Origin of the sequence: Pseudomonas sp. CHM02 (genome assembly GCF_000612585.1) — a bacterium.
Lineage (GTDB): Bacteria > Pseudomonadota > Gammaproteobacteria > Pseudomonadales > Pseudomonadaceae > Aquipseudomonas.
In genome coordinates this window covers 1-56,785 of sequence record NZ_JFCA01000010.1, presented here as the reverse complement: position 1 = coordinate 56,785, position 56,785 = coordinate 1, and the positions used below count along the sequence as shown (strand labels likewise).

The window sequence follows — 56,785 nt, the reverse complement described above, 5'->3', positions numbered from 1 at the left end:
GATCGCGCAGTTGATCGAGCGCGCGGCCAAGTTGCAGTTGCTGGCGATGGCGGCCGGCACCATCAAGCCGATCCTGCCGGAGCTGGGGCGCGAGGCCCATGACTGGATCTCCCGGCCCAAGCGCCATGGCGCCGCGTTCAATTACTACGCCCGGCAGAACCTGCGTCAACACGCCGATTGCCTGAACTGACTTGCCCTTTTTCGACCGGAGACCGTCCATGTCCAGCCCAACCATTCACGGCATCATCGGCTACACCATCACCCCGTTCAGCGCCGACGGCCAAGGCATTGACCTCGACGCCCTGGGCCGTTCCATCGACCGCCTGATCGCCAGCGGCGTGCACGCCATCGCGCCGTTGGGCAGCACGGGCGAAGGCGCCTATTTGAGCGATGCCGAGTGGGATGAAGTCAGCGCCTTCAGCCTGGCAAAAATCGCCCGGCGCGTACCGACCATCGTCAGTGTCTCGGACCTGACCACCACCAAAGCCGTGCGTCGCGCCCGTTACGCCGAAGCCAATGGCGCGGACGCGGTGATGGTGCTACCGGCGTCGTACTGGAAACTCAGCGAAGCGGAGATCCTCGCCCACTACGCCGCGATTGGCGACAGCATCGGCGTGCCGATCATGCTCTACAACAACCCGGCCACCAGTGGCACGGACATGTCGGTGGAACTGATCCTGCGCATCGTCAAGCAAGTGCCCAACGTGACCATGGTCAAGGAAAGCACCGGCGATGTGCAGCGTATGCACCAGTTGCATCGCCAGAGCGACGTGCCGTTCTACAACGGTTGCAACCCGTTGGCGCTGGAAGCGTTTGCGGCGGGCGCCAAGGGCTGGTGCACGGCGGCACCGAACCTGATCCCACAGCTCAACCTGGCGTTGTATGAGGCAGTGTTGGCGAATGACCTGACCCAGGCGCGGGAGCTGTTTTACCGCCAGCTGCCGCTACTGGACTTCATCCTCAAGGGTGGGTTGCCCGCGACGATCAAGGCGGGATTACGTTTGACGGGGCTGGAAGCGGGTGATCCTCGGTTGCCAGTGTTCCCACTGGGTGACGCGGGGATCGAACAACTGAAAGCATTACTGCGCTAACCCACGATCCCCTGTGGGAGCGGGCTTGCTCGCGAATGCAGTGTGCCAGTCACCGGATAAATCGACTGACACACCGCTTTCGCGAGCAAGCCCGCACACATTTTTTGCTGTGTACATCCGTAAAAATAGAGACAAATGACAATGGTTCTCGATACCATTCACGACTTTTCCACGTCGTGCTTCGTCAAGAAGGATATCCATGTCTCGTCCCAAGCCCGACCCGTTGTCGGCCGATGCCTTTCGCGGGTTCTATACAGACATCCTGTATTTCCTGCGCAAACGCACGGACAACGCCAACGACGCGGCGGACATGACCCAGGATGTCTTCACTCAGTGGCTGGACTACCGGGATCGGGCCCAGGTCGAGCAGCCACGGGCGTTTCTGTTCCAGATGGCGCGCAACCTGCTGCGTGATCACTGGCGCAAACAGAAGGTACGGCAGACCGTCCACTTTGACCCGGACGAAATGGACGCCGAGCCGGTCACCGACGAGCAAAACGATCCCATGGCCGCCGCGCAACGCTTGCAACGCCTGGAACAGTTGAAAGAAGTCCTCGCCGAACTCTCGCCCCGCAGGCGAGAAGCCCTTATGCTGCACCGCTTCGAAGGCTTGAGCCAGGCACAGATTGCCGAGCGCATGGGCATTTCGACCAGCATGGTGGAAAAGCACATCGCTTTTGCCCTGCTGCATTGCAAGCGACGCCTTCAACACGAACCCGGCATGGAGCAGCCAGAATGAACCGCCTGAGCGACACCGACATCCTGGACATCGAAGAGAGTGACGCCATCGATGCCCAAGCCGCCAGTTGGTTTGCCCGCAACCACAATGACGCAGCAAATGCCGACCGCAAGGCCTTTGCTGCCTGGCAGGCCGAGCCTGCCCATGCCCGCGCGTATGCCGAATTCGAGCAACTGTGGGCGGACCTGGCCCAGTTGCAGCAATTGAACAGACCCGTGGCGCTGCCCCAGCGCAAACCGTCGCTATGGCGCCCTGCCCTGGCCGTGGCCGCCGCCTTGCTGTGTGCGGTATTGGCCACCTCTATCGGCGCTCCCCGTGAGCTGTATCACACGCAAGTGACCGCCCACGCCAAAGGCATGCGCACCTTCAACCTGCCCGATGGCAGCACGCTCTACGTGAACGCCAATACTCGCGTGCGGGTTGATTTCACCGCGCACCAGCGCATCGTGCACCTGGACAAGGGCCAGGTGTACATCGAAGTGGCCGCCGACAAGGAACGGCCGCTGTACGTGCAGGCCGGTGAAGCCAATGTACGCGTGGTCGGCACCGGCTTCGATGTGCGCCGCAGCCAGCAGCAACTGGTGGTCAGCGTCGCCCATGGCCAGGTCGCCTTCGCGCCGGATGCGAAAAGCCCTGTCAGCCTGCTGGGCGCCCGGCAGCGCGCCATCTACCGCTACGCCAACGGCACGTTGCAGCAGCAAACCCTCACCGCTGAAGAAGTCGCCGACTGGCGCAGTGGGCATTTGTCGTTTCGCAACCGCGAACTGGCCAGCCTGATCGACGAGTTGAGCCTGTACCGTCCCCAGGTACCGCTGCAAGTCAGCAACGCCGTGGCGCAGTTGAAGGTTTCGGGCAATCTGGATGTGAATGATCCAGACGCCCTGCTCAATGCCCTGCCCGCCTTGTTGCCGGTGAAAACCGTGGCGTCGGCCGACGGCATTGTGAGAATCGAACCGAGCAAATAACCCCACAAGATTCTCATTTGAGAATATTTTTCATTCGCAGGTGTGGATTTTCCTACCTGCCCCGTCTTCCCCCGGTCTGCGTTTGATACGCACACCTTTTCTGGCCATTTGGCCGCACCGGGGGATTTCATGTTTCGCGCGCCTTGCCACGCTTCGCACCTGTTTCTTCGACCGACTCTCATTGCCACTTGCCTGGCATTCAGCCTCAGTGCCCACGCCGAGTCGCTCAAGCTGCAACTGCCCGCCCAGCCACTGGCTATGTCCTTGAGCCAGGTGGCGCAGCAGGCACAGATCCAACTGCTGTTCGACGAGGAGCAGCTCAAGAACGTGCAGGCGCCGGCACTCAGCGGTGACTTCACGCCGGAAGTGGCGATTCGCACACTGTTGAAAAATGGTGAGTTCACCCTGATCAAGGTTGGCAGCACCTACGTGGTGCGCGCTGACGCCGGCAAGACCACCAGCAGCGGCGCCATCCAACTGGACACCCTGAGCGTGATCGGCACCGGTAACGAAGTCGACTCCAGCACCGTCAACCGCTCCACCCTGACCCAGGCCGATATCGACCGCTACCAGGCCAATAACATTCCCAGCCTGCTGCAGACCCTGCCGGGCGTCAGCCAGGGCGGCTCGCTGAAACCCGGTGGCCAGACCATCAACATCCGTGGTTTCGGCGATGCCGAAGATGTGCCGCTGACCGTCGATGGCGCCACCAAGAGCGGCTTCGAGCGCTACCAGCAAGGCACGGTGTTTATCGAGCCCGAGCTGATCAAGAGCATCGAGGTCGAGAAAGGTCCCAACTCTCCGTTCAGCGGCAATGGCGGTTTCGGCGGCACGGTCAACATGACCACCAAGGATGCGCCGGACCTGCTCAAGGACGGCCGCAACAGCGGCGCGATGCTCAAGTACGGTTACTCCAGCAACGACCACGAACAGGTGTACAGCGGCGCCGTGTATGGCCGTACCGATGACGGCCGTTTCGATGCGCTGGCGTACCTGACCCAGCGCGACGGCAGCGACATGAAGGTGGCTGCCAAGCTGCCCAACGAGAACAACCAGTACCCGATCAACCCTCAGCGCCTGCCCAACACCGCGCAGGACGTGGACGGCAAGCTGTTCAAGGTCAACGCTCACCTTACCGACGAGCACAGCGTGGGCCTGTCCTACTCGCGTTCACACAGCAATCGCTGGACGCCGTTTTCCGCCGCCAGCTACCCGACGCCGCCGACCCAGGCGAACATCGACCGCTACGGCTATGAAGGTGCACTCAAGCGTTTTTTAGCCCATCGCGACACCATCGACACCACCTGGTCGGGCAAGTATGAATACCAACCGCTGGATAACCCGCTGGTCGACCTGACCGTCAAGTACTCACAGTCCAATACCGACCAGACCGACGAGCGTGACGCCACGGCGTTTTTCCAACTGGCCACTGGCGGGCGCAAGATGGACACGTCGTACACCGACAAGAACCTCGACATCCGCAACGTCAGCCTGTTCGACACCGGCCCGTTGCAACACGCGGTCACCGTCGGCGGGCAGATCCGCAAGCACATTCGCGAAACCGAAATGTGGATGCCCGGCACCACCTACAATACGCCGCGCTACAACTACGGGCACTTCCAGCCAGGCTTCATGCCCCACGGCAAGGTCGATACCAACAGCTTCTTTATCCAGGATGCAGTGACCCTCGGCGACGTCACCATCACCCCGTCCCTGCGCTACGACCATGTGCGCAACCGCGGAGAAGCCAACGATGCGCCGTACTACAGCAACCCGGATCCTTCCTTCGGCCATGACTACAGTGACCGCACCTACACCGGCTGGTCGCCACGCCTGGCGTTGTTCTGGACGGTGACCCCGCAGGTCGGGCTGTTCGCCAACTGGAGCCAGACCTGGCGTGCGCCGGTCATCGACGAGCAGTACGAAGTGCAAGGCGTGGGCAGCCGCACGGCCACCAGTGTGGACCTCGACCCTGAGCGCATCACCTCGATCACCGTGGGGAACATCACCAGTTTCGACAACCTGATCGCCAGGGATGACAACCTGCAGATCCGTACCACGCTCTTCCACAACAAAGTCGAAGACGAGATCTTCAAAGCCACAGGTGTCGGCTGTGAGAACCAGGCCATCAACGGCGGCACCATTTCCTCGGCCTGCCCCTCGGGGCCGATGTCCAACTATCGCAACATCGGTGGCTTGACCATCAAGGGCTTCGAAGTCGAGTCGGTCTACAACTCCACGTACCTGTTCGGCTCGGTCTCCTACGCCTATGCCAAAGGCGATCACGAAGGCGCCTACACCAACCCGTGGGGCCCGGATGTGGCGGCGCGTGATATCCCGCCGACCAAATGGGTGCTGGTATTGGGGACCAATATTCCGGCCTGGGATGCGCAGGTGGGCTGGATGGGGCAGTTCGTCGGTGCGACCGAGCGCCTGCCCAGCGACAAATACTCCAGCGGTCCGGGCTCCAGCGTCGGCGACCTGTTCTATGACCAGTACGGCAACAAGCGCTACAACACCCAGGGCCTGTTCGCCAAATGGAAACCGCAACAGGCTTACCTGAAAGGCACCGAGGTCAACTTCACCCTGGACAACATGTTCAATAACAACTTCCGCCCGGCCCTGAGCGGCGACCGCGCCTACACCAAAGGGCGCGATGCCAAGATCAGCGTCACCCGCTTCTTCTGAGCCCTTGGAGGAGCGAGCTTGCTCGCGACAATCGCCAACGATGCCACGGGGAACCTGACACCCCGTGGCGGCCTCAGGTGTTTCGCGAGCAAGCTCGTTCCTACAGTGGCAGCGGCCATTGCATCTGAACTGTACGGATAAATCTGCGATCAGCTGTAGGCCCGCGATCGGCGAGGGTTGTGGCTAGATGGGTTTCCCTTGAAGCCCTCTTGATCCCGGTCCCCCTCATGAGCTCGCGCGAAAACACCGGCATGGCCCTCGGCCTGCTGGGCGTCATCATCTTCAGCCTGACCCTGCCCTTCACCCGTATCGTGGTGCAGGAAATCCACCCGTTGCTCAACGGCCTGGGCCGTGCGCTGTTCGCAGCGATTCCGGCGGCGGCGCTGTTGCTGTGGCGCCGTGAGCGCTGGCCCACCTGGCGCCAGGTGCGCGGGTTGTGCCTGGTGATCGCGGGGGTGATTCTCGGCTTCCCGGTGCTGTCGGCCTGGGCCATGCAAACCTTGCCGGCGTCCCATGGCGCGCTGGTCAACGGCCTGCAACCGCTGTGCGTGGCGCTGTATGCGGCGTGGCTGTCCCATGAGCGGCCATCAAAAGCCTTCTGGGCCTGCGCGGCGCTGGGCAGTGCGTTGGTACTGAGTTATGCGCTGATCACCGGGGCCGGCAGCATTCAGGCCGGTGACCTGCTGATGCTGGGCGCGATTGCCGTCGGCGGCTTGGGCTATGCCGAGGGTGGCCGGTTGGCCAAGGAGATGGGTGGCTGGCAGGTGATCTGCTGGGCGCTGGTGCTGTCGACGCCGGTGCTGATCGGGCCGGTGTGGTACCTGGCGGCGCAGCATCAAGGTGCGATTTCCATGCGTGCGTGGTGGGCGTTTGGCTATGTGTCGCTGTTCTCGCAGTTCCTGGGCTTCTTTGCCTGGTACGCCGGGTTGGCCATGGGCGGTATTGCGCGGGTCAGCCAGATCCAGTTGTTGCAGATCTTCTTCACCATCGCGTTTTCGGCGCTGTTCTTTGGTGAACATATCGAGCCGATTACCTGGCTGTTTGCGTGTGGGGTGATCGTGACGGTGATGCTGGGGCGCAAGACGGCGGTGCAGCCAGCACCAATAATCAAGGCTGGCTCAGTCTAATGTGGGAGCTGGCTTGCCTGCGATGGCGGTGGTGACTGACACACCGCTATCGCCGGCAAGCCGGCTCCTACAAAAGACCGTGTTCAGGCCAGGTAGCCGTCCGCGCGCAGCAGGGTTTCCAGGCAGTGTTCGGTGATGTGGTAGAACGCTTTAAGCTCCTGGATTTTCTCCAGCAACTGCGCATTGTCCAGCGGCTCGGCGCGCTTCACGGCAAGAATCATCTTGTTCTTGTTGGTGTGCTCCAGTGAAATGAACTCGAACACCTTGGTCTCATAGCCACAGGCTTCGAGGAACAACGCGCGCAGACTGTCGGTGACCATTTCCGCCTGCTGGCCCAGGTGCAGGCCATATTGCAGCATCGGTTTGAGCAGCACCGGGCTCTGGATCTGCAGGCGGATCTGCTTGTGGCAGCACGGCGAGCACATGATGATCGACGCGCCGGAGCGGATGCCGGTGTGAATCGCGTAGTCAGTGGCAATGTCACACGCATGCAGGGCGATCATCACGTCCAGTTCGCTGGGCGCCACGCTGCGCACGTCGCCACATTTGAACACCAGCCCCGGGTGTTCCAGGCGGGCGGCGGCGGTGTTGCACAGGGTTACCATGTCCTCACGCAACTCGACGCCCGTCACCTCGCCCTCGGCCTTGAGGGTGTTGCGCAGGTAGTCGTGAATCGCAAACGTCAGGTAGCCCTTGCCCGAGCCGAAGTCGGCAACGCGCACCGGCTGGTCCAGCTTCAAGGGCGACGAGGTCAGCGCATGGCTGAACACTTCGATGAACTTGTTGATCTGCTTCCACTTGCGCGACATCGACGGGATCAGCGCCTGCTTGGCGTCGGTCACACCGAGGTCGGCGAGGAACGGCCGGCTCAGGTCGAGGAAGCGGTTTTTCTCGCGGTTATGCTCCGCCGATGGCGCTTCACGCAGCTGCTGCGGCTTGCTTTTGAACAGCGAACTTTTGTTCTTCTTGCTGTATTCCAGCTGGGCTTCGTCGGTCAGCGACAGCAGATGCGCGTTCTTGAACGGGGCCGGCAGCAGCTCGGCAATCACCGCAACAGCGTCGGCCACCGGCAAATTCTTGGTGATATCGCGGGTCTTGTAGCGGTAGACGAAGGACAGGCACGCCTGCTCCTTGACCGTTACCGGCTTGATGATCAACCGCTGCAACTCGGCCTCGTCACCGACGTACTTGGCCAGCACCAGCTTGATAAAGGCGTTTTGCGCGAGGCTTGCGCTGAGCAGTTCGATGAACTGGGCGTGATGATCCGGTTGAGCAGTGACAGACATGAACAAAAACGCCTCGGGCAGGGAATGCCGGGCATTTTAGGGGGGATGGGGCGTCAGGGCACGGGGTTATTTGATCAACGGTCATTATTGTAGGCATCCGGCTTGCCGGCGGTGGGGACCTTGAGGACGCCATCGTCGGCAAGCCGGCGCCTACAGGTTTTATTCGAGTACGACCAAGCGATTCGGTAGTTCATTACGGGTTTGGGTCACCGGCACATGCTCCTTGAGCAACTCGCCACAGGCTTCAATGCAGCGGATAAACCCCGCCAGTGTCTCGCCCTGCTTCACCTGCTGGGTGAACGCCTTGACGATCGCATCCCAACTGCTGTCATCCAGATGCTTGGAGATGCCGTCATCCACCAGGATCTCCACATACCGCTCGGCCTCGCTGACAAAAATCAGCACGCCGGTGCTGCCCAGGGTGTGGTGCAGGTTCTGCTCCAGGAATTGACGGCGCGCCAGGTTCGACGCGCGCCAATGCCGTACCGAGCGCGGGATCAGGCGGGTAGTGACCTTGGGCAAGCGGAACACCAGGCACAACACGATGAACGTCGCCCATTGCGCCAGCAGCAAGGTGTACATGGTCAGGTAACCCGACACGTAATGCACCACGCCGGGCACCACCAACGCGATCAGGCTGGCCCACAGCAGCGGGATGTAGGCGTAGTCATCGGCGCGGGCGGCCAGTACGGTCACCAGTTCCGCGTCGGTGGTTTTTTCCACCCGGGCGATTGCCTCGGCGACCTGGCGCTGCTCGTGTTCAGTCAGTAATGCCATGGTTGTAGTTGCTCTCTAATTATTGTCATCACCAGCCACCCGAGGCCCCGCCGCCGCCAAAGCCGCCACCGCCGCCCCGGAAACCACCGCCACCGCCTCCCCCACCACCGCCGCGTCCGCTGCTGCTGAGAATTGCCAGCAGGATCGCGCCCACTGGCAGCCCCATGCGATTGCACAGCCACAACACGCCGATCAGCAGGATAAACAAGCCGATGGAAAACCCGGGATTATCCTTGGCAAAGTTGGCGTCCGCCACATGTGCCGGCACGGCCAGTGGTTCACCGCCCACCACCTGCACCATCGCCGCCACGCCGTCGCTGATGCCCTGGCTGAAATTGCCGGCCTTGAACTTGGGCGCGATGACCTGGTTGATGATCACCCACGACTGCGCATCCGTGAGTACGCCTTCCAGGCCGTAGCCGACCTCGATGCGCAATTTGCGCTCATCGCGCGCGACGATCAACAGCGCGCCGTTGTCCTTGCCCTTCTGGCCAATGCCCCACTGGCGGCCCAACTGATAACCGAAGTCCTCGATGGGCACGCCCTGCAGGTCGGGCACGGTGACCACCACGATCTGGTCACCGGAGGTCTGCTCCAGCGCCTGCAATTGCTGGGTCAGTTGCTGGCGCGTGGCGGGGTCGATCATCTCGGCGGTGTCCACCACCCGCCCGGTCAGCGCCGGGAAGGTCAGCGCCGCCTGGGCCACGCCCACGCAGGCCAGCAGCCACAGCGCCAGGCCTATCCGTAATAAACGCATCGACACCTCTGTGCAGCTTTATTTGAACTTCACTTGCGGCGCTTTATCGGCATCGGCACTGGTGGCTTCAAACGTGGCGCGGATCGGCAAGTCGCTGTACATCACGCTGTGCCACAAGCGGCCCGGGAAGGTGCGGATTTCGGTGTTGTAGGCCTGCACCGCCTGGATAAAGTCACGGCGGGCCACGGCGATACGGTTTTCGGTGCCTTCAAGCTGGGATTGCAGGGCCAGGAAGTTCTGGTTGGCCTTCAGGTCCGGGTAGCGCTCGGACACCACCATCAAACGGCTGAGTGCACCGCTCAGGCCGTCCTGGGCTTGCTGGAACTGCTTGAGTTTTTCCGGATTGTCGAGGGTGCTCGCGTCCACCTGGATCGAGGTGGCCTTGGCCCGTGCTTCGATGACGGCGGTCAGGGTGTCCTGTTCATGGGCGGCATAGCCCTTGACCACTTCCACCAGATTGGGGATCAGGTCAGCGCGGCGCTGGTACTGGTTCTGCACCTGGCCCCAGGCGGCTTTGGCCTGTTCGTCCAGCGTCGGGATGTTATTGATGCCACAACCGCTCAGCACCGTGCCGATCAATAGCAAAACCGCGGCTTTCAAGCCCCAGCGGTAACCTTGTGCTGCTTGCATGGTGTTTCTCCTGCCCAATCTTGATGGAATGTTACGACTAACCCTATACACCGCGCGCTTGGGGCATAATCCGCCACCACTGGAATGCATTGAGCCAATCAGCTACAAAGATGCCCAGCGCGAAAAAGAGTTCAGAGTGTGCGGCATTTATCTGAACAACACCCGAACAACAATAGACGCTCCCCACATTTTGGCCGCCAGCATTCCCTGGATGCTGTGCAGTGAGCCGAAAAAGGATATTCATGAAAAAGCTGTGTTTGCTCGGCCTTGTTGCCACTCTGGCCAGTCACCCCGTATGGGCAGAAACAAAGCCTGCTGCGCTTAAAGACAAGGACGCCTTTGTCAGCGACCTGCTCAAGCAGATGACCCTGGATGAAAAGATCGGCCAGTTGCGCCTGATCAGCATCGGCCCCGAGATGCCCCGCGAGCTGATCCGCAAGGAAATCGCCGCCGGCCGCATCGGCGGCACGTTCAACTCCATCACCCGTCCGGAAAACCGTCCGATGCAGGACGCGGCCATGCGCAGCCGGTTGAAGATCCCGATGTTCTTCGCCTACGACGTGATCCACGGCCACCGCACGATCTTCCCGATCAGCCTGGCCCTGGCGTCCAGCTGGGACATGGACGCCATCGGCCGGTCCGGGCGCATCGCTGCCCGGGAAGCCGCCGCCGACAGCCTCGACATCACCTTCGCGCCGATGGTCGACATCTCTCGCGACCCGCGCTGGGGCCGCACCTCCGAAGGCTTCGGTGAAGATACCTACCTGGTCTCGCGCATTGCCGAAGTGATGGTCAAGGCCTTCCAGGGCGCAAGCCCCGCGAATGCCGACAGCATCATGGCCAGCGTCAAGCACTTCGCCCTGTATGGCGCGGTGGAAGGCGGTCGCGACTACAACGTGGTCGACATGAGCCCGGTCAAGATGTACCAGGACTACCTGCCGCCGTACCACGCGGCGATCAAGGCCGGTTCCGGCGGCGTGATGGTGGCGCTGAACTCGATCAACGGCGTGCCCGCTACCGCCAACACCTGGCTGATGAACGACCTGCTGCGCAAGGACTGGGGCTTCAAGGGCCTGGCCGTGAGCGACCATGGCGCGATCGTCGAGCTGATCAAGCACGGCGTGGCCAAGGACGGGCGTGAAGCCGCCAAGCTGGCGATCAAGGCCGGCATCGACATGAGCATGAACGACTCGCTGTACGGCAAGGAACTGCCGGGGCTGCTCAAGTCCGGTGAGATCGAGCAGAGCGACATCGACAACGCCGTGCGTGAAGTGCTCGCCGCCAAGTACGACATGGGCCTGTTCAAGGACCCGTACCTGCGTATCGGCAAGGCCGAGGATGACCCGGCCGACACCTACGCCGAAAGCCGCCTGCACCGCGCCGACGCGCGCGACATCGCCCGCCGCAGCCTGGTATTGCTGAAGAACCAGAATGAAACGCTGCCGCTGAAAAAATCCGCCACCATCGCCCTGGTCGGCCCGCTGGCCAAGGCGCCGATCGACATGATGGGCAGTTGGGCCGCCGCCGGCAAGCCGGAGCAATCGGTCACCCTGCTCGACGGCTTGAACGCGGTGATCGGCGAAAAGGGCAAGATCATCTATGCCCGTGGCGCCAACATCACCAACGACAAGGCCGTGGTCGACTACCTGAACTTCCTCAACTTCGATGCGCCGGAAGTGGTGGATGACACCCGTCCGGCCCAAGTGATGATCGACGAGGCTGTCAAAGCCGCCAAGGATGCCGACGTGGTGGTCGCCGCCGTGGGTGAGTCCCGTGGCATGTCCCACGAATCCTCCAGCCGCACCGACCTGAACGTCCCGCAAAGCCAGCGTGACCTGATCAAGGCCCTGAAAGCCACCGGCAAGCCGCTGGTACTGGTGCTGATGAACGGCCGCCCGTTGTCGATCCTCGAAGAAACGCAGCAGGCTGACGCGATCCTGGAAACCTGGTTCGCCGGTACCGAAGGCGGCAACGCCATCGCCGACGTGCTGTTTGGTGACTACAACCCGTCGGGCAAGCTGCCGATCACGTTCCCACGTTCGGTGGGGCAGATTCCGACCTACTACAACCACTTGACCATCGGCCGGCCGTTCACCCCTGGCAAGCCGGGCAACTACACCTCGCAGTACTTCGATGACACCACCGGACCGCTGTTTCCGTTCGGGTATGGCTTGAGCTACACCACGTTCGGCCTGTCGGACATGGCGCTGTCGTCCACCACCCTGAACAAGACCGGCAAGCTCGACGCCAGCGTCACCGTGACCAACACCGGCAAGGTGGATGGCGAAACCGTGGTGCAGTTGTATATCCAGGACGTGGCCGGTTCGATGATCCGTCCGATCAAGGAGCTGAAGAACTTCCAGAAGGTCATGCTCAAGGCCGGCGAAGAGCGCACGCTGCACTTCACCATCACCGAGGAAGACTTGAAGTTCTACAACACCCAGCTCAAGTTCGCTGCGGAACCGGGCGAGTTCAATGTGCAGATCGGGCTGGATTCCCAGGATGTGCAGCAACAAACCTTCGAGTTGCTTTGATCTAAAGCTGTAAACACAGTCAATGTGGGAGCTGGCTTGCCTGCGATAGCGGTGGAATATTCACCTCCGCTATCGCAGGCAAGCCAGCTCCCACATTTGATTAGCGGCGCTCTTACTAGCCGCGTCGGTCGAGCAGGTTGACCACCAACCGATCGAGCCAGCCCCACACCCGCTGCTTCACCCGCCGCCACAACGGCCGCGACTTCCACGCCTCCAGGCTCACGGCCTGGCTCTTGTCGAAATCCCGCTCGAAACTGCCTTCCACCGCCCGCGTCAACTCAGGGTCCAACGCTTCCAGATTGGCTTCCAGGTTGAAGCGCAAATTCCAGTGGTCGAAGTTGCACGAGCCAATGCTGACCCAGTCGTCCACCAGCACCATCTTCAAGTGCAGGAAGCACGGCTGGTATTCAAAGATCTGCACGCCCGAACGCAGCAGGCGCGGGTAGTAACGGTGACCGGCGTAACGCACGGACGGGTGATCGGTACGCGGGCCGGTGAGCAGCAAGCGCACATCCACGCCGCGCCCGGCAGCACGGCGCAAAGCCCGCCGCACACTCCAGGTAGGCAGGAAATACGGGGTGGCCAGCCAGATACGCTGCTGGCTGCTGTTCAAGGCGCGGATCAGCGATTGCAGGATATCCCGGTGCTGGCGGGCGTCGGCATAGGCCACGCGCCCCAGTCCTGGGCCGGTGGCCGGCACCTTGGGCAAACGCGGCAACCCGAAGTGAGTAGCGGGTTTCCACTCGCGACGCGCGGCGTTGGCGTGCCATTGGCGATCGAACAGCGCCTGCCAATCCAGCACCAGCGGGCCGCTGATCTGCACCATCACTTCATGCCAGTCGGCGCTGTCCTGCCCCGGCGTCCAGAACTCATCCGTCACGCCAGTGCCGCCGACCACGGCGATGCTCTGGTCGATCAGCAACAGCTTGCGATGGTCGCGGTAGAGGTTGCGCATCCAGCGGCGCCAGTTCAGGCGATTGTAGAACCGCAACGCCACCCCGGCGTCAGTCAGGCGCTTGCGCAGCCCGAGTGTAAACGCCAGGCTGCCGTAATCATCGAACAGGCAACGCACCCGCACACCCCGTTCGGCAGCCTGCACCAGGGCTTTGACCATTTCTTCGGCGCAGGCGCCGGCTTCGACCAGGTACAACTCCAGATCAACCTGGCGCTCCGCCCGGGCAATGCCCACCAGCATCTGCGGGAAAAAATTCGGCCCGTCGATCAACAACTCGAAACGGTTGGCGCTGCGCCACGGGAACACCGCGCCACTCACGTCAGCGCGCCGTAAAAATCAGCACCGCACCCACCGGCACCGACAAACTGATCGACTTGAGCCCCGCCGCCTTGCGCAACGCAGCCACACCCGGCGCCAGATCGAAGTCCTCGGCGTGCACCACCAGCGGCTCCAGGGTCACCACCTGGAAACGCCGATCATCCAGGCGCGTGGCCAGCAGCTCGGCGCTGTAGGCCTGGGTCTTGCCATGCAGTGTCACGGATAACGGCAGGCGCAACTCCAGCTGCGCGCCAGGCGCCAGGTCGTTGATGGGTGGCAGGTTGATCTGCGCGTTGATCAGCGCATCAGGGAACGCCTTGATTTCGAACAGCTGATTGCGCATGCGCTCATCGCGCAGCGGAATGCCGCTGTTGACCGACTCCAGTTCCACCTCCAGTTGCGCCGCGCCCTTGCTGTCGACCTTGCCGTGCAGCACCAGGAAGCGATGGACCTCAGCGATCTCGGTGTTCTTGGTGGTAACGAAAGAGAGGCGCGAGGATTCGTTATCCAGGTACCAGTCGGCGTGAACAGGCAGCGCAGCCGCCGCCAGCAGGGCGAAGACCAGGGGTTTGCATAGAGAAGCGTTGAACATAAAGACTCGTGGACGGAAAAACCTGAACGAACAGTAGCAAACACCCCTTGTAGGAGCGAGCTTGCGCGCGAAAAACGTCAACGATAACGCGGACACTCAAAATGTACGCGACGTCCCTCGATTTTCTCGCGAGCACACTCGCGCCGACATGGGGGGCTTCAGGTCAACGCCCGTTGGACTTCGCAGACCGTTTCTTCAAGGCTGGCCATATGCAAGTTCAGTACGCGCTCCACCGGCGCCTGATGCATTGGCCAGTGCAATGCCATGCTTCCCACCAAACGGCCATTGGCCTGTACCGGCAAAGCCACTGCACGAATCAGAAACGGCAGGCGCACCGGATACTCCCAATAACCCTCGGTTCGCTGGCCGAAGCCTTGGTGCTGGGTTTGCTCGCAGGCCTGGTATTGCTCATCTGCCGCCACCTGATCGCGGCCTGCCAGGCGCTGCACTTCTTCGGCCGACAACTGCGTCAGGCACGCCTTGCCCATCGCCGAATGAAACAGGCTGGCGTGCTGGCCGACGATCTGGCAATTGTTCGGGTAGAGCTTGCGCAACACCGTGGGGATCGCGCTTTCCATCACTTCCAGGCGTTCACCGTCAAAGCAGGACAAATCCACCACCAACCCGGTGCGCTCGCTGAGTGCCAGCAACCAGGGTGCCGCGCTTTCTACTACCTGGCGCTTGAAGCGTTGCTGGGTGTCGCCGAACAACCGCTGGGCGCGCAGACGGTAACGGCGATCACTCAGGCCGCGATAGACCCAGTCCTGCTCCTGCAAGGTCAGCAACATGCGCGACACGGTGGCCTTGGGCAGCCGTGTGAGGTAGTGCAACTCCTCCAGCCCCAAGGCCTGGTGCTCGCCCAGCAACTCGACGATTGCCAGTGCGCGCTCGACCGAGCGTACGGTGCCTGTCTCCATGTTCGATCTCCCTGGTGCCGGTGGATGATCATTTTTCACAGCAAGATACAGGCCCGCTCACGTATCAATCCGTCGAGTCAAGGCACGCCGGCGGCCGCCGCTGAACCCATTGCGTCAGTTGCTCATGGGCGTAGGCCAATTGCAGCACCGCACGATCGGCCTGAGCCGGGCCGATGATTTGCACGCCCATGGGCAAGCCCTGAGGGTTGAAGCCCACCGGCACGCTCATGCTCGGCAGCCCCGCCAGGGTCGGGCCGATCACCACCTCCATCCAACGGTGATAGGTGTCCATTTCGCGCCCGCCAACGAGGCGCGGCCACGGGTGTTGTGCATCGAAAGGGAACACTTGAGCGGTGGGCAGCAACAGGAAATCGTAACGCTCGAACAACGAGGCCAATGCGCGGTACCACTCGCTGCGATCCACCGACGCCTGGTACACCTGCTGGGCACTCAAGCCCAGGCCTCCCTCCACTTCCCATTGTGCTTCGGGCTTGAGCAGCGCACGTTTCTTCGGGTTGGCATAGGCCGCGCCGAGATTGCCGTGCACCAGCCAGTGGCGATGCACCAACCAACTGCGCCACAGCCGCGCCATGGAAAAGTCCGGCTGGCAGCTTTCCACGGCGCAGCCCAGCGCGGTGAAATCGCCGAGGGCCGATTCGCACAGGCTCAGCACCCCGTCGTCCATCGGCAGGTAGCCGTTGTAATCCCCCAGCCAACCCACACGCACGCCCTTGAAATCACGCTGCAACGGCTGGCCGAAGATCGCCGGATCTTCCTTGGAGGACAATGGCACCCGCGGGTCGTAACCCGCCTGGATACTCAGCAACCGCGCCACATCCGTCACGCTGCGGCCCATCGGGCCTTCGGTGCCCAACTGCTGCACGAACAGTTCCGGCGTCGGCCCGTAGGGCACGCGGCCCTGGGACGGGCGCAAACCGAACACGTTGTTGAACGCCGCGGGGTTTCGCAGCGAGCCCATCATGTCGCTGCCATCGGCCACCGGCAGCATGCGCAGCGCCAGGGCCACCGCCGCCCCGCCGCTACTGCCGCCGGCTACCCGGCTGGGGTCGTAGGCATTGCCGGTGGTCCCGAACAGCGTGTTGTAGGTCTGCGAGCCCAGGCCGAATTCCGGCACGTTGCTCTTGCCGATAATGATCGCGCCACTGGCCCGCACCCGCGCCACGCTGATGGCGTCTTCGGTGGGCACATGCTCGGCGAACAGCGGCGAGCCCAGGGTGGTGCGCAAGCCCCGGGTGGCCGCCAAATCCTTGATGGCCTGGGGCATGCCGTGCATCCAACCGCGCGAGCGGCCCTGGTCCAACTCACGGTCACAGGCCCGTGCCTCAGCCAGTAGGTCGTCGGCATCACGCAGCGACACCAGCGCATTCACACTGGGGTTGAAGCGCTGGATCTGCGCCAGGTACGCCTGCATCACTTCTTCGCACGACACCTGCCGCGCATGGATCGCCCGCGACAACTCGGTGGCATCCCAATCAACAATACTCAAGGTTTCACCTCTTCGGAAAACGGCAGCGGCTTCTTGGCCCGCGGTGCCTCCTGCATGCAGTAAGTGCCCAGCAGCGTCAGCACGCACGCGAACAACACATAGAACGATGGCGCCACCGGCGTGCCCAGCACCTTGCTCAGCCAGGTGACAATCAGCGGCGCAAAACCGCCGAACACCATGACGGCCACGTTATAGGCCACGGACACGCCGGTCGAGCGCACCTCGATGGGAAACTGCTCGGCCAATGCGGTCGGCGCAGGACCGAAGAAGCCGCCGATGGCCGTGCACAGCATCACCTGCATCACCAGCAGACGCTCGATGGACGGCGCGGCGGCAACCCACACATACAGCGGGTAGACCATCACGAAGAACGCCAGGGTGAAGGCCATCAACACCGGCCGCCGCCCCAGGCGATCCGACAGCAGCCCGGACAGCGGGATCACCACGGTCATCAGCGCCACCGCGAACATCTGCACCATCAGCACCTGATCCAGCGGCAGGCCCAGGTTCTTGTGGGCGAAGGTCGGCATGTTCACCAGCACCACATAGAACGACACGGTAGCGCCGCAGGCCAGGCCCATGGACACCAGGATGCTGCGCCGATGCTCGCGGACCACCTGCATCAGGCTCGGTGCCGGCCCGGTCGCCTGTTTGCGAGCCTCGAGGAACTCTTCCGGGTCTTCCATGTGCCGACGAATCCACAGCCCCACCGGGCCGATCAGCAAGCCGAACACGAACGGCAGGCGCCAACCCCACAGGTCGAGGGTTTCCGGGGCAAAGAAGTGGGTGACCGCCGCCACCATCGCCGCCCCGCCAAACACCGCCAGGCACTGCCCCACCAACTGCCAGGAGCCATACAAACCTTTGCGATGGGCCGGTGCGCTTTCCACCAGGAACGCCGTGGCACTCGCGTACTCACCGCCCGTGGCGAACCCTTGGAGCATGCGCGCCACCACGATCAACAACGGTGCGCCCATGCCGATGGCGGCGTAGTTGGGGGCGAAAGCGATCAATGCGATGGACACGGTCATCAACCGGATAATCAGCTGCATCGCCGCCTTGCGGCCTTTGCGGTCGGAATAGATCCCCAGCAGGATCCCACCCACCGGGCGCATGAAAAAACCGACACCGAAGGTCGCCAAGGCCATCAGCAGCGAGGCGTACTCATCCTCCGACGGGAAAAATTGCCGGGCGATGATGCTGGCCAGAAAGCCGTAAACGATGAAGTCATACCATTCCAGCGCATTGCCGATCACGGCCGCCACCACCTGGCGAGTGCGGGATACGCCTTGTTGTGCAGTCTGCATGAGGAACACTCCTGAGGAGCGAGCTTGCTCGCGAAGAACGAACAAGCGACGCGGGCTATCTGAAAGCGCTGCGTTATCGTTAACGACCTTCGCGAGCAGGCTCGCTCTTACAGCCAGCTCTCGGCCAGCGCGCCCCAGTAGGCGGCGCCGGTCAGCAGGATGTCGTCGTTGAAGTCATAGGCGGGGTTGTGCACCATCGGCCGCGACACGCCGTTGCCGATAAACAGGTAGCTGCCGGGGCAGCGCTGCAGCATCCAGGCAAAGTCTTCGCTGCCCATGAGCATGCGGGTGTTGCCGTCTACCGCGTCGGCACCGAGCAAGGCCACGCCGACCTGGCGGGCGAACTCGGTTTCTTCGGGATGGTTGACCAGCACCGGGTAGGCCGGGCGGTGTTCGATGCGCACCGTGCAACCGAAGCTGGTGGCCTGGGTCTGGATGATTGCCATGACCCGCTCCAGCATCTGCTCGCGCACCGTGGGGTTGAGCGCGCGCAGGCTCAGGCGCAATAACGCCTCCTGGGGAATCACGTTGGCAGCCTGGCCGGCCTGCAGGGCGCCGACCGTGACCACGGCGGCTTCCTGGGTGTCGATATTGCGCGCCACCACCGTCTGCAACGCCATGACCATACTCGCCGCCGCCACCAGCGGGTCGACGGTCAGGTGCGGCATGGAACCATGACCACCAACACCTTCGAGGGTCACGGTGAGCAAGTCCTGGGATGCCATCATCGGCCCTGCTCGCAGGCCCAGGTGCCCCGCCGGCAAGCCCGGCATATTGTGCATGCCGAACAGGCCGTCGCAGGGAAAACGCTCCAGCAAACCGTCGGCGAGCATGGCTTCGGCGCCACCCTGGCCTTCTTCGGCAGGTTGGAAAATCAGGTTCAGGGTGCCGTCGAATTGCCGGGTGGCCGCCAAGTAGCGGGCGGCGCCGAGCAACATAGTGGTGTGCCCGTCGTGCCCACAGGCGTGCATGCAGCCGGCGTGCTGGCTGGTATAGGCCGCGCCGGTGTTTTCGATGATGGGCAAGGCGTCCATGTCGGCGCGCAGCCCGAGCGTGCGCGTGCTGCTGCCATTGCGCAAAACGCCGACCACGCCCGTCTTGCCGATGCCGGTATGCACCTCGTAGCCCCACTCCTTCAAGGATTTGGCGACAAGTGCTGAAGTGCGGTTTTCCTCAAAGCCCAGTTCAGGATGGGCATGGATGTCCTGCCGCACAGCGTGCAAGTCGCCGGCAACGTCGCTGAGCCAATCCAGGATGTGCTGGTGTGGGCGCATGGTGATTCTCCTCACAGGCGGGTGTTCCCGTTCTTGTTTGCGACACACCGCCAGCTAACCGCGATGTGCGCACGAGGACAATCAAAGGTGGTTCCACTGTGTGGAACCTCAGGGCAACAGGCGACAGCCTTGGCGATCCCCCAACCACCGTGCGCTGTGCGTGCGCCCCAACCCACTCGCCGTCACTTCACTGCGCTCCGGGTTATCCCTGAACGCACTGGTGGGCACGTACTGCTTCACATAGCCCCGGCAGTACTCCGCCGGGTTGTTCGCCACGTAGCGGCACGAGCAATACTCCTTGGCGGTGTAGGCCGCGATGATGTCGGGGAAGGCTTGCAGGTTGACGCGCTCGTGCCAGATCCAACCCAGCAGGGCGAGCAACAGCAGCAGAAACAGGCTGGTAAACGGGCGAAGACGCATCATGGTTGCACCGCCGCGAGCACGCGTTTGAGCAGTTCGTTATGACGATAGCGGCCGTCGCGGTCATCGCCGTAGCGCACGATCACCAGGTGTTCGTCGGGCATCACATACAGCGCCTGGCCCCAGTGGCCGAGGGCGGCGAAGGTGTCGGCCGGAGCATCGGGCCACGGCCTCGGCGCGCCTTGGTTGAGCCACCAGTGACCACCGGGAACGGCTTCGTCCTGACCAACTTTGTATTTGTCGAACGGCTGGCGGTTGAAGGCGACCCAGTCTTTGGGCAGCAGTTGCTGATCCCCCCAGCGACCATTACGTGCCATCAACAGGCCAATACGCGCCAGATCGCGAGCGGTGAGGTAGGCGTAGGACGAGGCGACAAACGTTTCATCAGCGTCGGTTTCCCAAGTGGCGCTGCGAATGCCCAGGGGCTTGAACAGCGCATCCCACGGGTAGCTCATATAAGCCTTGTGGCCGAGCATGCCTTTGAGGGCGGCTGACAACAGGTTGGTGTCGCCACTGGAATAACGAAAGGCCTGGCCCGGGGCGCTGGCTGCTGCGGTGTCGGCAGCAAAGTCGGCCATATCGCTGCGACCACGGGTGTAGAGCATCGCCACCACCGAGGATTTCAGCGGCGCGTATTCGTAGTCTTCCTGCCAGTCCAGGCCCGAGGCCCAGTGCAGCAGGTCGGCCATGGTCACGCTCGGGTGCTGTTTCATCGGTGGGTAAAAACGCGCCACTGGGTCGGTCAATTTGAAACGGTTATCGCCGTAGGCCACGCCCAGCACAGTAGCCATCAGGCTTTTGCTGACCGACCAGGTGAGGTGCGGCGTGCTGGCCGTGGTGGGCGCTGCGTAACGTTCATAGATGACCTCGCCGTCGCGGATCACCAGTAACGCGTCGGTGCGAATGCCTTGGCGGGTAGCGTCGTCGCGCGCCGGGAAAGCGTAGGCCTCCAAGGCCTCGACAGCAGGACCTTCGATCTGCGTGCCCTTGGCCCAGTCTTTATCGGGCCAGGTGTCGGCGTGGGCGGCAACGGTGACAAACAGCAGTGCAACACACAACAGGCCTCTGACCATGGACGCAAACTCGAGGGGGGCATTCAAGCCCGCGAGCCTAGCCGAGGGTGATGACAGATTTGCTACGGGAAAGGCTGTCATCCAAGCGTCACCATAACTTCATGGAGATGACACCGAGGCTACATAGCCTGACTTTGGACAACAAAGTCGACCGGCCGAAATCGTGGCCGGCACTCGGAGACTCGCCATGACTCAGATCGCCCGCATCAGCGACACCGGCAATGAACGCCGCCTGCAAGCCGAACGCCTGGTTGGCGCGCAGGCGTTGCAGGAAGCCCAGGCCCTGCGGTTCAACGTGTTCAGCGGCGAGTTCAACGCCAAGCTGAAAGGCGCTGAGCTGGGCCTGGACATGGATGACTATGATGTTCACTGCAGCCACATCGGCGTGCGGGACTTGAACAGCGGTCGACTCGTCGCCACCACCCGCTTGCTCGACCACCAGGCTGCCAGCACCCTGGGGCGGTTCTACAGTGAAGAAGAATTCAGCCTGCATGGCTTGCTGCATCTGCAGGGCCCGATCCTGGAAATCGGCCGCACCTGCGTCGACCCGGCCTACCGCAACGGCGGCACCATCGCCGTGTTGTGGGGCGAGTTGGCCGAAGTGCTCAACCAGGGCGGCTACAGCTACCTGATGGGCTGCGCGAGCATCCCGATGCACGATGGCGGCATCCAGGCCCACGCGATCATGCAGCGCCTGCGCGAACGCTACCTGTGCAACGAACACCTGCGTGCCGAACCGAAAAAACCATTGCCGGCGCTGGACCTGCCGTCCAACGTGATTGCCGAGATGCCGCCGCTGCTCAAGGCCTACATGCGCCTGGGTGCGAAGATCTGCGGCGAGCCCTGCTGGGATGAAGACTTCCAGGTGGCCGACGTGTTCATCCTGCTCAAGCGCGACGAGTTGTGCCCGCGTTACGCCCGCCACTTCAAGGCGGCAATGTGATGAGCCGCCTGCGCGTGTACGGGCGCATTGCCCGCGTGTTGCTGGTGGTGGCGCTGGGCTTGAGCATGGCCAGTGTGTTTGGTGTGTTCGAGCGCCTGGGCATCGCCAACTCGATGGTGCGGCGCCAGCGTTGGTCGCGGTTCTTTATGGCGCGACTGACCAACGCCCTGCCCTTTCGCGTGACGGTGCACGGTGAGCTGCCGCAAACGCCAATGCTGTGGGTGAGCAATCACGTGTCGTGGACCGACATTCCACTGCTGGGCATGGTCACGCCGCTGTCGTTCCTGTCCAAGGCCGAAGTGCGCACCTGGCCGGTGGCGGGCTGGTTGGCGGCCAAGGCCGGCAGCCTGTTCATCCGCCGGGGCTCGGGCGACAGCCAGTTGATCCGCAAACAGATGACCCGTCATCTGGAGCAACAGCACCCGCTGCTGATGTTCCCGGAAGGCACCACCACCGACGGGCGCAGCCTGCGTACTTTCCACGGGCGCTTGCTGGCCAGTGCGATCGATGCGCAGGTGTCGCTGCAACCGGTGGCGATCCGTTATCTGCGCGATGGGCAAGTGGACCCGCTGGCGCCGTTCATTGGCGACGATGATTTGCTCTCGCACCTGATGCGGTTGTTTGCCAATGATCAGGGTGATGTGGAAATCCACGTACTCAAGCCGATTGCCTGCGCCGGGCAGGAACGCGCGGCGCTGGCGTATCAGGCGCAGCAGGCGGTGCAGAAGGCGTTGTTTGGGCCGTTGCCGGAAGCAGAAGAAGTTGATGCTCGGCCGGCATTCGCCGCTTGAATTAAGTGAACACCGATCAAAATGTGGGAGCTGGCTTGCCTGCGATAGCGGTGGGTCAGCAATACCTGTATCAACTGGCAGACTGCAATCGCAGGCAAGCCAGCTCCCACACTCAGACCTCAGTAGTCAGTTGAGCTTGTGCAAATTTTTGCAGTTCTGGATAGAACAGCCGGAAGTCTTCGCTTAGCGGCTCATAAAGTTGACGCAACTCCTGCATCGCAAACACCAACGCCTCCGGCTGTGTCAGTCGCCGCGAAATCCCCCGCAACACCTGCTCCATCACCGCAAACTCGCGGTACGAACCCAGCCAATCATCCGCCGCCATATAAGGTGCAATCTGCGCCAGTCGCCCGGGCAATTGCGGCTCGGCCGCGAGCACGCGGTACACCTGCGAGGTGAAGCGCTCCAAGGGCTGATCGGCATACAGCGCCCAGTCACGCGCCAGGCAGTGGTCGAAAAACACATCCAGGACGATCCCGGCATACCGCCGGCGAGTCAGGCTAAAGCGCGACAACGCCGCATCGACCAACGGATGGCTGTCGGTAAAACGGTCAATCGAGCGGTGCAACTGGATCGCCACTTCGATTTGCGGGCTGAACTGGCCCTGCAGGCGGCCTTTGACGAAGTCGCCATACAGGCTGCCCAGCAGTTGCGCAGGAAGTTGGCCGCCCAGGTGCAGATGTGCGAGATAATTCATGGCGCGCAGTCTATCACTGCCCTCAACGTATCGTTATAACCCGATATACCGATTGAGCCTAGGCTCAGACCAAAATCATATTGGTATATCGGGATAGACCGATTTAAAGTTCGCCTCATCGCGATATAACGCTGTACGCAACCGAGCACCTGCCATGTCCATCGACCTCGACGAAATAATAAAAGCCCTGGCGCACCCAGTACGACGAGACATCCTCACCTGGCTGAAAGACCCGAAAGTGCAGTTCCCCGAGCAACTGCACAACCACGAATACGGCATTTGCGCCGGGCAGATCGACCAGCGCTGCGGCTTGTCCCAGTCGACGGTGTCGGCTCACCTGGCGACGTTGCAACGGGCGGGATTGATCAGCAGCCAGAAGGCCGGCCAATGGCACTTTTTCAAACGCAACGAGGAAACCATCCAGGCGTTCCTCGCCGCGCTCACCACTGAACTCAGCGCTGACAACAACGCCGCGCTGTAACAAGGAAACGATAATGCCCCTCTCGCTACTCATACTGGCCCTCAGCGCCTTCGCCATCGGCACGACCGAGTTCGTCATCATGGGCCTGCTGCCCGATGTGGCGGCGGACCTGGGTGTGTCGATTCCCGGCGCCGGCTGGCTGGTCACCGGCTACGCCCTGGGCGTGGCCATTGGCGCTCCCTTCATGGCACTGGCCACCGCCAAGCTGCCACGCAAGGCGGCCCTGGTAGCGTTGATGGGTATCTTCATTATCGGCAACCTGCTCTGTGCCCTGGCCAGTGACTACAACGTGCTGATGTTTGCCCGTGTCGTCACCGCGCTGTGCCACGGTGCGTTCTTTGGTATTGGTTCGGTGGTCGCCGCCAACCTGGTGCCGGCCAACAAGCGTGCTTCGGCCGTGGCCCTGATGTTCACCGGCCTGACCCTGGCCAACGTGCTCGGCGTACCGCTGGGCACCGCACTCGGCCAGGAAGCCGGCTGGCGCTCGACCTTCTGGGCGGTGACGGTGATCGGTGTGGTGGCGTTGATCGGCCTGATCCGCTTCCTGCCCGCCAAGCGTGATGAAGAGAAACTCGACATGCGCGCCGAACTGGCGGCCCTCAAGGGTGCCGGCATCTGGTTGTCGCTGACCATGACCGCGCTGTTTGCCGCGTCCATGTTCACCCTCTTCACCTACGTCGCGCCACTGCTGGGTGATGTCACCGGTGTGTCGCCCAAAGGCGTGACCTGGACCCTGCTGCTGATCGGCCTGGGCCTCACCGTGGGCAACATCATCGGCGGCAAACTGGCAGACAAGCGCCTGGCGGCCACCCTGGTCGGCGTGTTCATCAGCATGGCGGTGGTCTCCACGGCACTGACCTGGACCAGCATCGCCGTGATCCCGACTGAAATCACCCTGTTCCTGTGGGCCACCGCCTCGTTCGCCGCGGTCCCTGCGCTGCAGATCAACGTGGTGACCTTCGGCAAGGCCGCACCGAACCTGGTGTCCACCCTGAACATCGGTGCCTTCAATATCGGCAACGCCCTAGGTGCCTGGGTAGGCGGCAGCGTGATTGCCCACGGTTTCGGCCTGACCAGCGTGCCGTTGGCCGCGGCGGCCCTGGCGATTCTCGCGCTGGTGGTGACCCTGATTACTTTCCGTCAGAGCGGCGATGCCGACCTGGCCCCTGCGACCAACTGATCCACTTCAAAGACAAAGGTGCTTTCCCCATGACGACTATTTTCGATCCGATCAAACTGGGCGACCTGGAACTGTCGAACCGCATCATCATGGCGCCGCTGACCCGCTGCCGTGCCGACGCCGGTCGCGTACCCAACGCGCTGATGGCCGAGTATTACGTGCAACGCGCTTCCGCCGGGCTGATCCTCAGCGAAGCCACCTCGGTGACGCCACTGGGCGTGGGCTACCCGGACACCCCGGGCATCTGGTCCAACGACCAGGTGCGCGGCTGGGCCAACGTCACCAAAGCGGTGCATGGCGCCGGCGGCAAGATCTTCCTGCAACTGTGGCACGTGGGCCGTATCTCCCACGAGTCGTACCTGGATGGCGAAACCCCGGTGGCACCGAGCGCGATCCAGCCCAAAGGCCACGTCAGCCTGGTTCGCCCACTGGCCGACTACCCGACCCCACGCGCCTTGGAAACCGCTGAAATCGCCGACATCATCGACACCTACCGCACCGGTGCCGAGAACGCCAAGGCTGCCGGTTTCGACGGCGTGGAAATCCACGGTGCCAACGGCTACCTGCTCGACCAGTTCCTGCAGAGCAGCACCAACCAGCGCACCGACCAGTACGGCGGCTCCCTGGAAAACCGTGCGCGCCTGCTGCTGGAAGTGACCGACGCGGCCATCGAAGTCTGGGGCGCCGGCCGTGTAGGCGTGCACCTGGCACCACGCGCCGACTCCCATGACATGGGCGACGACAACCTGGCGGAAACCTTCACCTACGTTGCCAGCGAACTGGGCAAACGTGGCATCGCCTTTATCTGCTCGCGTGAAAAAGAAGGCGCCGACAGCCTCGGCCCACAACTGAAAAAGGCTTTCGGTGGCACCTACATCGCCAACGAACGCTTCACCAAGGACAGCGCCAACGCCTGGCTGGCCGAAGGCAAAGCGGATGCCGTGGCCTGGGGTGTGCCGTTCATTGCCAACCCGGACCTGCCGGCACGCTTGAAAGCTGACGCGCCGTTGAATGAAGCCCGCCCAGATACTTTTTATAGCAAAGGCCCAGTGGGTTACATCGATTACCCGACGCTGGCGTTGTAATGTAACGTGCTGAAACGAAAAAGCCCCAGTTCGCAGGAACCGGGGCTTTTTCATGGGCGCTGGGAAACACTCCTTCACAGCCCTGCAACAAAATCGCTACAAAATACTTAGGCGGCTACCTATCAACCGCCCGCCAGCCCGTATATAAAGTCACCCCACCAATCAGGCAAAAGGACGATTGACGGTCCTTGGGCTTTACTGTTGACACAACCTGATGCAATTACGCATTTTGTCTTAATTGCGCAGGCTGGGGCTCCAGCGCAGCATGTCCAGCCCGGCATCCACCCAGCGCTCGGCTTCCTGATGCAGTTGGAAGCTGTCGGGAACCAGCAGCCACTGGCCGATCAGACCGTTGATGTAGGCGTGGATGCACACCGCGCCACGGGTGGTATCCAGGTTTTCCGGAAGTTGCCCGCGATGGACCGCGTTACGCAATGTCAGGCCGATGCGCAGGTTGCACTCCAGGCTGTGGGTCTGACGCTGGCGACGCATGTCGCACATTTCATCGGTGAATTCACACTTATGGAACAAGATCTCATTGATGCGTCGGGTTTTCGGGTCCAGGGCCACTTGATGGAGCAAATGAATCAACAGCTTGCGCATACAGCCCAGCGGGTCGAGTTCATCCTCGCTTTCACTGGCCCTGGCCAATTCGTCCAGAGGCTCGTGCAGGGTATCGAGCAGCGCCTGCAGCAAATCGGATTTGTTGCTGAAATGCCAGTAGATGGCACCCCGCGTCACACCGGCGAGTGCGGCGATATCCGCCAGCGTGGTCCGCGCAACACCGCGCTCGTAAAAGGCTTGCTCGGCGGCGTCGAGAATCTGGCTGCGCGTTTCCTGAGCTTCCTCTTTGGTGCGACGAACCATGGCAATACAACCTCAATCAGGGTACTGGGGAGTATCGTTAACGCAGAATTAATAGCCGTTGACGATCATCTGAATAATTGTGGGACGACACCGTCATGGGCGCCGAACGTACTAAAATCGAGGCTTTGGGCGTTGCTTTGTCAACATTCCGCGAAGCCTGTCAAGAGTTTACAAACAACCATGAACGTAAGTATATTGCGTAGCAAGCTACTTATCTACTCACCGCTTGTTTTTTACCCTTCCACCCTTCTTGTGCGCACCCTGCGCGCCTGACCCGAGGATCTTCATGCAACTTAAGCCAGCTGTTACCGCTCTGGTCACTGCCGTCGCCCTGGCATCGCTGCTCAGCGGATGTAAAAAGGAAGAAGCGGCTCCGCCCGCTCAAACCCCTCAGGTCGGCGTGGTCACCATTCAACCGCAAGCCTATACCCTGACGTCCGAGCTGCCAGGCCGCACCACCGCCTACCGCATCGCGGAAGTTCGCCCACAGGTCAACGGCATCATCCTCAAACGCCTGTTCAAGGAAGGCGCGGACGTGAAGGAAGGGCAACAGCTCTACCAGATCGACCCGTCAGTGTATGAAGCCACCCTGAAAAGCGCACAGGCCAGCCTGACCCAGACCAAGTCCATCACCGACCGTTACAAGCAGTTGGTCGATGAGCAGGCCGTCAGCCGCCAGGAATACGACACGGCTGTCGCCAATCGCATGACCGCGGAAGCAAACGTTCAAACGGCCCAGATCAACGTGCGTTACACCAAGGTGTATGCGCCGATCTCCGGGCGTATCGGCCGATCTTCGGTGACCGAAGGCGCGCTGGTCAGCAACGGCCAGGCCGACTCCATGGCCGTGATCCAGCAACTGGACCCGATCTATGTCGACGTCACGCAGTCCTCGGCTGAAATGCTGAAACTGCGCCGCGACCTGGAAAGCGGCCAGCTGGAAAAAGCCGGCGCCAATGCCGCCAGGGTCAAGCTGACCCTGGAAGATGGCAGCGACTACGGCCAGGACGGCAAGCTGGAGTTCTCCGAAGTGTCGGTTGACCAGACCACCGGCTCCGTGACCTTGCGCGCCGTGTTCCCCAACCCTGACCACACCCTGCTGCCAGGCATGTTCGTGCACGCCCAGTTGCAAGCCGGCGTGAACAGCAAGGCCATCCTGGCTCCCCAACAAGGCGTGACCCGCGATATCAAAGGTATCCCGACCGCCATGGTGGTGAACAAGGACAACAAGGTCGAGCAGCGTCAACTGGTGGCCAACCGTACTTCCGGCGCCTACTGGCTGGTGGAAAAAGGCCTGAACGCCGGTGACCGCGTGATCACCGAAGGCCTGCAATTCATCAAGCCGGGCATCGAAGTCAAGGTCAAGGACGCCGACAACGCCAAGCCTGCCGGTTCTGCTCCAGCTCCTGCTGCCGCTGCTGGCCAGGGGGAGTAACCCATGTCGAAATTTTTTATCGACCGTCCCATTTTCGCCTGGGTAATTGCCCTGGTGATCATGCTGGTCGGGGCACTGTCGATCCTGAAGTTGCCCATCAACCAATACCCGGCCATCGCGCCAACCGCCATCGACATCCAGGTGACCTACCCAGGTGCGTCCGCACAAACCGTGCAGGACACCGTGGTGCAGGTGATCGAGCAACAGCTCAACGGTATCGACAACCTGCGTTACGTCGCCTCGGACAGTAACTCCGACGGCAGCATGACCATCACCGCGACGTTCAACCAGGGTACCAACCCGGACATCGCCCAGGTCCAAGTGCAGAACAAGCTGAACCTGGCGACCCCACTGCTGCCGCAAGAAGTGCAGCAGCAGGGTATCCGCGTGACCAAGTCGGTGAAGAACTTCCTGATGGTGATCGGTCTGGTGTCGGAAGACGGCAGCATGACCAAGGACGACCTGTCCAACTACATCGTGTCCAACATCCAGGATCCGATCTCGCGTACCGCGGGCGTCGGTGACTTCCAGGTGTTCGGTTCGCAGTACGCCATGCGTATCTGGCTCGACCCGGCCAAGCTGAACAACTACCAGTTGACTCCGGTGGATGTCAGCACCGCCATCTCGGCCCAGAACGTGCAGGTGGCCACCGGTCAATTGGGCGGTTTGCCTGCCCTGCCCGGCACCCAGCTGAACGCGACGATCATCGGCAAGACCCGCCTGCAGACCGCCGAAGAGTTCGGCAAGATCCTGATGAAGGTGAACGCCGACGGCTCGCAGGTTCGCCTGCGTGACATCGCGCGTATCGAACTGGGCGGCCAGAACTACAGTATCAGTGCACAGTTCAACGGCAAGCCGGCGTCCGGTATGGCGATCAAGCTGGCGTCGGGCGCCAACGCCCTGGACACCGCCAAGGCCATCCGCGCCACCGTGGCGTCCCTGGAGCCGTTCTTCCCGCCTGGCATGAAGGCAGTGGTGCCGTATGACACCACGCCAGTCGTGACCGAATCGATCTCCGGTGTCGTACACACCCTGGTCGAAGCGATCGTGCTGGTGTTCCTGGTGATGTTCCTGTTCCTGCAGAACTTCCGCGCCACCATCATCACCACCATGACGGTGCCGGTGGTATTGCTGGGTACCTTCGGGATCCTGGCGGCGTTCGGTTTCACCATCAACACCCTGACCATGTTCGGCATGATCCTGGCCATCGGCTTGCTGGTGGACGATGCCATCGTGGTGGTGGAAAACGTCGAGCGGGTGATGGCCGAGGAACACCTGTCGCCGAAAGAAGCGACGGTCAAGTCCATGGGCCAGATCCAGGGCGCCCTGGTGGGTATTGCCCTGGTACTGTCGGCGGTACTGCTGCCGATGGCGTTCTTCGGCGGCTCCACCGGTGTGATCTACAAACAGTTCTCCATCACCATCGTGTCGGCCATGGCGTTGTCGGTACTGGTTGCCCTGATCTTCACCCCGGCCTTGTGCGCCACCATGCTCAAGCCGATCGATCCGGAGAAGCACGGCCAACCCAAGCGTGGTTTCTTCGGCTGGTTCAACCGCACCTTCGACCGCAGCGTAGTGAGCTACGAGCGCGGCGTGGGCAACATGATCAAGCACAAGTTTCCAGCGTTCTTCGTGTACCTGATCATCTTCGCCGGCATGATCTGGCTGTTCACCCGTATTCCGAGCGCTTTCCTGCCGGAAGAAGACCAGGGCGTGATCTTTGCCCAGGTCCAGACGCCGGTCGGTTCTTCGGCTGAACGTACGCAGAAAGTCATCGACGACATGCGCGCCTTCCTGCTGCACGACAAGGAAGGCGAGCCGGGCGAAGGCAAGGCTGTGAAGTCGGTGTTTACCGTAAACGGCTTCAACTTCGCTGGCCGTGGCCAGAGCTCGGGCCTGGCATTCGTGATGCTCAAGCCGTGGGACGAGCGCGATGCGTCCATGTCGGTATTCGAAGTGGCCAAGCGTGCCCAGGGTTACTTCTTCGGGGCCTTCAAGGACGCCATGGTATTTGCCATCGTGCCGCCTTCGGTTCTGGAATTGGGTAACGCCACCGGCTTTGACGTGTTCCTGCAAGACCAGGGCGGTGTCGGCCACGAAAAACTGATGGAAGCGCGTAACCAGTTCCTCGGTGCAGCGGCGCAAAGCAAGATCCTGGCAGGCGTGCGTCCCAACGGCGTGAACGATGAGCCGCAGTACGAGCTCACCGTCGACGACGAGAAGGCCAGCGCCCAAGGCATCAGCTTGGCAAGCATCAACCAGACCCTGTCGATTGCCCTGGGTGGCAGCTACGTCAACGACTTCATCGACCGTGGTCGAGTGAAGAAGGTGTACGTACAAGGCGAGGCCGCTGGCCGGATGTCCCCGGAAGACCTGGACAAATGGTACGTGCGCAGCGACTCCGGGAAGATGGTGCCGATGTCGGCCATTTCCTCGGGCAAGTGGATCTTCGGTTCGCCGAAACTCTCGCGCTACAACGGTGTAGCGGCGATGGAAATCCTCGGTACCCCGGCACCGGGCTACAGTACCGGTGACGCCATGGCTGAAGTCGAACGTATCGCCAAGCAATTGCCGGCGGGCGTGGGCTATGCCTGGACGGGCCTGTCGTACGAAGAACGTCTGTCCGGCTCCCAGGCACCTGCGTTGTACGCCTTGTCGCTGCTGGTGGTGTTCCTGTGCCTCGCGGCACTGTACGAAAGCTGGTCGATCCCGATTGCGGTGGTGCTGGTCGTGCCGCTGGGCGTGGTGGGTGCGTTGATCGCCACCAGCATGCGCGGTCTGTCCAACGACGTGTTCTTCCAGGTGGGCCTGTTGGTGACGGTGGGTCTGGCGGCGAAAAACGCCATCCTGATCGTGGAGTTCGCCAAAGAGCTTCACGAACAAGGCAAGGGCATCGTCGAGGCGGCCATCGAGGCGTCCCGGATGCGTCTGCGCCCGATCATCATGACCTCCATGGCGTTCATCCTCGGCGTATTGCCGCTGGCGATCTCCTCCGGCGCCGGCTCAGGCAGCCAGCATGCGATCGGTACCGGCGTAATTGGCGGTATGATCACGGCCACTGTCCTCGCGATCTTCTGGGTACCACTGTTCTTTGCAACCGTGTCTTCCCTGGGCGAACGCAAAAAGACCGACACTACTGAAACTCCTAAAGAGGCTGGCCAATGAGCAAGTCGCTACTTTCCCTAGCCGTCACGGCATTCGTGCTCAGTGGCTGCTCGCTGATACCTGACTATCAGCGCCCCGAAGCGCCGGTGGCCGCACAGTTCCCGCAGGGGCCGGCGTATTCGTCGGCCCAGGCGCCGGGCCAGGCCGCTGCCGAGCAGGGCTGGAAGCAGTTTTTCCATGACCCCGCCCTGCAACAGCTGATCCAGACCGCGCTGGTGAACAACCGTGACCTGCGTGTCGCGGCCCTGAACATCGACGCCTATGCCGCGCAATACCGCATCCAGCGTGCCGACCTGTTCCCGGCCGTGTCGGCCAATGGCAGCGGCAGCCGCCAGCGTGTGCCGGCGCGTGCCTCGCAGACCGGCGAAGCGAACATCACCAGCCAGTACTCGGCCACCCTCGGGATCAGCTCCTATGAGCTGGATCTGTTCGGCCGTGTGCGCAGCCTGAGCGAAGAAGCGCTGCAGCAATACTTCGCCACTGAAGAAGCACGCCGCAGCACCCAGATCAGCCTGGTGGCCAACGTGGCCAATGCCTACCTGACCTGGCAGGCCGACAAGGAACTGCTCAAGCTGACCCAGGACACCCTGGGCGCGTTCGAGCAGAGCTTCAAGCTCACCTCACGCAGCAACGAAGTCGGCGTGGCCTCGGCCCTCGACCTGAGCCAGGCGCGTACCTCAGTGGAAAACGCCCGTGTGCAGCTTGCCCGGTATACGCGCCAGGTCGCCCAGGACGAAAACGGCCTGACCCTGCTGCTGGGCACCGGCCTGCCAGCGAATATCGCCAGCAAGCCGCTGTCGGATGACCTGCTCAGCGAAGTACCCGCCGGGTTGCCGTCGGACCTGCTGCAACGTCGCCCCGATATCCTGCAAGCCGAGTACAACCTCAAGGCCGCCAACGCCAACATCGGCGCAGCCCGTGCAGCGTTCTTCCCGAGCATCAGCTTGACGGCCAACGCCGGCACCCTGAGCCCGGACCTCGGCGGCCTGTTCAAAGGCGGCTCGGGCACCTGGTCGTTCGCCCCGCAGATCAACATCCCGATCTTCAACGCCGGCAGCCTGCGCGCCAGCCTGGACTACTCGAAGATCCAGAAAGAGATCAACGTGGCGAACTACGAGAAGGCGATCCAGACCGGCTTCCAGGAAGTCTCCGACGGCCTCGCCTCGCGTGAAACCTACAAGCAGCAGTTGGAGGCCCAACGTGGCTTCGTCGCGGCCAACCAGGATTACTACCGCCTGGCCGAGCGTCGCTACCGCATCGGTGTCGACAGCAACCTGACGTTCCTCGATGCCCAGCGCCAATTGTTCAGTGCCCAGCAATCGCTGATCACCGATCGCCTGGCGCAGTTGACCAGCGAGGTCAACCTGTACAAGGCCCTCGGCGGTGGCTGGAACGAGCAGACCGCGAAGAACGAGCCGTTGAAAGAAGAAGCACCGGCGCTGAAGTTGTTCTGATAACGGTGCTGTAGAACGAAACCGCTTCCCTCGCCGGAAGCGGTTTTTTTATGTCACGGCGTTTTGATCATAATCAAAATGGATTCACGTACTGATTTTCAAAGTCGAACACCTGAGCTCCATCTCATTGCCGTCATCGGTTTCCCAACCGATCGAGAAACGGGCATTGATTGTTGTCTGGCCAGCAACCGTGGAGAGGCTCTTGACGTTCAAATCGCCCCAATACTCTTTCGGGGAATACGCCACCTCACCTTCCAGGCCGAAAGTGGCGTGAATAAGGCCATTTCCAGGCCCTATGATGTAAGTCATATTTTCTTTCAGCGTGAAGGCATTGGCGGCACCATCGCCGTCCGCCTCAAGGGTCAACTCATTCCTGGAACCAGGATTTTCTGCAATCCCCAGACGAATGCGTAACTGGAATCCCTCGATATAACCGAACTCAAAGTTATCGAACCCAATCGGAACCGTCTTGATCAGATCCGCCTTGAATTCATTCGAAGACGTTAAAAACTCTCCCATCTCTGATCCGAAGCTCATCAGCCCTGCTCCCTTGAACGCTTGAAGAAGTCACTGCCACCGCCTCGAAAATAGACCTCTGCCGCCCCCTCATCTACTGTGAACCCTGACAGTAGACAGCCCACCCGGCACACCCGAAACTGACAAGTTACCCGCCGATCGATTACGTTCGATCATCGCCCACAACCCGCCCTCCCCCACTTTCATCCCCCCGCACCGCCCCGCACCATGGCCGCCACCTGCATAAACCCAATAACAACAGGTCCAACACCATGAGCACTTTCCACCCGCGCCGGCTTCTGCTGGCAACCGCTGTCGCCAGTCTTGCCTTGCCCGTCGTCGCCGAAGAACATGGCTTTCTCGAAGACGCCAGCGCCAACCTCAACCTGCGCAATTTCTTCTTCAACCGCAATTACACCAACCCCACCAAGACCCAGGGGGGCGCGCAGGAGTGGACGCAAAGTTTCATCCTCGACGCCAAGTCCGGTTTTACCCAGGGCACCGTTGGGTTCGGCGTGGATGTGCTGGGCCTGTACTCGTTGAAGTTCGATGGCGGGCGCGGCACCGGAGGAACCCAACTGTTGCCGTTGGACCATGACGGCCGCCCTGCGGATGAATTCGGCCGCCTGGGCGTGGCGTTCAAGGCGCGCATTTCCAAGACCGAAGTGAAGGTCGGCGAATGGATGCCGGTGCTGCCGATCCTGCGCTCGGACGATGGCCGCTCCCTGCCGCAAACCCTGCGCGGCGGGCAGATCACCTCGAAGGAAATCGACGGCCTGACCCTCTACGGCGGCCAGTTCCGCGCCAACAGCCCGCGTGACGACAGCAGCATGACCGACATGTCGATGTTCGGTAAAACCGCGTTCACCTCCGACCGCTTCAACTTCCAGGGCGGCGAGTACCTGTTCAACGACAAACGCACCCAGATCGGCCTGTGGAACGCCCAGCTCAAGGACATCTACAGCCAGCAGTTCGTCAACCTGATCCACAGCCAGCCCCTCGGCGACTGGACCCTGGGCGCCAACCTCGGCTTTTTCTACGGCAAGGACGACGGTAGCGCCCGCGCCGGCGACCTGGACAACAAGACCTGGTCCGGCCTGTTCTCCGCACGCTACGGCGGCAACACCTTCTACGTCGGCCTGCAAAAACTCACCGGCAACAGCGCCTGGATGCGCGTCAACGGCACCAGCGGCGGCACCCTGGCCAATGACAGCTACAACGCCAGCTACGACAACGCCCAAGAGAAATCCTGGCAAGTGCGTCACGACTACAACTTCGCTGCCATCGGCGTGCCCGGCCTGACCCTGATGAACCGCTACATCAGCGGCAGCAACGTGCACACCGGCACCATCACCGACGGCAAGGAGTGGGGCCGCGAGAGCGAACTGGGCTACACCGTGCAGAGCGGCAGCCTGAAAAACCTCACCCTGCGCTGGCGCAACTCCAGCATGCGCCGCGACTACAACAACAACGAGTTCGATGAGAACCGGTTGATCGTCAGTTACCCGATCAGCCTGCTGTAAACCAACGGCAGACTTGCTGTATGGTGCGCGCCTGCCGCTGCTGATCCACCCAGCAGCGGCCTTCCATTCGAGCCCGCGCACACCATGAAATCCTTCGCCATTGCATCCGCCGTGCTTGCCCTGGCCCTGAGCCTCAGTGGCTGCATCGGTGCCCCCATCGCCCTGACGCCGAAGACCGAACAACGCCTGCAAACCCAGGCGCCCATTCGCTTCCTGCTGACCTTCGATGATGGCCCGAGTGCCTCGGGCTACAACAACCCGAGCCGTTCAGTGGTGGCGGACCTGGTGCAGAACCCGGTGCTGCCAGGGATCAAGGCGGTGTTCTTCCTGCAGACCGAAGCCTCGCGTTCCGGCGGCAGTTCACGCGGTCGCAAGACCATGCAGCGCGAGTACGCGGCCGGTCATATCCTGGCCTTCCACACCGCCACCGGGTTTCACACCAACCACCGCTGGCTGAATGACGCCGAACTGGAAAGCACCCTGACCCAAGGCGCCGCCGACATTGCCGCGATCACCGGCAGCCCGCCCATGCTGGTGCGCCCACCGTTCTGGAACTATGACCGCCGTACCTTCGCCGCTTACCAACGTCATGGCATGCACGTGTTGCTGACGGATCTGAGTGCCAATGACGGCAAGATCTGGGGCTTCAACGGCAGCCCGCGCAGGCGCGCCAACCTGTATCGACAGTTGTCGGTGGTGCGCGAGCACATCGCCCTGGGGAAGTTACCGACCGTGGACGGCGTGATACCCGTGGTAGTGACCTTCCACGACATCAACCGCTACACCGCTCGGCATCTGCAGGAGTACCTGCAGATCCTGCTCGACAGCGCGCGGATCAACGGCGTGAAGACGGCTGCCGAACCGTTCTACACCGACACGGCCCAGCTACAGCGCGCGGCGCTGGCGCGTACGGTCAAGGATGTGAATGAGCCGGTGCATCTGCCCGGCGTGTGGAATTGGGTGTGGAGCGCCGATTCCCTGTAGGAGACGGCTTGCCGGCGAAAAACGCACCGGCACCGCGTTCATCCTGATGCCCCGCGTCATCGTTGACGACCATCGCTGGCAAGCCAGCTCCGACAGAATCAGTCTTGCTGGCGCGACTCGACGCCCAATTCATCCCACACCGATTCAGCCAGGTGAAAGGTGGCATTCGCCGCAGGAATCCCGCAGTAGATCGCGCTCTGCATCAGCACTTCCTTGATCTCTGCGCGGGTCACGCCATTGCTGGCGGCAGCGCGCAGATGCAGCTTGAGTTCTTCGCTACGGTTCATGCCAATCAACATGGCGATGGTGATCAGGCTGCGGGTATGCCGTGGCAGGCCGGGACGGGTCCAGATATCACCCCAGGCGTGGCGGGTGATCATTGCCTGGAACTCACTGTTGAACTCGGTCAGCGCGTTGAGGCTGCGGTCGACATGGGCATCGCCCAGCACTTCGCGGCGCACTTGCAGGCCTTCGGCATAACGTTGTTTCTCGTCCAAAAAATTCTCCGTATTCAAATCGATTAGTTGTGGTGAGCGGGCTTGTCCCGCGCTGGGCTGTGGAGCAGCCCTAAAACCTGACAGCTCCCACGTTCATCTGAAAAAGTGCGTCGCCTTCATTGGGGCCGCTTCGCGCCCCAGCGCGGGGCAAGCCCGCTCACTACAGACACAGGTTCAGTGCGCCAGCAGATGTTGTTTCTCGTCCAAAAAATTCTCCGTATTCAAATCGATTACTTGTGGTGAGCGGGCTTGTCCCGCGCTGGGCTGTGGAGCAGCCCTAAAACCTGACAGCTCCCACGTTCATCTGAAAAAGTGCGTCGCCTTCATTGGGGCCGCTTCGCGCCCCAGCGCGGGGCAAGCCCGCTCACTACAGACACAGGTTCAGTGCGCCAGCAGAAATTCCAGCACACGGTCACTGAACGCCGCGCCCGCCTGCACATTGGACAGGTGCGCCGCATGGAACTCGGCGTATTCGGCGCCCTGCACATGGCGCTGGATAAAGTGGCTGCCGGCGGGCGGGGTGACCGCATCTTTGGTGCCGGCAATCGCCAGGGTCGGTACTTTGATCGCGCTCAATTGCTCGCGGAAATCGGCGTCACGCACCGCCGCGCAGTTGGCGGCATAACCTTCAGGCGAAGTCGCCGCGAGCATGTCGGTGATCTGCTTGGCCTGGTGTGGGTTGGCCGCTGCGAAATCGGCAGTGAACCAGCGTGCAATCGACGCATCGCGCAGCTCGACCATCGCCGCCGCGCCATCACGCAGTACCATCTCGATGCGCGGGTTCCACACCTCGGGTGTGCCGATCTTGGCGGCGGTGTTGCACACCACCAGGCGCTGCAGACGGTCGCCGGCGTTGATACCCAGCCATTGGCCGATCAGGCCGCCCATGGACAAGCCGCAGAAATGCGCACGTTGAATATCCAGCGCATCCAGCAGCGCGAGCACATCGTGACCCAGTTGTTCAATGCTGTAGGGCCCCGCCGTGACCAGGGATTTGCCATGGCCACGGGTGTCAAAACGCAGCACGCGAAAATGCTCGGTGAACGCCGGGACCTGGATGTCCCACATATGCAGGTCGGTGCCCAGTGAGTTGGACAGCACCAGCACGGGCGCGTCCACGGGCCCGTCCAATTGATAATGCAGTTCGCCATCGGCGAGGTGTACAAATGCCACGGTGGTCTCCTCAAGCAAAGTGTTCGGCTACAGCGCGAGTGACCCAGGTGTGGGCCTGGCCCAGGTAGTGGGCTGGGTCGAGCAAGCGATCCAGTTCGGCCGCCGACAGCTCGGCAGCCACCTGCGGCTCATCCGCCAGCACCGAACGCAAATGACGCCCTTCGGCGACGGCGCGTTTGCAGCATTGTTCCAGCAGATGGTGCGCGACCTCGCGCCCCAGTCGTTGGGCAAGCACGATGCTCACGGCTTCGGCCAGCACCAGGCCCTGGGTCAGGTCGAGATTCTGCGTCATGCGCTGCGGGTCGACTTCCAAACCTTCGCTGACCAGCAAGGCCTGTTGCAAGGCACCGGACACCAAACGGCAGATCTCCGGCAGGGTTTCCCATTCGGCATGCCACAGGCCCAGGCTGCGCTCGTGTTCCTGGGGCATGGCGCTGAACATCGTCGAAACCAGGCCTGGCACGCGGGTCGCGGTGCTGATCAGTACGGCAGCGCCCACCGGGTTGCGCTTGTGAGGCATGGTCGACGAACCGCCCTTGCCCGGCGCGGACGGCTCGAAAACCTCCGCCGCTTCGGTCTGCATCAACAAGCTGATATCGCGGCCCAATTTGCCCAGGCTGCCGGCGATCAGGCCGAGCACACTGGCGAACTCCACCAGGCGATCCCGTTGGGTGTGCCAGGGTTGTTCGGGCAGGATCAATTGCAGTTCAGCCGCCAGCGCCTCGGCCACCGGCATCGCCTGCTCGCCAAGCGCTGCCAGGGTTCCGGATGCTCCGCCGAATTGCAGCACCAGCAGGCGCGGTTTCAGTTCGGCCAGACGCTGGCGATTACGGGTTACCGCCCCCAGCCAACCGGCGATTTTCATCCCCAGGGTGACGGGCGTTGCATGCTGCAACCAAGTGCGCCCGGCCATTGGCACGCTCGCATAACGCTGGGCCTGGGCAGCGAGCACGTCGCCCAGGCGCGCCAGGTCGGCTTCGATCAGCGTGACCGCCCGCCGTACTTGCAGCACCAGGCCGGTGTCCATCACATCCTGGCTGGTGGCACCCAGGTGTACATAGCGCTCGGCGCCGGCGTCTTCAGCGGCAATCAACTTGCCCAACGCCTTCACCAACGGAATCGCCGAATTCCCCGCCGTGGCAATCGCCGCGCCGAGGGCATCCACGTCGTACAGCGACGCCAGGCAGGCCTGGGCGATCGGCGCCACCGCGGCCTGGGGAATCAACCCGACCCGGGCCTGGGCCCGGGCCAACCCTGCTTCAACATCCAGCATGCCCTGCAAGCGTCCCTGGTCGCAGAACACCTCGGCCATGCTGCCCGCCGTGAAGTAAGCATCGAACAATTGATTGCTCGTGCACAGTGTCATAACGCGTCCCTTACAAATCGTGGTGCAAGTACGCCGCCTGTTTCGGCAGGCGCAAGCTGAACAGGAAGGCCACCGCCATCATGGCGGTGACGTACCAATAGAAGGTGTTTTCCATGCCCATGGATTTCAGCCCCAGGGCCACGTATTCCGCCGAACCACCGAAGATCGCATTGGCCACCGCATACGCCAGCCCCACGCCCAAGGCGCGCACTTGTGGTGGGAACATTTCGGCTTTCACCAGACCGCTGATCGAGGTGTAGAAACTCACGATGGCCAGCGCCAGGGTGATCAGCACAAAGGCCAGGAACGGACTGCTGACGGTTTTCAGGCTCAGCAGGATCGGCACCGTGCACAGGGTGCCCAGCGCGCCGAACCACAGCATCGAGTTACGACGGCCGATCTTGTCGGCGAGCATGCCGAACAGCGGCTGCATGCACATGTAGAGGAACAGCGCGCCGGTCATGATGTAGCTGGCGGTCTTGGCGTGCATCCCGGCGGTGTTCACCAGGTACTTCTGCATGTAGGTGGTAAAGGTGTAGAAAATCAGCGAACCGCCGGCGGTGTAGCCGAGTACGGTGATGAACGCGGCCTTGTGGTCACGGAACAGCGCAGCGATGCTGCCGGCGTCCTTGTCCTCGCGGGTTTCCTTGCTGGTGGTTTCCTTGAGGGTGCGACGCAGCAGCAGGGAGATCACCGCCGCAATGGCGCCGATCACGAACGGAATCCGCCAGCCCCAGGCGCGCAGTTCGTCTTCGCTGAGAAACTGTTGCAGGATCACCACCACCAGCACCGCCAGCAGTTGCCCGCCGATCAGCGTCACGTACTGGAACGACGCGAAGAAGCCGCGCTGGCCCTTGAGCGCGACTTCACTCATGTAGGTCGCCGTGGTGCCGTATTCGCCACCCACCGACAAGCCCTGGAACAACCGCGCGACCAGCAGCAACGCCGGAGCCCAGGCGCCGATGTCCTTGTAGGTCGGGAGGAAGGCAATGACCAGGGAGCCGGCGCACATCATCAGCACCGAGATCATCATCGAGTTCTTGCGCCCGTGCTTGTCGGCTACCCGGCCAAACAGCCAGCCGCCAATGGGACGCATCAGGAAGCCGGCAGCGAACACGCCGGCGGTGTTGAGCAGTTGGACCGTGGGGTCATCCGACGGAAAAAACGCCGGTGCAAAGTAAATGGCGCAGAAGGCATAGACGTAGAAGTCGAACCATTCGACGAGGTTGCCGGAAGATGCCCCGACGATCGCAAAAATCCGTTTGCTGCGTTCTTCTCCGGTGTAGTGACTTGTCGTAGTTGTTGTCATGTTTTTTCACTCAGTGGGAACGGTTATAGCCTAGACATACTTTGCAACAAGCTCGTTCCGCAACAAGACTTTTAGGTATGTCGTGCCTGTGAGGGCCTCTTCGCGGGCAAGCCCGCTCCCACAGTTGACCGCATTCCAGAGTTGGAACTCGATCGAATGTGGGAGCGGGCTTGCTCGCGAATGCTCTCAAGCCAACTCAATAATCAAAGAACACTGTTTCCCGGTCTGTGCCCTGCAAAATCACATCCCACTGATGCACACCCTCTGCATCCTGCTTGGCAATCAAGGTTTCGCGCCGATCTGCCGGCACACACGCCAACAACGGGTCATCCCCATTCAGCGCCTCACCGTCAAAGTAAATCCGCGTCAGCAAGTGCTTCACCAAGCCCCTGGCAAACACCAGCACCACCAGGTGTGGCGCCTGGGTCGTGCCTTTCAGGCCAGGCACCGCACCTGGCTTGATGGTGGTAAAGCGAAACCGCCCTTCGGCATCCACCGGCACCCGGCCGAAACCTTCGAAGTTCGGGTCGACGGCTTTGTCCTGCTCATCTTCCGGATGGTCGTACTTGCCCGCGGCGTTGGCCTGCCAGACTTCAAGCATGGCGTCGTTGACGACATCGCCATTGCCATCCACCACTTGCCCGCTGATCGCCACACGCTCACCAAGGGTGGCGGCCACGGTCAGGTCTTCGCGGTTCAGCCAGGTCAGGCCGATGTGGTAATACGGCCCGACGGTGTGGGACGTGGTCGCGTTGAGTGTCATCTCATTTCTCCATCGGCGTGGCGTCGCGGCCGCGCAGGACGATGTCCCAGCGGTAGCCGAGGGCATAGGAAGGAATGGTTTTTTCCAGGTCGAAACGGGCGATCAAACGTTCCTTGGCGCGGGTGTCGGGTACGCAGTTGTAGATCGGGTCGTATTCCAGCAACGGGTCGCCGGGGAAATACATCTGCGTGACCAGGCGGGTCAGCACACTGGGGCCGAACAGCGAAAAGTGGATATGCGCCGGGCGCCAGGCGTTGTGGTGGTTGCCCCACGGGTAGGCACCGGGCTTGATGGTCTGGAACTGGTACCAGCCATCGGCGTCGGTGACGGTGCGGCCGGTACCGGTGAAGTTCGGGTCCAGCGGCGCGTCGTGCACGTCGCGCTTGTGGTTGTAGCGACCGGCGGCGTTGGCCTGCCAGATCTCCACGAGAATGCCCGGCACCGGCAGGCCGTTTTCGTCCAGCACGCGGCCGTGAATGATGATGCGTTCGCCCTGGGGCTCGCCTTCATGCTGGGCGGTGAGGTCGTTGTCCTTCTCATTGACCCGCTCGGCGCCGATGGTCGGGCCGGTGATTTCCGACAAGGAATGGGGCAGGAACACCAAGGGCTTGGACGGCGAACGCAGGTTCGTCGACTGGTAGGCCGGGTGCAGGTAATCAGGTTGAGTGCCCGCTTGCGGGCGCCGGTATCCGGGCTTGTCACTCATGGAGCAATCCTCTCTTATTAGATGCGTTCAATCGCCAGGGCCAAGCCTTGGCCGACGCCCACGCACATGGTCGCCAGGCCCTTGCTGCCACCGGTTTTCTCGAGTTGATGCAGGGCTGTCAGCACCAGCCGCGCACCGCTCATGCCCAGCGGGTGGCCGAGGGCGATGGCGCCGCCGTTCGGGTTGACCTGCGGCGCGTCGTCGGCGATGCCCAGTTCGCGCAGCACCGCCAGGCCTTGGCTGGCAAAGGCTTCGTTGAGTTCGATGACGTCAAAGTCAGTGACTGCCAGGCCAAGGCGCTCCACCAGTTTGCGCACGGCCGGCACCGGGCCGATGCCCATCACACGCGGCGCGACACCAGCGCTGGCCATGCCCAATACGCGGGCACGGGCGGTCAGGCCGTGTTGCTTGACCGCTTCGGCGGAGGCCAGGATCAGCGCCGCTGCACCATCATTCACACCCGAGGCGTTGCCGGCGGTGACGGTCTTGTCGGGGCCGTTGACCGGCTTGAGCTTGGTCAGGGCTTCCAGAGTGGTATCGGCCCGTGGGTGTTCATCGTGCTCGACGACGGTTTCGCCTTTTTTATGCGCAACCCGTACCGGCACGATTTCTTCGGCGAAAAAGCCGGCGGCCTGAGCCGCAGCAGTGCGTTGCTGGCTGCGCAGGGCGAAGGCGTCCTGGTCGGCGCGGGACACGTTGTAATCGTCGGCAACGTTGTCGGCGGTCTGCGGCATCGCATCTACGCCGTACTGCGCCTTCATCAACGGGTTGATAAAACGCCAGCCGATGGTGGTGTCTTCCAGCTTCATGTTGCGCGAGAACGCAGCGTCGGCCTTGCCCATCACGAACGGCGCGCGGGACATCGACTCGACGCCACCGGCAATCGCCAGTTCCATTTCGCCGCTGGCGATGGCGCGGAAGGCGGTGCCGATCGCATCCATCCCCGAGGCGCACAAGCGGTTGAGGGTCACGCCCGGAATGCTCTCCGGCAACCCCGCCAGCAACAACGCCATGCGCGCCACGTTGCGGTTGTCTTCACCGGCCTGGTTGGCGCAGCCGAGGAACACTTCATCGACGGCATTCCAGTCCACCGACGGGTTGCGTTCGATCAGGGCCTTGATCGGCAGCGCCGCCAAATCATCGGCACGCACGGTAGACAGGCCACCGCCGAAACGGCCGATGGGGGTACGAATGGCATCACAGATAAATACGTCGCGCATCAGGCTTCTCCCGGCGCTTGGCCGTGGGCGGCCGCGGTGCGTGCTTCAAGGTCACGCAGGGCGGTCAGCTCTACTTCAGTCGGTTCGGCGGTGGTGTCGACCTGGTCGGCAAAACGAATCGCCCAACCGGTGGCAGCCACCACTTGCTCACGGGTCACGCCAGGGTGCAGCGCGGTGACCACGAATTCATGGGTGCCCGCTTCCGGCTCCATGATGCACAGGTCGGTAATGATCCCTACAGGCCCTGCGCCCGGCAGGCCCAGGCGTTTACGCGAGTCGCCGCCTTCGCCGTGGCCGACCGAGGTGATGAAGTCCAGTTTGTCGACAAACGACCGCGCCGATTGCTTGAGGATGATCAGCACGCTCTTGGCCGAACCGGCGATCTCCGGTGCGCCGCCGGCACCCGGCAGGCGTACTTTGGGCTGGTGGTAGTCACCGACCACGGTGGTGTTGATGTTGCCGAAGCGGTCCACCTGGGCGGCGCCGAGAAAGCCCACGTCAATGCGTCCGCCCTGCAGCCAGTAGCGAAAGATCTCACCGGTGGGCACCACGGTATCCGCAGTTTCAGCCAACTCGCCATCACCGATGGACAGGGGCAATACGGAGGGCTTGGCGCCGATCGGGCCGGACTCGTAGATCAGCACCACGTCCGGCGACGAGGTCAGGCGCGCCAGGTTGGCCGCCTTGGACGGCAGACCGATGCCGACGAAGCAGACGGAGCCGTTCTTGAGACGGCGCGCAGCGGCGACGGTCATCATTTCATTGGTCGAGTAAGCCATTACTGGGCCTCCTGCGCGGTGGCCAGCTTGGCCTGGAATTCATTGAAATCGGCCGTGCCGTGGATGTATTCGTTGATCCAAGCGGTAAAGGTCCCACGGTCACGGGCGATCGGGTCCCACGCCTGGTAGAAGCGATTGTCGCGCTCGTTGTAACCATGGGCGTAGGACGGGTGCGCGCCACCAGGGACATGGCACACCGCCGTCAGGGCCCAGGTCGGCAGCACGCAGCTGTTCATGGGGGCATTGAGGTCGTCGACGATTTCTTCGACGGTGACGATGCAGCGCTTGGCCGCCAGGGCCGCTTCCTTCTGCACGCCGAGAATGCCCCATAGCAACACGTTGCCCTTGCGGTCGGCCTTTTGCGCGTGGATCACGGTGACATCCGGACGTACCGACGGCACCGCTGCCAGCACTTCGCCGGTGAACGGACAGGTGACGGTCTTGATCAGCGGATTGACCTTGGGCAGGTCGGAACCGGCGTAGGCCCGCAACACCGCGAACGGCAGGCCCGATGCACCGGCGACGTAGGCATTGGCCAGGTCGGCGTGACTGTGTTCTTCAATTTCCAGCGGTTGCGGCCATTGCTTCTCGACCGCGTCGCGCAGGCGATGCAGGGAGCCCACGCCCGGGTTGCCGCCCCAGGAGAAAATCAGCTTGCGGGCGCAGCCGGCACCGATCAACTGGTCGTAGATCAGGTCAGGCGTCATACGCACCAGCGTCAGGTCTTTCTTACCCTGACGAATGATTTCATGACCTGCTGCCGTAGGGATCAGATGGGTGAAGCCTTCGAGGGCGACGGTATCGCCGTCGTTCACAAATTGCTTCACCGCGTCACGCAGCGCGAGGATTTCAGCCATGGGGTTCGGGCTCCCGGTGTGGATCGAAAAAGGCGCTGAGGTGGCGCCGAAGTGCTTTGAAGATTAAGCCGGGGTAATGGGCCAAACAATCCGATAATCGACTCAGCGTTCGATTATCGAACAGATTGTTGCCTGACTAATAATCTGGAGGAACGCGGTCAATGTGGGAGCAGGCTTGCCTGCGATGGCATCGCCGCAGTGTCACTTGCATACCGAGTCGCCTGCATCGCAGGCAAGCCAGCGCCCACAGGAAAAGCGGCCATGATCAGGTAGCATCGGCGTGGCTGACCATTCCTTTGATAACGACAGCGGCCGTGGCCAACGCGGCGGGGATCACCAGCGCGGTGAGCACCTGCTCGAAGTTCCAGCCCAGGCCGAGCAAGGTCGCGCCCATCCATGCACCCAGGATCGCGCCGAAGCGACCGATACCCAGCATCCACGACACACCGGTGGCGCGGCCCTGGGTCGGGTAGAAGCGTGCGGCCAGGGACGGCATCGCCGATTGCGCACCGTTGACGCACATCCCGGCGATCAGTACCAGGGTCGCCAACAGGGTGATGTTGCCCAGGCTCTGCCCGACTGCGTAGGCAAATACCCCGGCCAACAGGTAGAAAGTACCGATGACTTTGTGGGGGTTGAAGCGGTCCATTGCCCACCCCACCGCCACTGCGCTCAACACACCACCAAACTGGAACAGCGCACCGATAAACGCCGCCTGTTCCATGCTCGCGCCGCTGTCGCGCATCAGGGTCGGCAGCCAACTGGTGAGCAGGTACACAATCACCAGGCCCATGAAATAAGTCAGCCACAGCAACAACGTGCCGGCGCTGTAGGTGCCGGAAAAGATCACCGCGAACACGTTGCGGGCCTTGACGGTTTTCTGCTCGGGCACGCTGAAGCTGCTGGCCTGGGCCACGATAGAAGGCTCGATGGGTGACAAGGTCTTGCGCACTTTGTCGGTCCCCCGATTGCGCACCACCAGGTAGCGCGCCGATTCCGGCAGCCACACCAGTAGCACCAACGCCAGGATCAACGGCAGGATGCCACCGATCAGCAGCAGACTGTGCCAACCGAATGCCGGGATCAGCTTGGCCGAGATAAACCCGCCACCCGCCATGCCGAGGTTGAAGCCGCAGAACATGCTGGTCACCAGCAGCGACTTGTGGCGTTCGGGGGTGTACTCGGACAACAGCGTGGTGGCATTCGGCATGCCGGCGCCCAAACCCAGTCCGGTGAGGAAGCGCAGCACCAGCAACTGATCGACGTTGCTGCTGTAGGCCGACGCCAGGCTGAATGCGCCAAACACCAGCACCGCGCCCACCAGCACCACTTTGCGCCCGAAGCGATCCGCCAGCGGGCCGGAGCCCAGCGCGCCAAACACCATGCCGATCAACGCAGCACTCATCACCGGGCCAAGGCTGGCGCGGTCGATGCCCCAATCCTGGGACAACGCAGGCGCGATGAACCCCATGGCGGCAGTGTCGAGGCCATCCAGGAAGACAATCAGGAAACACAGGATCACCACACGCCACTGATAACGCGACAGTGGCTGGGTGTTGATGAAGGACTGGACGTCCAACGGAGTACCGACAGATGGCTGATTCATTGTTTTTATTTCCACACCGATGGCGGGCTGACGACCTGGGGTCATCGTTGTTATTGGGGCGCGCTAACAGCGCTGCCGCACATTAATGAGCCAGGGGAAATACCGTCAATTGACCAAACCGGGATCTGTGCGGTCACCGAACAGCTTAAGCAAACAGTTGCGCACTCAACTCGCGGCTGGCACTGAGCATGCTCGGCAGAAAACGCTGTTCCAGCTCGCTACGGCTGACCCGGCCGGCGTGCGTGCTGACATTCAGCGCGGCCAACACCTGGCCCGAGGCGTCATACACGGGCACGGCAATGGAACGCAGGCCCTGCTCCAGCTCCTGATCGACGATGCACCAGCCCTGCTGACGCACTTGTTGCAGGCATTCGAACAGCGCTTCGGGCGTGGTAAGGGTGCGGCTGGTCTTGGTTTGCAGGTCGGCGTGGTCGAGATAATCCTGCAGCGAGGCGTCGTCCAGCGCCGCGAGCAGAATGCGGCCCATGGAGGTGCAATAGGCCGGAAGCCGCCCGCCCACCGACAGGTCGACGGAAATCAGGCGCTGGGTGGTGGCCGAACGGGCGATGTAGAGAATGTCGTCGCCTTCGAGGGTGGCCATGTTGCAGGCTTCGTGGAGTTGCTCGCTCATGCGGTCCAGATAGGGCTGGGCCGACACCGCCAGCGGGGTGGACGACAGGTAGGCATGGCCGAGGGTCAGCACTTTGGGCAATAGCGAATAGGTGCGCCCGTCAGTGGTGGCGTAGCCGAGCTTGATCAGGGTGTGCAGGCAACGACGCACGGCGGCACGGGGGATTTCCGTGCGGTGGCTGATCTGCGCGATGGTGAGGTGGCGCTTGCGTTCCTGGAAGGCCTGCACCACGGCCAGGCCACGGGCCAGGGAGGTCATGAAGTCCGGATCACCGGTAAAGGCCTGGATACGCTTGGCCGGAGAGGCAACGATCGGCGGCGCCACTGACGCGAAAGAGTTGCGCAATTGATCGTTCATGTCGTGATCCTTTCTCTTATTGTCAACCGCAGGGGAGGTTTGGCCGCTATTACAAGCCGCGTCAGCCGGGATGCACAAGGCAAGGCCGACAACATTGTGCGATTATCGGACAGTCATTCGATTATCGCAATTTGCTGGCGCCCCACCATGAACCGCATGCCGGACTGAACAACACTGCGTGGGTTTTAATAACGTTTGAAGTTGGAATGAATTTATGACGCCAGAATTTGTGCAATTACCGACGCACCCGTGTAACAAAACCCTCACACAAAGTTGACGGTTTTTAACTTTATGCCGATAGTGTTATTCGAATGCGCCGCTATAATGCAATCTATGCGCAGGTCCGCCCGGTCTCATGATCGGAACCGGAACTCGCCAGGTGATGCACACGCTGTGCATTGTCGATTGCAACTACCTGCCGCGAATGACTGCACTCAATAAGTGCCGCCATGCCGATTCCGAAGTTGAACGCTCTCGCGAATCAACTTGGAACAACCCGAGGGCGCATTCCGGCATAACGCTGCAACGTATTTACTCTCAACTCAATTAGGTAACGATGTGACGAAAGATGAACTGCGCGCGGAACTTGAGCGCCAGGAGCAACGTTACAAGGACGTTTACGGCGGGGAAGTCACCACCTACGCCGCCCAGCCTGAACCTGAACGCAAACCATGGCGCAAACGAGCCAGCCTGCTTGACCAGGCCTTTGCACAGGAAATCCAAAAGATTGAACAGGAACTCAAGACCGAAGAGCCATAAGCGATTCGGTTTGAACTTCCAGGTTTCGGCCTCGGCTGCTGGCACATAGCTAGCAGCCAGCTACCTGGCTTCCTACTACCGACGGTAAAATTTCATATAAATGTTTCAGCCGTGACAATTTTGTGACAACACCGCATCCCGAGGCCCCTCTGCGTTATAAATCAAAGACTTGCCAAAGCCCCGAAAACCCTGGGATGCACGCCTTTCCCAGGATTTTTTTCAGGGAAGATTGTTACCGATGAGCAGCTAGTGCATCGATTACCGAGGTTTTCTGGCATAATCGCGCCCCCTTACGACCGGGTCAGAAAACCTTCATGATCGATTTATTCAGCGGACTGGATGCTTGGGTTCTAGTGAGCCTGTTGCTCGCCCTGGCCTTTGTCCTCGCCTTCGAGTTCATCAATGGCTTTCATGACACCGCTAACGCGGTGGCCACAGTCATCTATACCAAAGCCATGCCGCCACACCTGGCCGTGTTCTTCTCCGGGGTGTTCAACTTCCTCGGCGTGTTGCTCGGTGGTGTCGGTGTCGCCTACGCCATCGTGCACTTGCTGCCGGTGGAGTTGCTGATCAATGTGAATACCGGCCATGGCTTGGCAATGGTCTTCTCCTTGTTGGCGGCAGCGATCACCTGGAACCTGGGCACCTGGTACTTCGGCATCCCCGCCTCCAGTTCCCACACCCTGATCGGCTCGATCCTCGGTGTCGGCCTGGCCAACGCCCTGATCAACGACATCCCCCTGGCTGACGGTGTGAACTGGCAGAAAGCGGTGGATATCGGTGCCTCCCTGGTGTTCTCGCCGATGGCCGGCTTCCTGGTCGCAGCTCTGGTGCTGATCTGCCTGAAGTGGTGGCGTCCGTTGTCCAAGATGCACAAGACCCCGGACCAGCGCCGCAAGCTCGATGACAAGAAGCACCCGCCATTCTGGAACCGCCTGGTCCTGGTGATCTCCGCCATGGCCGTGAGCTTCGTGCACGGTTCCAACGACGGTCAGAAAGGTATCGGCCTGATCATGCTGGTGCTGATCGGTATCGTGCCGGCACAGTTCGTACTCGACCTGGGCAGCACCACTTACCAGATCGAACGTACTCGCGATGCGACCGTGCATTTGAGCCAGTTCTACCAGCGCAATAACGCCACGCTCGGCGAGTTCCTGGCGCTGGGCAAAAGCGTGAAGGACGATCTGCCGGGCAAGTTCCAGTGCAACCCGCAGCAGACCGAGCCGACCATCAACGCGCTCGTCAACACCTTGAAAGGCGTGTCCGACTACCATTCGCTGACTGCCGATCAGCGCATTGAAGTGCGTCGTTACCTGCTTTGCCTGGACGACACCGCGAAGAAAGTCGGCAAGCTGCCAGGCCTGGATGCCCGTGAGAAGTCCGACCTCGACAAGCTGCGCAAGGACCTGACCGCCACCACCGAATACGCACCGTTCTGGGTAATCCTCGCCGTCGCGCTGGCCTTGGGCCTGGGCACCATGGTGGGCTGGAAGCGTGTGGTTCTGACCATCGGCGAGAAGATTGGCAAGCAGGGCATGACCTATGCCCAGGGCATGTCGGCGCAGATCACCACTGCGACCATGATTGGCTTCGCCAACATCTTCGCCCTGCCAGTGTCCACCACCCACGTACTGTCGTCGGGTGTGGCCGGTACCATGGTCGCGAACAAAAGCGGCCTGCAAGGTGGCACGGTGAAAACCATCCTGATGGCCTGGGTGCTGACCCTGCCAGCGACCGTGGCGCTGTCGGCCGGGTTGTTCTGGTTGGCTTCCAAGGCGCTGGGTAGCTGATAACCCAGCCGCAATGAAAAAAGGTGCGATCCGCAAGGCTCGCACCTTTTTTTATGTTCGTTCTGTAGGCGCCGGCTTGCCGGCCCCCACAGGTCATCGCGTTAATTCGAACGCAAAAAAAGGGCGACCGAAGTCGCCCAAAATGCCTTGCGTGCTCATGTAACCTGGAAAAACCTATGGTTTTTTACGCTTGTTCGCGTCTTTCCAGATAAAAATTCCAAACCCTACAAAAAACATCACCATGAGGCTCACAGTCAGCACTCCGGCAAACACCACATTATCGATAAACATGACCGGCCTCCTGCACTTGCCCTGTTGCGATAGGGCTAAGTTAATGGAGAAGGCGAAATGGAAAATTGACGGGGATCAATGTCGCCCGCGACGGGGCGTAAAGAAGGGCAATAACTGACCTGCATCAATGGATGCAGGTATTTTCAGCGCTTTTTCGGTTTGTTCTTCGGTTTCTTCTTAACTTTACCCAATGGCATTGCCTGTTCAAAGGCCTGACGCACTTCATTCAGGCGCTTGTCATTGAGGTCATGCACACGCTTGGCACGTTCGGCATTCAGGTCGATCAGCTTGTCGTCTTCACTCATGGCTTGGCTTACGTCGTAAAGGGAATGGCTCAATAATGCGGCCTCCCCCGCCCAACGGCAAATCAGCCGGCGACAAAAGGCGGGCCATCGAACAAAATCAGCCCTTTCCCGAACCAGGAGGCGCACTGAGGTGGCACTGCACAAGGACCTTCCGCCGTTGCTGGCCCTGCGCGCCTTCGAAGCCGTGGCGCGGCATTTGAGCTTTATCAAGGCGGCGAACGAGTTGTCGGTGACCCAGAGCGCCCTCAGTCATCAGGTGCAGAAACTTGAGCAGCACCTGGGCAAACCGCTGTTTATCCGACGCACCCGCGCGATCGATCTGACCGCCGACGGCCAACAGTACTACGACGAGATCCGCCCGGCCCTCGACGCCATTGCCGCCGCCACCCGTGCCCAGAGAACAGCCCCCAGCACCACCGTGCTACGCGTCGGCCTGCTGGCGTCCTTCGCCACCCTGTGGCTGGCTCCGCGCCTGGCCGGGTTCCTCAACCGCTATCCGCATATCCAGGTGGAGTTGTTGCCGGCGATCCAGTTGGCGGACGTGGCCGGCGCCGAGGTCGACCTGGCCATCCGTTACGGCAAGGGCGACTGGCCCGATGTGCAGGCCACGCGACTGATGCCGGAAGTCATCTCCCCGGTGTGCAGCCCGACCTTCAAGGCCAAGCATGACAGCCCCCTGCTGATGGCCACTTCCCACCGCCCGTTTGAATGGACCGATTGGTCCGAGCACTACCACGTTGACCTCACCCACCATCCCCGCGTGATGCTGCACGACTACAACATCGTGGTCGAAGCCGCCGTGGCCGGCCAAGGCATCGCCATGGGCCGTCATCGCTTGATCGAACGCCGGCTGCAGGACGGCAGCCTGGTGGAGGCCTTCGACTGGCCGCCGTATCGCAGCGACATCGGCTATTGGCTCATCGCCCCCCAAGGCATCACCAGCGAAGCCGCCGCATGTTTCAGCCAGTGGCTCAAGGACGCCTGTGCCGACGCGTGAGTTATTTCGATACGTCGCGTGAGATCTATCCGTTTGTCGCTCACCAAGGCAACCCACATGCTGAAACCTCCTGAACAGAGAGGATTGATCATGAGCGACTCCATCCGCCAACGCGTGCAAGCCCTGGGCCTCACGCTGCCCACGCCCAGCCAGCCGATTGCCAACTACATCAACCATGTCGTGAGCCAGCACCAGTTGTTCGTCTCCGGGCAGATTCCGCTGGTGGACGGTAAACCCGCCTACGTCGGCCGGTTGGGTGAGTCCGTCAGCGATGACGACGGTGCACGCGCGGCGGAGTTGGCGGCCCTGGGCCTGCTGGGGCAATTGAGCGATGCCCTGGGTGATGACCTGTCACGCCTGGTGCGCACCGTGCGCCTGGGTGTGTTTATCGCCAGCAGCGGCGATTTCAAGCAACAAAGCGTGGTCGCCAACGGTGCCTCCAACCTGCTGGTCAACGCCCTCGGCGAAAAGGGCCGGCACGTGCGCACCGCCGTAGGCGTTTCCAGCCTGCCGGCCGGTGTAGCAGTGGAGGTTGATGCGATTTTCGAGCTGCGCCCATGAGCCCGGCCGAGGTTAAGCAGTTGCGGGATGACACGCCTGGCTGCCAGTCCGGCATCGTGCACTTCAACCATGCCGGAGCCTCCCTGCCCAGCCAGGCGACCCTCGACGCAATCATCGAGCAACTGCAGCGGGAGGCCCGCGACGGCCCGATGGAGGCCGGCGAACATGGCGCCGTGCTGGTGGAAAAAGCCCGCCGCGCCGCCGCACACCTGCTCAATGCCCCCGCCTCATCAATCGCGTTTGCCAGCAGTGGCTCGACCGCCTGGAGCATGGCGTTCCAGGCCTTGGGGCCGTGGCAGCCGGGTGATCGCATTCTGGTCGGTCGCCACGAATGGGGTGGCAACCTGGCCAGCATGGACCTGGCGGTGCAAGCGGGTGCGCGGGTGGAGGTCATCCCTTGCGATGTAAGCGGCGCCGTCTGCCCGCTGGCGCTGGAGTCGATGATCGATGCCAGGGTGAAGTTGATCGATCTGACCTGGCTCCCGGCCAACGGCGGCCTGATCAACCCCGCCCAGGCCATCGGCGACGTGGCCAGGCGTCACGCTATCCCCTATTTCATCGACGCCGGCCAAGCCGTCGGCCAGGTGCCCGTGGATGTGCATGCGCTGCAGTGCGATGTGCTCAAATCGGCCGGGCGCAAGCACCTGCGAGGGCCGCGCGGTACGGCACTGCTGTATGTGCGGCCGGAGTTCCTCGAGCGATTGAACCCCGCTCAGCGTGACGTGTTTTCAGCGCCCTGGACCGCCCAGGGCTTCGACCTGCGCAATGACGCGCGGCGATTTGAAACCAGCGAAAGCTCCTTCGCCCTGCTGGCCGGGCTGGGCAATGCATTGCAGGAGATGAATCGACTGGGCGTCGAGCGCGTGTGGGAAAGGGTTTCGCACACCAGCGAGCGGATCCGCGAAGCGTTGCGTGGGATGGCGGGCATTACCCTGCATGACCTGGGCATTCGCCAATCCGGCTTGATCGCCTTCAACCTGGCCGGCTGGGATGCCTTCGAACTCAAGCGGCGACTGGGGTTGAAGCGCATCAACATCGGCGCCAACGGCGTGGCGTACACGCCTCTGGATATGCAGGCTCGGGGCCTTGAAAGCGTGGCGCGGGTCTCTGTCAGCCCACTCAATACCGAACACGATATCGAATTGCTGATAGCGGCCCTGCAGGCATTGCGCGACTAAACCTCGACGTCCACCCACAGGCCCTGGCGTGGCGCGTCTTCGATCAGCGGCACCACCGGCACGGTGTTGTCGGCGTTGAGCAGATCCCCCGGAATGGCCAAGTGCTGCTCCGGGTCTTCGTCGGCCTCGCGCCGGCGTTTCTGCTGTTCCTGCTGGCGACGCTGTTCTTCGCGCAGCAAAAAGGTCGACTGCTCGGCATCGCCCTTTTTCAGGTCGATGGTGCTTTCGTTGGAGCCCGCCTGAACTGGCACCACGGGCGGGATATCCGGCTTCTGGCGCACCGGATCGAGTTGTGACGTTACCGGCACAACGCTGACGGGCAGCATGGGTGGCAGCATAGTGATTATTCTCCTGATCAACAGGCTTTCGGCGGGTTGCAGGGCGACTTGAGCACAGGCTCGCCAACCTGTGACCCAGTCGACACTCGCAAGTGCCCGCCACCCGTCGATTCAACTTCCGATGCGCCGTGCCAACGGAGTAGTTTTTGTCAGAGTCCTTGGGCGTGGGGGCTTGTTCCGTTAAGATAGTCGGCTTTTTCACGGCGGGAGTCAGGCAGCATGGCGCAGCAGTATCAACCGGGGCAACGCTGGATTAGTGACAGCGAAGCAGAGCTGGGGTTAGGCACCGTTCTGGCACAGGACGGCCGCTTGTTGACCGTGCTCTATCCGGCCACTGGCGACACCCGCCAGTATGCGCTACGGAATGCGCCCCTCACCCGCGTGAGGTTTTCGCCGGGCGACACCATCACCCACTTCGAAGGCTGGAAAATGACCGTGCAGGAAGTCGACGACGTCGACGGCCTGCTGGTGTACCACGGCCTCAATGGGCAGAACGAGCAGGTCACCCTGCCGGAAACCCAACTGTCCAACTTCATCCAGTTCCGCCTGGCCAGCGACCGTCTGTTCGCCGGGCAGATCGACCCGCTGGCCTGGTTCTCGCTGCGCTACCACACCCTGGAACACACCAGCCGCCAATTGCAGTCTGCGCTGTGGGGCCTGGGTGGCGTGCGTGCGCAACCGATCGCGCACCAACTGCACATCGCCCGTGAAGTCGCTGACCGTATCGCGCCACGGGTATTGCTGGCCGACGAAGTGGGCCTGGGCAAGACCATCGAAGCCGGCCTGGTGATCCATCGCCAATTGCTGTCGGGCCGCGCCAGCCGCGTGTTGATCCTGGTCCCGGAAAACCTGCAGCACCAATGGCTGGTGGAAATGCGCCGCCGTTTCAACCTGCAGGTTGCGCTGTTCGACGAAGAACGTTTTATCGAAAGCGATGCCACCAACCCGTTCGAAGACACTCAACTCGCCCTGGTGGCGCTGGAGTGGCTGGTGGACGACGAGAAAGCCCAAGACGCGCTGTTCGCTGCCGGCTGGGACCTGCTGGTCGTCGACGAAGCCCACCACCTGGTGTGGCATGAAGACAACGTCAGCCCGGAATACGCGCTGGTCGAGCAACTGGCCGAGGTGATTCCTGGCGTGCTGCTGCTCACCGCCACCCCGGAACAGCTGGGCCAGGACAGCCACTTCGCGCGCCTGCGCCTGCTGGACCCAAACCGCTTCCACGATCTGCAGGCCTTCCGCGCCGAAAGCGAAAACTATCGCCCGGTGGCGGAAGCCGTGCAGGAGCTGCTGGACAAGGGTCGCCTTTCGCCCGCCGCACATACGACCATCCAGGGTTTCCTCGGCAACGAAGGTGAAGCCCTGCTCACCGCCGTCAACGATGGCGACACCGAAGCCAGCGCACGCCTGGTGCGTGAGCTGCTCGACCGCCACGGTACCGGCCGCGTGCTGTTCCGCAACACCCGCGCCGCCGTGCAGGGCTTCCCGGAACGCAAGCTGCACGCCTATCCGCTGCCGAACCCGGACGAGTACCTGGAGTTGCCGCTGGGCGAACACGCCGAGCTGTACCCGGAAGTCAGCTTCCAGTCGCAGCCGGATGTCGAAGAAGAAAATCGTTGGTGGCGCTTCGACCCACGGGTCGAGTGGCTGATCGACCAACTGAAAATGCTCAAGCGCACCAAGGTCCTGGTGATCTGCGCCCACGCCGAAACCGCCATGGACCTGGAAGACGCTCTGCGCGTGCGTTCCGGCATCCCGGCCACGGTGTTCCACGAGGGCATGAACATCCTCGAGCGCGACCGCGCCGCCGCGTACTTCGCCGATGAAGAGTTTGGCGCCCAGGTGCTGATCTGCTCCGAAATCGGCAGTGAAGGCCGCAACTTCCAGTTCTCCCACCACCTGGTGCTGTTCGACCTGCCGTCCCACCCCGACCTGCTGGAACAGCGGATCGGCCGTCTGGACCGGATCGGCCAGAAACACGTGATCGAACTGCACGTGCCGTACCTGGAAACCAGCCCGCAAGAGCGCCTGTTCCAGTGGTACCACGAAGCGCTGAACGCCTTCCTCAACACCTGCCCGACCGGCAACGCCTTGCAGCATCAGTTTGGCCCGCGCCTGCTGCCGCTGCTGGAAAACGCCGACGACGGCGAGTGGCAAGCCCTGATCGACGAGGCCCGTGCCGAGCGCGAGCGCCTGGAAGAAGAGCTGCACACCGGTCGCGACCGCTTGCTGGAGCTCAACTCCGGCGGCGCGGGTGAAGGCGATGCGCTGGTGGAAGACATCCTCGAGCAAGACGACCAGTTCGCGCTGCCGATCTATATGGAAACCCTGTTCGACGCGTTCGGCATCGACAGCGAAGACCATTCGGAAAACGCGCTGATCCTCAAGCCCAGCGAAAAAATGCTCGACGCCAGCTTCCCCCTGGGTGACGACGAAGGTGTGACCATCACCTACGACCGTAACCAGGCGCTGTCGCGTGAAGACATGCAGTTCATCACCTGGGAACACCCGATGGTGCAAGGCGGCATGGACCTGGTGCTGTCCGGCTCGATGGGCAACACCGCCGTGGCGCTGATCAAGAACAAGGCGCTCAAGCCGGGCACCGTGTTGCTGGAACTGCTCTACGTCAGCGAAGTGGTTGCCCCGCGTTCGCTGCAACTGGGTCGCTACCTGCCGCCTGCCGCCCTGCGCTGCCTGCTGGATGCCAATGGCAACGACCTGTCCAGCCGCGTGTCGTTCGAAACCCTCAACGACCAGCTGGAAAGCGTGCCACGCGCCAGCGCCAACAAGTTCATCCAGGCCCAGCGCGACCAGCTGACGCCACGGATCAACGCCGGCGAAGAGAAGATCACCCCGCGCCACGCCGAGCGCGTGGCCGAGGCCAAACGCCGCCTGGCGGCGGACACCGACGAAGAACTGGCGCGCCTGACCGCGTTGCAGGCGGTCAACCCGACCGTGCGTGACAGCGAGCTCGTGGCCCTGCGTCACCAACGCGAGCAAGGCCTGGCCATGCTCGATAAGGCCGCGCTGCGACTGGAGGCGATTCGGGTGTTGGTCGCCGGCTGATTTAACGGTGTGAGCGGGCTCGCTGTGGTGAGCGGGCTTGCTGTTTTGAGCAGGCTTGCTGTGGTGAGCGGGCTTGCTGTGGTGAGCGGGCTTGCCCCGCGCTGGGCGGCGAAGCCGCCCCCCTAAAAAACGCCGCATTCTTTCTGCAAGAATGCGGC

The 56,785-nt window shown here is 62.0% G+C and carries 52 protein-coding genes (1 of these 52 cut by a window edge); 23 read left to right on the top strand and 29 right to left on the bottom strand.

Annotation, left to right across the window (positions count from 1 at the left end):
• The 6 genes from BM70_RS0107085 to BM70_RS0107060 all read left to right on the top strand — a co-directional run.
• Nucleotides 1-190: the end of an aldolase gene (locus tag BM70_RS0107085; RefSeq protein WP_025855356.1), read on the top strand. 593 nt of this gene lie to the left of the window's left edge; only the last 190 of its 783 coding nucleotides appear in the window; its start codon lies beyond the left edge, outside the window; the stop codon is at nt 188-190.
• Between the two features lie 28 nt (nt 191-218).
• Nucleotides 219-1,091 (top strand): dihydrodipicolinate synthase family protein, encoded by an 873-nt coding sequence (locus tag BM70_RS0107080; protein ID WP_025855355.1) that lies wholly within the window; start codon nt 219-221, stop codon nt 1,089-1,091.
• A gap of 199 nt (nt 1,092-1,290) precedes the next feature.
• Nucleotides 1,291-1,830 carry an RNA polymerase sigma factor gene (locus BM70_RS0107075; RefSeq protein ID WP_025855354.1) on the top strand — a complete coding sequence of 180 codons (540 nt, stop codon included), beginning with the start codon at nt 1,291-1,293 and terminating at the stop codon, nt 1,828-1,830.
• Nucleotides 1,827-2,795 (top strand): FecR domain-containing protein, encoded by a 969-nt coding sequence (locus tag BM70_RS0107070; RefSeq protein WP_025855353.1) that lies wholly within the window; start codon nt 1,827-1,829, stop codon nt 2,793-2,795. The genes BM70_RS0107075 and BM70_RS0107070 overlap by 4 nt, the downstream gene beginning before the upstream one ends.
• Before the next feature lie 129 nt (nt 2,796-2,924).
• Nucleotides 2,925-5,483, top strand: coding sequence for a TonB-dependent receptor (locus BM70_RS0107065; protein WP_025855352.1), 2,559 nt, complete (start codon nt 2,925-2,927; stop codon nt 5,481-5,483).
• Between the two features lie 227 nt (nt 5,484-5,710).
• Entirely contained in the window at nt 5,711-6,610 is a 900-nt protein-coding gene (locus tag BM70_RS0107060; protein WP_025855351.1) for a DMT family transporter, read from the top strand.
• Nucleotides 6,611-6,693: 83 nt separating this feature from the next.
• On the opposite strand, the gene BM70_RS0107055 is transcribed toward BM70_RS0107060, so the two are convergent.
• From BM70_RS0107055 to BM70_RS0107040, 4 genes are all read right to left on the bottom strand, one after another.
• Nucleotides 6,694-7,896 carry an SAM-dependent methyltransferase gene (locus tag BM70_RS0107055; RefSeq protein ID WP_025855350.1) on the bottom strand — a complete coding sequence of 401 codons (1,203 nt, stop codon included), beginning with the start codon at nt 7,894-7,896 and terminating at the stop codon, nt 6,694-6,696.
• Between the two features lie 159 nt (nt 7,897-8,055).
• Nucleotides 8,056-8,673 carry a TPM domain-containing protein gene (locus BM70_RS0107050; RefSeq protein WP_025855349.1) on the bottom strand — a complete coding sequence of 206 codons (618 nt, stop codon included), beginning with the start codon at nt 8,671-8,673 and terminating at the stop codon, nt 8,056-8,058.
• 28 nt (nt 8,674-8,701) lie between these two features.
• Complete coding sequence (locus tag BM70_RS33835) at nt 8,702-9,430, bottom strand: YgcG family protein (RefSeq protein WP_025855348.1); 729 nt, start codon at nt 9,428-9,430, stop codon at nt 8,702-8,704.
• Between the two features lie 18 nt (nt 9,431-9,448).
• The gene (locus BM70_RS0107040; RefSeq protein WP_025855347.1) at nt 9,449-10,060 is read right to left on the bottom strand and encodes a LemA family protein; all 612 of its coding nucleotides are present in this window, start codon (nt 10,058-10,060) and stop codon (nt 9,449-9,451) included.
• Between the two features lie 242 nt (nt 10,061-10,302).
• On the opposite strand from BM70_RS0107040, the gene bglX reads away from it, so the two are divergent.
• Nucleotides 10,303-12,594 (top strand): beta-glucosidase BglX, encoded by a 2,292-nt coding sequence (bglX, locus tag BM70_RS0107035; RefSeq protein ID WP_025855346.1) that lies wholly within the window; start codon nt 10,303-10,305, stop codon nt 12,592-12,594.
• Nucleotides 12,595-12,709: 115 nt separating this feature from the next.
• Here the strand turns inward: bglX and BM70_RS0107030 are convergent, their stop codons facing one another.
• From BM70_RS0107030 to BM70_RS0106995, 8 genes are all read right to left on the bottom strand, one after another.
• Nucleotides 12,710-13,867, bottom strand: coding sequence for a phosphatidylserine/phosphatidylglycerophosphate/cardiolipin synthase family protein (locus BM70_RS0107030; protein ID WP_025855345.1), 1,158 nt, complete (start codon nt 13,865-13,867; stop codon nt 12,710-12,712).
• A 1-nt stretch (nt 13,868) separates the two neighbouring features.
• Nucleotides 13,869-14,459, bottom strand: coding sequence for a YceI family protein (locus BM70_RS0107025; protein WP_025855344.1), 591 nt, complete (start codon nt 14,457-14,459; stop codon nt 13,869-13,871).
• Between the two features lie 158 nt (nt 14,460-14,617).
• Entirely contained in the window at nt 14,618-15,376 is a 759-nt protein-coding gene (locus BM70_RS0107020) for an IclR family transcriptional regulator (protein ID WP_025855343.1), read from the bottom strand.
• A 64-nt stretch (nt 15,377-15,440) separates the two neighbouring features.
• Complete coding sequence (locus BM70_RS0107015) at nt 15,441-16,883, bottom strand: amidase (protein ID WP_025855342.1); 1,443 nt, start codon at nt 16,881-16,883, stop codon at nt 15,441-15,443.
• A complete protein-coding gene (locus BM70_RS0107010) occupies nt 16,880-18,190 on the bottom strand; it encodes a citrate-proton symporter (protein ID WP_025855341.1) in 1,311 nt (436 codons plus the stop codon). Before BM70_RS0107010 ends, BM70_RS0107015 begins: the two co-directional genes overlap by 4 nt.
• Nucleotides 18,191-18,297: 107 nt before the next feature.
• Entirely contained in the window at nt 18,298-19,464 is a 1,167-nt protein-coding gene (locus BM70_RS0107005) for a M20 aminoacylase family protein (RefSeq protein ID WP_025855340.1), read from the bottom strand.
• Between the two features lie 108 nt (nt 19,465-19,572).
• Entirely contained in the window at nt 19,573-19,887 is a 315-nt protein-coding gene (locus BM70_RS0107000) for a hypothetical protein (RefSeq protein ID WP_025855339.1), read from the bottom strand.
• Nucleotides 19,884-20,957, bottom strand: coding sequence for a serine hydrolase (locus tag BM70_RS0106995; protein ID WP_025855338.1), 1,074 nt, complete (start codon nt 20,955-20,957; stop codon nt 19,884-19,886). The genes BM70_RS0107000 and BM70_RS0106995 overlap by 4 nt, the downstream gene beginning before the upstream one ends.
• Nucleotides 20,958-21,144: 187 nt before the next feature.
• Between BM70_RS0106995 and olsB the strand changes: the two genes are divergently transcribed.
• Both olsB and BM70_RS0106985 read left to right on the top strand, forming a co-directional pair.
• Nucleotides 21,145-21,900: an L-ornithine N(alpha)-acyltransferase gene (gene olsB / locus BM70_RS0106990; RefSeq protein WP_003172415.1), complete on the top strand. Its 756-nt coding sequence runs from the start codon at nt 21,145-21,147 to the stop codon at nt 21,898-21,900.
• The gene (locus BM70_RS0106985; RefSeq protein ID WP_025855337.1) at nt 21,900-22,691 is read left to right on the top strand and encodes a 1-acyl-sn-glycerol-3-phosphate acyltransferase; all 792 of its coding nucleotides are present in this window, start codon (nt 21,900-21,902) and stop codon (nt 22,689-22,691) included. The genes olsB and BM70_RS0106985 overlap by 1 nt, the downstream gene beginning before the upstream one ends.
• Nucleotides 22,692-22,803: 112 nt before the next feature.
• Here BM70_RS0106985 and BM70_RS0106980 read toward each other — a convergent pair whose 3' ends face one another.
• Nucleotides 22,804-23,388, bottom strand: coding sequence for an ACP phosphodiesterase (locus tag BM70_RS0106980; protein WP_025855336.1), 585 nt, complete (start codon nt 23,386-23,388; stop codon nt 22,804-22,806).
• Nucleotides 23,389-23,542: 154 nt separating this feature from the next.
• Here BM70_RS0106980 and BM70_RS0106975 point away from each other — a divergent pair, with 154 nt between their 5' ends.
• From BM70_RS0106975 to BM70_RS0106965, 3 genes are read left to right on the top strand one after another with little or no spacing between them, the layout of a single operon-like run.
• A complete protein-coding gene (locus BM70_RS0106975) occupies nt 23,543-23,869 on the top strand; it encodes a helix-turn-helix transcriptional regulator (RefSeq protein ID WP_025855335.1) in 327 nt (108 codons plus the stop codon).
• A 13-nt stretch (nt 23,870-23,882) separates the two neighbouring features.
• A complete protein-coding gene (locus BM70_RS0106970) occupies nt 23,883-25,049 on the top strand; it encodes an MFS transporter (RefSeq protein ID WP_025855334.1) in 1,167 nt (388 codons plus the stop codon).
• A gap of 29 nt (nt 25,050-25,078) precedes the next feature.
• A complete protein-coding gene (locus BM70_RS0106965; RefSeq protein WP_025855333.1) occupies nt 25,079-26,134 on the top strand; it encodes an alkene reductase in 1,056 nt (351 codons plus the stop codon).
• 234 nt (nt 26,135-26,368) lie between these two features.
• On the opposite strand, the gene BM70_RS0106960 is transcribed toward BM70_RS0106965, so the two are convergent.
• On the bottom strand, nt 26,369-27,001 hold the full coding sequence (locus BM70_RS0106960) for a TetR family transcriptional regulator (RefSeq protein ID WP_025855332.1): 633 nt from the start codon (nt 26,999-27,001) through the stop codon (nt 26,369-26,371).
• Between the two features lie 286 nt (nt 27,002-27,287).
• Here BM70_RS0106960 and BM70_RS0106955 point away from each other — a divergent pair, with 286 nt between their 5' ends.
• From BM70_RS0106955 to adeC, 3 genes are read left to right on the top strand one after another with little or no spacing between them, the layout of a single operon-like run.
• Nucleotides 27,288-28,436 carry an efflux RND transporter periplasmic adaptor subunit gene (locus tag BM70_RS0106955; RefSeq protein WP_025855331.1) on the top strand — a complete coding sequence of 383 codons (1,149 nt, stop codon included), beginning with the start codon at nt 27,288-27,290 and terminating at the stop codon, nt 28,434-28,436.
• 3 nt (nt 28,437-28,439) lie between these two features.
• Nucleotides 28,440-31,601, top strand: coding sequence for an efflux RND transporter permease subunit (locus BM70_RS0106950; RefSeq protein ID WP_025855330.1), 3,162 nt, complete (start codon nt 28,440-28,442; stop codon nt 31,599-31,601).
• Nucleotides 31,598-33,055, top strand: coding sequence for an AdeC/AdeK/OprM family multidrug efflux complex outer membrane factor (gene adeC, locus BM70_RS0106945; RefSeq protein WP_025855329.1), 1,458 nt, complete (start codon nt 31,598-31,600; stop codon nt 33,053-33,055). The genes BM70_RS0106950 and adeC overlap by 4 nt, the downstream gene beginning before the upstream one ends.
• Before the next feature lie 84 nt (nt 33,056-33,139).
• On the opposite strand, the gene BM70_RS0106940 is transcribed toward adeC, so the two are convergent.
• The gene (locus BM70_RS0106940; RefSeq protein WP_025855328.1) at nt 33,140-33,592 is read right to left on the bottom strand and encodes a hypothetical protein; all 453 of its coding nucleotides are present in this window, start codon (nt 33,590-33,592) and stop codon (nt 33,140-33,142) included.
• 251 nt (nt 33,593-33,843) lie between these two features.
• Between BM70_RS0106940 and BM70_RS0106935 the strand changes: the two genes are divergently transcribed.
• The gene (locus BM70_RS0106935; protein WP_025855327.1) at nt 33,844-35,094 is read left to right on the top strand and encodes an OprD family porin; all 1,251 of its coding nucleotides are present in this window, start codon (nt 33,844-33,846) and stop codon (nt 35,092-35,094) included.
• Nucleotides 35,095-35,178: 84 nt separating this feature from the next.
• A complete protein-coding gene (locus BM70_RS0106930; RefSeq protein ID WP_025855326.1) occupies nt 35,179-36,078 on the top strand; it encodes a polysaccharide deacetylase family protein in 900 nt (299 codons plus the stop codon).
• 98 nt (nt 36,079-36,176) lie between these two features.
• Here BM70_RS0106930 and pcaC read toward each other — a convergent pair whose 3' ends face one another.
• From pcaC to pcaR, 11 genes are all read right to left on the bottom strand, one after another.
• Entirely contained in the window at nt 36,177-36,575 is a 399-nt protein-coding gene (gene pcaC / locus BM70_RS0106925; RefSeq protein ID WP_025855325.1) for a 4-carboxymuconolactone decarboxylase, read from the bottom strand.
• 381 nt (nt 36,576-36,956) lie between these two features.
• Entirely contained in the window at nt 36,957-37,748 is a 792-nt protein-coding gene (gene pcaD, locus BM70_RS0106920; protein WP_025855324.1) for a 3-oxoadipate enol-lactonase, read from the bottom strand.
• Nucleotides 37,749-37,758: 10 nt separating this feature from the next.
• Nucleotides 37,759-39,114 (bottom strand): 3-carboxy-cis,cis-muconate cycloisomerase, encoded by a 1,356-nt coding sequence (locus BM70_RS0106915; RefSeq protein WP_025855323.1) that lies wholly within the window; start codon nt 39,112-39,114, stop codon nt 37,759-37,761.
• Nucleotides 39,115-39,124: 10 nt separating this feature from the next.
• Nucleotides 39,125-40,423 (bottom strand): MFS family transporter, encoded by a 1,299-nt coding sequence (locus BM70_RS0106910; protein WP_025855322.1) that lies wholly within the window; start codon nt 40,421-40,423, stop codon nt 39,125-39,127.
• 196 nt (nt 40,424-40,619) lie between these two features.
• A complete protein-coding gene (gene pcaG, locus BM70_RS0106905; RefSeq protein WP_025855321.1) occupies nt 40,620-41,186 on the bottom strand; it encodes a protocatechuate 3,4-dioxygenase subunit alpha in 567 nt (188 codons plus the stop codon).
• A gap of 1 nt (nt 41,187) precedes the next feature.
• A complete protein-coding gene (pcaH, locus tag BM70_RS0106900) occupies nt 41,188-41,892 on the bottom strand; it encodes a protocatechuate 3,4-dioxygenase subunit beta (protein ID WP_025855320.1) in 705 nt (234 codons plus the stop codon).
• 17 nt (nt 41,893-41,909) lie between these two features.
• On the bottom strand, nt 41,910-43,115 hold the full coding sequence (gene pcaF / locus BM70_RS0106895) for a 3-oxoadipyl-CoA thiolase (protein ID WP_177326537.1): 1,206 nt from the start codon (nt 43,113-43,115) through the stop codon (nt 41,910-41,912).
• Nucleotides 43,112-43,891 carry a CoA-transferase subunit beta gene (locus BM70_RS0106890; protein WP_025855318.1) on the bottom strand — a complete coding sequence of 260 codons (780 nt, stop codon included), beginning with the start codon at nt 43,889-43,891 and terminating at the stop codon, nt 43,112-43,114. The genes pcaF and BM70_RS0106890 overlap by 4 nt, the downstream gene beginning before the upstream one ends.
• Complete coding sequence (locus BM70_RS0106885) at nt 43,891-44,748, bottom strand: CoA transferase subunit A (RefSeq protein ID WP_025855317.1); 858 nt, start codon at nt 44,746-44,748, stop codon at nt 43,891-43,893. Before BM70_RS0106885 ends, BM70_RS0106890 begins: the two co-directional genes overlap by 1 nt.
• Nucleotides 44,749-45,013: 265 nt before the next feature.
• Nucleotides 45,014-46,354, bottom strand: a complete 1,341-nt coding sequence (locus BM70_RS0106880) for an MFS transporter (protein WP_025855316.1) — start codon at nt 46,352-46,354, stop codon at nt 45,014-45,016.
• 145 nt (nt 46,355-46,499) lie between these two features.
• The gene (gene pcaR, locus BM70_RS0106875; RefSeq protein WP_025855315.1) at nt 46,500-47,342 is read right to left on the bottom strand and encodes a pca regulon transcriptional regulator PcaR; all 843 of its coding nucleotides are present in this window, start codon (nt 47,340-47,342) and stop codon (nt 46,500-46,502) included.
• A gap of 558 nt (nt 47,343-47,900) precedes the next feature.
• On the opposite strand from pcaR, the gene BM70_RS0106870 reads away from it, so the two are divergent.
• Complete coding sequence (locus BM70_RS0106870) at nt 47,901-48,101, top strand: hypothetical protein (protein WP_003189295.1); 201 nt, start codon at nt 47,901-47,903, stop codon at nt 48,099-48,101.
• Nucleotides 48,102-48,415: 314 nt separating this feature from the next.
• Nucleotides 48,416-49,891 (top strand): inorganic phosphate transporter, encoded by a 1,476-nt coding sequence (locus tag BM70_RS0106865; RefSeq protein WP_025855314.1) that lies wholly within the window; start codon nt 48,416-48,418, stop codon nt 49,889-49,891.
• A 174-nt stretch (nt 49,892-50,065) separates the two neighbouring features.
• Here the strand turns inward: BM70_RS0106865 and ccoM are convergent, their stop codons facing one another.
• Nucleotides 50,066-50,182 carry a cytochrome c oxidase subunit CcoM gene (ccoM, locus tag BM70_RS33830; RefSeq protein WP_010212341.1) on the bottom strand — a complete coding sequence of 39 codons (117 nt, stop codon included), beginning with the start codon at nt 50,180-50,182 and terminating at the stop codon, nt 50,066-50,068.
• Between the two features lie 143 nt (nt 50,183-50,325).
• Nucleotides 50,326-50,520: a hypothetical protein gene (locus BM70_RS33030; RefSeq protein ID WP_155952134.1), complete on the bottom strand. Its 195-nt coding sequence runs from the start codon at nt 50,518-50,520 to the stop codon at nt 50,326-50,328.
• A 97-nt stretch (nt 50,521-50,617) separates the two neighbouring features.
• Between BM70_RS33030 and BM70_RS0106850 the strand changes: the two genes are divergently transcribed.
• The 3 genes from BM70_RS0106850 to BM70_RS0106840 all read left to right on the top strand — a co-directional run bounded on the left by BM70_RS0106850 (nt 50,618) and on the right by BM70_RS0106840 (nt 53,223).
• Entirely contained in the window at nt 50,618-51,484 is an 867-nt protein-coding gene (locus BM70_RS0106850; RefSeq protein WP_025855313.1) for a LysR substrate-binding domain-containing protein, read from the top strand.
• 90 nt (nt 51,485-51,574) lie between these two features.
• Nucleotides 51,575-52,045 carry a RidA family protein gene (locus BM70_RS0106845; protein WP_025855312.1) on the top strand — a complete coding sequence of 157 codons (471 nt, stop codon included), beginning with the start codon at nt 51,575-51,577 and terminating at the stop codon, nt 52,043-52,045.
• Complete coding sequence (locus tag BM70_RS0106840; protein ID WP_025855311.1) at nt 52,042-53,223, top strand: aminotransferase class V-fold PLP-dependent enzyme; 1,182 nt, start codon at nt 52,042-52,044, stop codon at nt 53,221-53,223. The genes BM70_RS0106845 and BM70_RS0106840 overlap by 4 nt, the downstream gene beginning before the upstream one ends.
• On the opposite strand, the gene BM70_RS0106835 is transcribed toward BM70_RS0106840, so the two are convergent.
• Nucleotides 53,220-53,561 (bottom strand): hypothetical protein, encoded by a 342-nt coding sequence (locus tag BM70_RS0106835; protein WP_025855310.1) that lies wholly within the window; start codon nt 53,559-53,561, stop codon nt 53,220-53,222. The genes BM70_RS0106840 and BM70_RS0106835 overlap by 4 nt on opposite strands.
• A gap of 219 nt (nt 53,562-53,780) precedes the next feature.
• Between BM70_RS0106835 and rapA the strand changes: the two genes are divergently transcribed.
• A complete protein-coding gene (gene rapA / locus BM70_RS0106830; protein ID WP_025855309.1) occupies nt 53,781-56,627 on the top strand; it encodes an RNA polymerase-associated protein RapA in 2,847 nt (948 codons plus the stop codon).
• Nucleotides 56,628-56,785 lie beyond the last annotated feature (158 nt).

What these genes read in the sequence shown, in the direction of transcription:
- rapA (WP_025855309.1), top strand. Translation starts at nt 53,781, where the DNA reads ATGGCGCAGCAGTATCAACCGGGGCAACGCTGGATTAGTGACAGCGAA.
- pcaG (WP_025855321.1), bottom strand. Translation starts at nt 41,186, where the DNA reads ATGACACTCAACGCGACCACGTCCCACACCGTCGGGCCGTATTACCAC.
- BM70_RS0106880 (WP_025855316.1), bottom strand. Translation starts at nt 46,354, where the DNA reads ATGAATCAGCCATCTGTCGGTACTCCGTTGGACGTCCAGTCCTTCATC.
- BM70_RS0106960 (WP_025855332.1), bottom strand. Translation starts at nt 27,001, where the DNA reads ATGGTTCGTCGCACCAAAGAGGAAGCTCAGGAAACGCGCAGCCAGATT.
- BM70_RS0106970 (WP_025855334.1), top strand. Translation starts at nt 23,883, where the DNA reads ATGCCCCTCTCGCTACTCATACTGGCCCTCAGCGCCTTCGCCATCGGC.
- BM70_RS0107010 (WP_025855341.1), bottom strand. Translation starts at nt 18,190, where the DNA reads ATGCAGACTGCACAACAAGGCGTATCCCGCACTCGCCAGGTGGTGGCG.
- BM70_RS0106840 (WP_025855311.1), top strand. Translation starts at nt 52,042, where the DNA reads ATGAGCCCGGCCGAGGTTAAGCAGTTGCGGGATGACACGCCTGGCTGC.
- BM70_RS0107050 (WP_025855349.1), bottom strand. Translation starts at nt 8,673, where the DNA reads ATGGCATTACTGACTGAACACGAGCAGCGCCAGGTCGCCGAGGCAATC.
- BM70_RS0107075 (WP_025855354.1), top strand. Translation starts at nt 1,291, where the DNA reads ATGTCTCGTCCCAAGCCCGACCCGTTGTCGGCCGATGCCTTTCGCGGG.
- BM70_RS0106910 (WP_025855322.1), bottom strand. Translation starts at nt 40,423, where the DNA reads ATGACAACAACTACGACAAGTCACTACACCGGAGAAGAACGCAGCAAA.
- BM70_RS0106845 (WP_025855312.1), top strand. Translation starts at nt 51,575, where the DNA reads ATGAGCGACTCCATCCGCCAACGCGTGCAAGCCCTGGGCCTCACGCTG.
- BM70_RS0106935 (WP_025855327.1), top strand. Translation starts at nt 33,844, where the DNA reads ATGAGCACTTTCCACCCGCGCCGGCTTCTGCTGGCAACCGCTGTCGCC.
- pcaR (WP_025855315.1), bottom strand. Translation starts at nt 47,342, where the DNA reads ATGAACGATCAATTGCGCAACTCTTTCGCGTCAGTGGCGCCGCCGATC.
- BM70_RS0106985 (WP_025855337.1), top strand. Translation starts at nt 21,900, where the DNA reads ATGAGCCGCCTGCGCGTGTACGGGCGCATTGCCCGCGTGTTGCTGGTG.
- BM70_RS0107060 (WP_025855351.1), top strand. Translation starts at nt 5,711, where the DNA reads ATGAGCTCGCGCGAAAACACCGGCATGGCCCTCGGCCTGCTGGGCGTC.
- BM70_RS33835 (WP_025855348.1), bottom strand. Translation starts at nt 9,430, where the DNA reads ATGCGTTTATTACGGATAGGCCTGGCGCTGTGGCTGCTGGCCTGCGTG.
- BM70_RS0107005 (WP_025855340.1), bottom strand. Translation starts at nt 19,464, where the DNA reads ATGCGCCCACACCAGCACATCCTGGATTGGCTCAGCGACGTTGCCGGC.
- BM70_RS0106950 (WP_025855330.1), top strand. Translation starts at nt 28,440, where the DNA reads ATGTCGAAATTTTTTATCGACCGTCCCATTTTCGCCTGGGTAATTGCC.
- BM70_RS0107000 (WP_025855339.1), bottom strand. Translation starts at nt 19,887, where the DNA reads ATGATGCGTCTTCGCCCGTTTACCAGCCTGTTTCTGCTGCTGTTGCTC.
- adeC (WP_025855329.1), top strand. Translation starts at nt 31,598, where the DNA reads ATGAGCAAGTCGCTACTTTCCCTAGCCGTCACGGCATTCGTGCTCAGT.
- BM70_RS0106865 (WP_025855314.1), top strand. Translation starts at nt 48,416, where the DNA reads ATGATCGATTTATTCAGCGGACTGGATGCTTGGGTTCTAGTGAGCCTG.
- BM70_RS0106890 (WP_025855318.1), bottom strand. Translation starts at nt 43,891, where the DNA reads ATGGCTTACTCGACCAATGAAATGATGACCGTCGCCGCTGCGCGCCGT.
- BM70_RS0106980 (WP_025855336.1), bottom strand. Translation starts at nt 23,388, where the DNA reads ATGAATTATCTCGCACATCTGCACCTGGGCGGCCAACTTCCTGCGCAA.
- BM70_RS0106835 (WP_025855310.1), bottom strand. Translation starts at nt 53,561, where the DNA reads ATGCTGCCACCCATGCTGCCCGTCAGCGTTGTGCCGGTAACGTCACAA.
- BM70_RS0106915 (WP_025855323.1), bottom strand. Translation starts at nt 39,114, where the DNA reads ATGACACTGTGCACGAGCAATCAATTGTTCGATGCTTACTTCACGGCG.
- BM70_RS0106930 (WP_025855326.1), top strand. Translation starts at nt 35,179, where the DNA reads ATGAAATCCTTCGCCATTGCATCCGCCGTGCTTGCCCTGGCCCTGAGC.
- BM70_RS0107040 (WP_025855347.1), bottom strand. Translation starts at nt 10,060, where the DNA reads ATGCAAGCAGCACAAGGTTACCGCTGGGGCTTGAAAGCCGCGGTTTTG.
- bglX (WP_025855346.1), top strand. Translation starts at nt 10,303, where the DNA reads ATGAAAAAGCTGTGTTTGCTCGGCCTTGTTGCCACTCTGGCCAGTCAC.
- BM70_RS0107055 (WP_025855350.1), bottom strand. Translation starts at nt 7,896, where the DNA reads ATGTCTGTCACTGCTCAACCGGATCATCACGCCCAGTTCATCGAACTG.
- pcaH (WP_025855320.1), bottom strand. Translation starts at nt 41,892, where the DNA reads ATGAGTGACAAGCCCGGATACCGGCGCCCGCAAGCGGGCACTCAACCT.
- BM70_RS0107020 (WP_025855343.1), bottom strand. Translation starts at nt 15,376, where the DNA reads ATGGAGACAGGCACCGTACGCTCGGTCGAGCGCGCACTGGCAATCGTC.
- olsB (WP_003172415.1), top strand. Translation starts at nt 21,145, where the DNA reads ATGACTCAGATCGCCCGCATCAGCGACACCGGCAATGAACGCCGCCTG.
- ccoM (WP_010212341.1), bottom strand. Translation starts at nt 50,182, where the DNA reads ATGTTTATCGATAATGTGGTGTTTGCCGGAGTGCTGACTGTGAGCCTC.
- BM70_RS0106940 (WP_025855328.1), bottom strand. Translation starts at nt 33,592, where the DNA reads ATGAGCTTCGGATCAGAGATGGGAGAGTTTTTAACGTCTTCGAATGAA.
- BM70_RS0106885 (WP_025855317.1), bottom strand. Translation starts at nt 44,748, where the DNA reads ATGGCTGAAATCCTCGCGCTGCGTGACGCGGTGAAGCAATTTGTGAAC.
- BM70_RS0107065 (WP_025855352.1), top strand. Translation starts at nt 2,925, where the DNA reads ATGTTTCGCGCGCCTTGCCACGCTTCGCACCTGTTTCTTCGACCGACT.
- BM70_RS0106995 (WP_025855338.1), bottom strand. Translation starts at nt 20,957, where the DNA reads ATGGTCAGAGGCCTGTTGTGTGTTGCACTGCTGTTTGTCACCGTTGCC.
- BM70_RS0106965 (WP_025855333.1), top strand. Translation starts at nt 25,079, where the DNA reads ATGACGACTATTTTCGATCCGATCAAACTGGGCGACCTGGAACTGTCG.
- BM70_RS0106955 (WP_025855331.1), top strand. Translation starts at nt 27,288, where the DNA reads ATGCAACTTAAGCCAGCTGTTACCGCTCTGGTCACTGCCGTCGCCCTG.
- BM70_RS0106975 (WP_025855335.1), top strand. Translation starts at nt 23,543, where the DNA reads ATGTCCATCGACCTCGACGAAATAATAAAAGCCCTGGCGCACCCAGTA.
- BM70_RS0107025 (WP_025855344.1), bottom strand. Translation starts at nt 14,459, where the DNA reads ATGTTCAACGCTTCTCTATGCAAACCCCTGGTCTTCGCCCTGCTGGCG.
- BM70_RS0107080 (WP_025855355.1), top strand. Translation starts at nt 219, where the DNA reads ATGTCCAGCCCAACCATTCACGGCATCATCGGCTACACCATCACCCCG.
- BM70_RS0107070 (WP_025855353.1), top strand. Translation starts at nt 1,827, where the DNA reads ATGAACCGCCTGAGCGACACCGACATCCTGGACATCGAAGAGAGTGAC.